Source organism: Niallia sp. 03133, assembly GCF_052663225.1.
The window spans coordinates 1-57,671 of the sequence record NZ_JBQTCY010000018.1; the positions used below are offsets into that span (position 1 = coordinate 1).

Here is a 57,671-nt window from a genome sequence, read left to right on the forward strand (position 1 = left end):
TACAATCATTCCAACTACTTTTCCAGCATCATTCCATTGGTAGTAGCGATATTTTTGTATTTGACCATTGTCTTTTGTCACTTCTAATGCAAGATTATCTTCTTCCCCATCATAATAATACTCGTATGTTTTAGCTCCGATTATTTTTTTTGTTCTTAGGCCATCTTCATCATATTCATATTTGGCCACTTCATTATTGGCTAAAGTAGTTACTCTTGTTTGAGCACCTAGATCATTGTATTCATATTGAAACTTATCATCCTTTTTTAAGTTTCCATCTAAATCATAGGAAAAGGATGGAACACCATTTTTGGTTACAACCTGATTTCCATCATTATACGTATAGTTCGTTTCTGTTCCATTTTGTATCCGTTTTGTTCGATTGCCTACTTTATCATATTGATACACATTCGTTGAACCATTTGGCAATTTTTCACTGGTTAATTGATCATTCGCATCATAATTATATTCGGCTATTCCATTTCGGGTGGTTTCTGTTTTAATATTCCCAGACTTATCGTATGTGTAAACAAAAGACAAGGCTGGAGTAGTTGCTGTTCCCATTGTATATTCAATCGATGTTAAGTTATTGATGCTGTCATAGGTAAAGGCATTTTTAAACAGTCCATCTTGGAAACTAACCGCTGCTTTATTTTGTTTGAGATCATACGCATAATCCATTGAAACAAGAGGACCTGAACCAATATTCGCAACAACTGTATCGATTTTCCCTTCAGCGGTATAGGTCCGTGCTTGATTAATTTTTATTGCTTGAACTGCATCACTATAATTAATCGTTTGATTTTTAACAGTTCCATTTCATCATATACATAATTAGTGGAATAGTAATTCCCCTGTGTATATTTATCGACTAAGTTATTGGTTGTATACGTAAATGTCGTTGCTAAAGATGTATTTGATACCAGATCCTTAAAGGTTTTAGCTGTTAGTTGTCCTGCATTATCATACGTATTCGTCCCACTGCAACGAATCTTGACCACTACTTTTCTTCACCGTTACAGTTTTCAGCTGATCCACGTTATCATACGTATAATTTTCTGTAATGCCAGAAGCTTGTTTAACCGTCTTCAGGTTTACATTTTCATCATACGTACTGGTTACTTTTATCGTTTGTGTGTCAGTAACAGGGAAAACAGATTCCAACAATTGATCATTTCCATCATACTTATACGTTTTTGTTTTCCCATTGGCATTCGTTAAGGCAGTCATATTCCCATTATCGTCATATTGATAACTTGTTGTATAACCTTTTCCATCTGTTACAGAGGTTTTTATTTCTGGATTCAATAAATCAAGCGTATAGCTTGTTGTGCGATTTTCTCCATCTGTTTCACTGATTACCTGACCATAATCATTATAAGAAGTACTTGTTGTATAGCCTTTCGCATCAGTGATCGTAGTTTTTTTATTCCCATCATCATACGTAGTAATCGTGAACGTATTATTGGGATTGATGACTTTAGTTTCCCTTCCAAAGGCATCGTACTCATGTGTTGTTAGTTCTTCCCCAACTTTACTGGTTGCTAAATAATACCAATATACGTATTAACCGTTTTGATTCCATCTGGATCTGTTTGTTCCAATACCTGATTCTTATTGTCGTAAACATAAGAAGTAATTTTTCCTTCTTTATCTATTGATTTTACTACATTGCCATTGGAATCGTACTGATTGGTTTCTGTTTTTCCATTTTCATCCGTTTCCGTTAACTCATTATAATTAGCATCATACGTTGTTTTACTTGTTGTATTATCTGCATTCTGAACTTCGGCTACCGCAAACGTATTGTTCGTTGTGTCTCGCTTATAAGTAGTCTCTTTGCCTGCCGTATCACTTACTACAAAAAGATTTGCTTTTTTATCATATTTATAGGTGGTTGTACAGATTCACCTTCCGCTTCTTGAGGTGTTAAAATCTGTATTTCGTTAACTTGGTAACTAAATGTATTTCGATTTTTCTTCCCATCTGTATAGGCATCAAGATAACCTGTTTTTTCATTATATTCATAGGAATTACTGATTTTTTTTGTCGTTCCAGTCGCATTAACAATCGTATTTTCTAATTGATTTTCTTCGTTATAGTGATAGTCAATCCAACGGTCTTTAAAGCTCGTTTTCACCAATTTACCGTTCGTGTCTGTCGTATCATAAAAAAGTTTGATACTGTTTCGAATCGTATTATTCGAAGCATCCACTTCCGCAATTTCGGTTAGCTGGGAGCCAGTATACCGGAATAAAATTTTGTTGGTGTTGGCATCTTGATAGGCGTATAAACGATATTTATTGGAATCATTTGGATCCAATTCAAAATATTTCGTAAAGCCATCTTTATCTTTTAAGGAAAAACCTGCTTTTCCGTTCACCGTTTCATTTTTTAAGGTTAAATATTTCCCTTTCGGAGAAGTGTAGCTGCTTGTTCCGGAATTATAAACAAATTCATGTCTCGTTCCATCTTCATCCCAATAATAAAGATTAGAAGAAGATGTTTTTTTGACTAGTGATTCATTTCCTTCAAATGTCCATCCTTTTCCTAAAACAGAGGATTGAGTCGATTTCGAATTATAATAACGGGTAAAATCGAACCCTAACTCCCCTCTTGTAAACAAGGAATGATCGGTTAGGCTAAAATTTAGATTTCCTGTTGTGACGTTAACAGAAGCTGCTGCATTCCCTAACTGATGGGTGCCATTCGTAAAATAATCTTCCAATCCAATTAAGTCATCTTCAGGAGAAATGCTTCCATAGATGCTTGTGGAAGGAGCACTCGTACCTCTCCGACCATTTATTTTACTTGTTTCACTTGGTGGTTCTATTTGGTCATTAATCGTGTAAGCCCTCACTCTTATGTCGTATGCTTTTTTGTCAAGCAGAGACTGAGGGGCATTATTTTCTTGGTAATCTTTTGTTGGATCTAAAGGCAAGTCCTTAGAATCTCCAAATAAAGTAATCCCAGAAGTATTCCAAGACGTTACATTCCCAACATCGTAACTACTATATTTTCCTCCATCATTAATTTCGACAAGTTAGCCACCTGCGTCTGCAATTTTATCCCATCTAATGTTGAGTGCTCCTCGATTATTTACATTATCGACCATTTCGCTAGATGATACAGAAATATTTTTTACCGTTGGCAACGGAATGTATCCATATTGAGAATCGGACTGATCGGTCACTCCTAAATCACAAATTGCTTTGATACGGATAGAATAGCGTTTAAACGTTAGATAATCGCCCGAATTTTGATAAACTGGATTTGGATTAATCGCAAGTTCTGCGCCTAACTTATCTTTATGAAGAGCATATCTACCCGATGCTATTTCAGCATCCGTCGGCCAGATTTTTTGTCCTTTTGTGGACCAGCTTGTCACATTTCCAACCGTAAACTCTTCGTATTCTTTCCCGTTTAATAGTAAGACTTTATATCCTGTTGCTCCTGGGACGGCATCCCATGAAAGATCCAACCAGCCTCTTCCTTTATTAATGGAATCACTTTCGGAGTATGCATAAGGCTTTACAGTTGGCATATTCGGTATATCTACTAAAAAAGCAGGAATCGCTTTTTTCACTTCCGCGGATAACGGACTTTCTCCATTTGTATATTTGGCTTTCACTTTAAAGCCGTATTCTTTTCTAGTTGTCGTAGTGCCGCTCTTAGCGGAATAAAAGCTACTTGGATCAACCGCAAGTTCTACCCCCGTTCCATCTAACTTGTAGGAACTGCTTGTCGAATATGGCGCCTTTGGAAAGATATTTTTCCCTTTGGAAGACCAGCTTGTCCCGGTTCCTGTATATACGGTCTCAAAACTTTTTCCATTGTACATTTGCAATTCATAGGAAGTTGCCCCGTAAACAGATGGCCAAGTAACATTCACATATCCAGTCGTTTGCCCATCCCCATACTGTGCTGCAGTAATAGAAGGGTTTTGCATCGTTGGATAATGATAACTAATTATCAGTTTAGCCACATTGGCTGTTTCCGCAGAGCTTAACTTTTTCCAATAGGTTTGGCCATTCCCATTTGTATGGAATTTAAATCCATCATTTCCATAATCCCCATCAATCCATCCTTGTACGGTACCTTTCACATTAAAGGTTGCCCATTGATCACGTGCTACGGAGGTACTTGTAATATTGGTGGATCCTGGTTTGTTATTCCAAGTTAATTCATTGGCATACCATGGACCTGTCACTCTATCTACCCATAACCCTGTTTGTTGTGTAGCATAATAGGAATGGGTAACATAGGCTTTTAGATCAGCAGAATCAACTACTGCTCCTTTTAAATTGGTTAAAGAAAATTTGATAAAGGCATAGTTGGTTCCGGTGGTACCGGGTACCTTTGTACCAATATCTAGAAGCACCTTTTGCTATTCTATATGATTTAACTGCCTTAAATGCAGTACCACCAACTAAGCCTATTCCAACAGCAACTGCCGCTTTTTTCCATCCACCTTTTTTATATGCTTTATATCCATCATATGCTGCAAATCCAACATTTACTGCCATCAAAAAGAAATCACCATCAGGATCAACCTGTAACACCGGGTTATTCCCTGCATACATATATCCATTTTGAGAAATTGGATCATCGTCATCACCAGGATGAGGGGCTAACGCTAGGAAATTACCATTTAGAGGATCGTAATATCTTGCTTTTAAATAATTCTAATGTCACTGTACCAACATGAAGATGAGATTCGGGATTTATGGATTCGATAAAAGCATTCTCCAATTCGTTGATGAATTTTAGTTCTTCACTACCAGGGAGTCCATCATCATTCGGATGCTTTAAATTCAATTTTATACTGAAAGCATAAGGATAATTATCCTGATTGATTTCTTCCCAAACAACTAAATCAATTAAAAATATGCAATTTTATCCTCCACTAGATCAAAATATATTTTCCAGTGCTCTGACATAATAAGATCCTCCCAAACTTTTATCCTCTAATTTTATACAAGTATTCACGTGGAAGTTTTTCCATAAATCAATTCCATGCATTTTCGTTTGAAAAGGTCTCGTAATCAAAGCTTGTTTCATAAGAGAACTCTTTTTTTGTTTTTTTTTTGAATATGCTTAGCTACTTACATACAGCAGCCCTTCAAAATTTTCATTATTAGGGTACCGTCAGGAAAATGCGGATTTACAACGCTAAGCCCATTTTCAAGACGATTCCCCCATTTTTAACAACATTAAGAATGTTTTAGTGGTCTTAAAGAATCTAACTATATGACATACCCGAAAACCTAATTTCACATTTTCCTACTGTGACTTTTCTTTGTTATCATGAACTGTGACAAGGTGTTTTTTTTGGAAGGAATTTGTAACTTTTTAATAGAATAATTATGAAGATGATCAGATAATAAATTTTTACACATAAGGAGATAAAACTATGGAAAAAAACAAATTACTAAGAATGGACAATGTCGGCATCATTGTAGAATCCCTTGATGACGCAATCTCTTTCTTCGAGGAGATTGGCTTGAAGCTCGAAGGGCGAGCCACTGTCGAAGGTGAATGGGCTGGTCGCGTAACCGGATTGGGTTCTCAGTGCGTAGAGATTGCTATGATGGTTACCCCAGATGGCCACAGCCGACTTGAACTTTCGCGATTTCTCACCCCACCTACTATATCAGATCACCGAACTGCTCCTGTAAATGCCCTCGGTTATCTACGCGTTATGTTCACCGTTGAAGACATTGACGAAATGGTATCCAGACTCACTAAGTATGGTGCTCAGCTCGTTGGCGAAGTGGTTCAGTACGAGGACTCGTATCGGCTCTGCTACATTCGTGGAACCGAAGGACTTCTAATCGGTTTGGCGGAACAACTCGGTAACAAATAAGTAAGTGACGTTTTATAAAAAGCCTTTACTGAAATATACATTACTGAAGTAAAAATTGAAACAGAAAAGCAGTGTGAAAGTAACTCGATGAAGTCGGGTACGTCATATAACACAGCATTCACGCTGCGGGACCTTGGTCGCTAGGAGAAGAAGCAGGGAAGCAGATTCAGGCTCGCAGGGTTCGTGAATGCGAAAAATGTTATATGCCAATCCGTCTCGATTTGAAGAAAATTCTTATTCATTAAAAGGGCGCTTTAACGGAGCAACGAAAAAAGCCGAATTTCTCAAATATAAATGTTGAGAAATTCGGTTTTTTAATATGGTAATTTCCTTATCGTTGTAAATCCGAATTTTCTTGACGCTACCCCTTATTTAACATTTTCTCAGGATTTTGAAGTATTTCTACATAATTATCTTGTCCTCTCGCAATTACAGCACATCTGGTATACAAAAAATCATCTACCGAAAATTCATTCGGAGTTTCATCCTTAAACGAATATTCTCTCATATTTTCTGCATGTTTTTTTGTATCTAATAAATATAATTTGTGTGCGATAGTTTCTTCAAATTGTTTTATTTCTTTTACTTTCATTTTTGATAGTTTTAGTATTAATGGTTTTATACCCTCTTTCTCATTTTCCTCTGAAAAATTAATGAATGAGGAGGGTCCAAAAATCCTCAACTTCCATTATAAAAATATTCATACGTTTTTGTAACAAGATCATTGCATTCATAAATAAAACTTATCGTGCTTTTTTATGTTTTACTCTAAACCATAGGAGAAAGCAACCCCATATTTTAAAAAACACCAAACTAAAAAAAAGAAAGAAGCACAACCATGCAACTGTTGTACTTTAATCTATGATTTTGGACAAATTTCGGGAGGTCACTGTGGTTGCCCCCCTTATAATGGACATATAAGATAGTATAGAGATACGACATAACTACATTTTAAGGGGAAAAAGTATGACAAAGAAACGTTCATTCTCACATAATAGTGTCGAAGTTAAACTAGAAGCTGTCCTTCAGGTATTGGAAAGTAAGAAATCGGTAATAGAGGTTGCGAACAGTCTGAATTTACACCGTGATACTGTTAACCGTTGGGTTAATGCATATAAGGAGCAGGGACCAAGCGGTTTAGAAAATCCGTATTCCCACATATCCTCTCAACCTAAAAATAATAGTAAAAAAGTTAAAGAATTAGAGAAACAATCATCAAACATAGTCCACTTTTTAAGTTGCTGAACATTAAAAGTTAATGATGCTTCCCCTCTAAGATGTATTCGTCTCGATTTGCTTTCTCAATATTGCATCTAACATAACAATAGTATATTGTTGTATTCGGTAATATGGTTCATCAACTTAAACCATTAAACTGATTATTGGAGGTATTTTACTGAATGAATAAACAGGACCAACTAAATATGATCAAAGAAGATTTTATTAATTGTCAAAAAGTACTATTGGCAATTGGTGATGAAACACGTCAATCGATCTTGTTAGTTCTAATGGGGACGGATTGTCAAACAGGATTACGTGTGGGTGAAATCACTGAACAAACACATCTTTCTCGACCTGCAGTGTCCCATCATCTTAAGGTTTTACGAGATGCCGGTGTTATTTTAATGCGTAAAGAAGGGACAAAAAACTTTTATTATATTAATGTACGTACAGAATTAGGTTTATTAAGAACGCTTGTGTTGAATATTGATAAGTTCATGCAGAACTTTTATTGAAATGATGAAATTTAAACACACATTATTTGGAGGTATAGGCTATGAGAGCAATGGTTATTGATAGGTATGGGAAAGTTCCAATGCGTTTGGCAGAAATGCCCACACCTGAAATTGATGAATATGAGGTACTCGCAGAAATTCATGCAGCTAGTATTAATCCTGTTGATTTTAAGATACGCGATGGGAAAGTGAAATTGTTAGTTAAATATAAAATGCCTCTTATCTTAGGGAATGACTTTTCTGGTGTCGTTGCAAAGGTTGGCGCAAAAGTGACTCGTTTTAAAGTTGGTGATGAAATATATGCACGTCCACGTAAGAGTAAAATCGGTACTTTTGCTGAATATATCGCTATTCATGAAGATGACATCTCCTTAAAACCTAAAAGTTTAAGCTTTGAAGAAGCAGCATCGATCCCGTTGGTTGGGTTAACCTCCTATCAAGCTCTAACTGACATTTTGCAATTACAAAAGGGACAAAAGATTTTAATTCAAGCTGGGGCTGGTGGTGTCGGTACCTTTGCTATTCAACTGGCCAAATTAATGGGTGCCACTGTTGCAACGACTGCCAGTGAAGCTGGTGCGAATTTAGTAAAATCTCTTGGTGCAGATGAAATTATAAATTACAAGACAGAAAAATTTGAAGAGATACTGAAAAACTATGATGCCGTTTTTGATACACTTGGGGGCGAGATACTCGAAAAATCATTCGAAGTGATAAAAAGCGGAGGAAAAATTGTTTCCGTTTCGGGATTACCGAATGCTCGTTTTGGTAAAGAATTTGGTTCCGGATTTTTTAAAACGTTGTTGTTTTCAGTAGCAAGTAATAAACTTACTGCGCTTGAAAAAAAGCATAATATTCAATATACGTTTTTGTTTATGAAGCCAAGTGGAGAGCAATTACGTATAATCGCAAACTTTATCGAGACTGGTAAAATCAAACCTATAATTGCTAGAGTTTATCCTTTTGAAGATGCTCAAAAAGCGATGGAATATGCGGAGTCAGGAAGGGCAAAAGGGAAAATAATATTAAAAATCAGATAGTTGTCAAACGAAGCAAAAATATATCCTAACTTTCCATTTTTTCTTATTAATGATTCTATTAAAAGTCACTCCCTTTTAATCAATCTTTTTTCAAAATGGAGTCTTTTGTATTAATGTTAAATATAGGGTAAAGGTTAACTTTTCGATCAATCTTTATTCTAAAGCTACAAATGATCTTCAACGAACGGGCTCTCATCAGTGGGGGAATGAGGAAAACCCCCACTGATGGAAGTTTACTTTATAACAAATTAACTATTACTTTTCTTTAAAGCTTGGTCCAAGTCGTATATTAAGTCATCAATCGCTTCCGTACCAATTGACAAGCGAATCATATCAGGCGTTACACCGGTAGATTTCTGCTGCTCTTCAGTCAACTGTTGGTGGGTTGTGCTTGCAGGATGAATGACAAGTGATTTTGAATCTCCTACGTTGGCCAAATGTGAGAACAACTCCAGTGAATCGATAAATTTGCGTCCAGCTGCTTCTCCACCTTTGATTCCAAACGTCAATAGAGCTCCCTGTCCTTTAGGAAGGTATTTCTTGGACAATTGATAATATGAACTTGATTCTAATCCAGGATAATTAACCCAGTTAACCAGGTTATGATTCTCAAGAAATTGGGCGACCGCTAATGCATTTTGCGAATGCCGCTCCATCCGTAAATGAAGAGTCTCCAATCCTAATAAAAATTGAAAAGAGTTAAAAGGTGAAACTGCTGCACCAATATCACGTAACAACTGTACTCGTGCCTTCACAATATAAGCAAGCTTACCTAAAGCCTCAGTATAAGAGATTCCATGATAGCTTGAATCAGGTTCAACTAGTCCAGGGAACTTACCATTCGTCCAGTCAAACGTGCCTCCGTCGACAATAATACCCCCTATGGATGTACCATGACCACCGATAAACTTGGTTGCTGAGTGAACTACAATATCAGCTCCATGGTCAATGGGACGGTTAAGGTATGGGGATGGGAACGTATTATCAACAATAAGTGGAATACCCGCATCATGTGCGACTTTTGCGACCGCTTCAATGTCAAGTACATCAATTCTTGGATTTCCAATCGTTTCGGCATAAACTGCTTTGGTTTTATCAGTAATGGCCTCTCGGAAGTTTTCCGGGTCTCTTGGATCTACAAATTTCACATTAATGCCGAGTTTTTTCAAAGTGACAGCAAACAGGTTATATGTGCCTCCATATAAGTTGGTAGAAGATACAATCTCATCCCCTGATCCAGCTATGTTTAGAATGGATAATGTGATGGCGGCTTGTCCTGAAGATGTGGCAAGCGCACCGACACCACCTTCCAACAACGCAATTCTTTGTTCAAATACATCTTGTGTTGGGTTCATAATCCGAGTATAGATATTCCCCGATTCCGCTAATGAAAATAAGTTTGATGCATGTTCCGTATCCTTAAAAACATAAGAACTAGTTTGATAGATTGGCACAGCCCTTGATCCGGTCGTCGGATCTGGTTCTTGCCCACCGTGAATCGACAATGTTTCCAAACCCCATTTTCTTTCTGACATAACTTAGCCCTCCTTTAAATATTTCTTGTTTTCTTGATACTTGCATAATAGATTTATAAAGGTAAATCTTGATCCATTTGATATCCAGTTTACTTTCAGCATCAATAATAAGGTTAAGTACTGGAGATCTACATTCTACTTCATTTTTAAGTTCCCCAATCCTCTCTTCGCTTTCTTCCATATGTATATTCGCTACAAACGAATCTTCTGGAAATACGTAGAGACACCCTCCTCTATCACTATAGATCATTATCCCTTTACAACCATTCTTCATCAATCCCACTTACCAGCAGCGGGCACTTTAATCAATGAAGAAGTTAGAGCCGTAATATTACCTCCCTTATAATCCACAGTATTTTTATAAGAATAATAGTATATTAAAAAATTTCAAGTGTAAAGATAAATATTGTAAATTTTTACATTATTATTTTAGGGGAAATATTCTTAATAATTCTTCGAAACCAATGTTCTTTCGAAAATATGCCATTTTCACTTAATATACTTCCAAATGCCTCATATTGTAAGAACCTACTGTCACATCGCCTAGTTTGTTTGTGCAAAAATAATAGGGTCTTCGTGAAGGAATTGAGCTGGCCAAGAAAGAAGGAAAATTTAAAGGTCGATTAAAGAAATATCATAAAATCATGCAGGGATGAATTATGCAGTAAAGCTATATAAAGAAGGAGGTATGACTGTAAATCAAATTTGTAAAATTACAATTGTGTCAAGGGCTTCATTATATAGAAAGCTATCGGAAGGGAACAAATAATCATTTCTTATTCCATTAAAGGGCCATTTAATGGAATAAGCATTTATATTTTAATGTAGTTATATATTACAAGTGTTTATCCAGCAAATTAATAAAATAGAGGAACTTCCTTGATTTATGTTTCATGAAATGAACCAAAGGAAGCCCCGTATGAAGAATTATAGTAATATTTGAAATGATAAAAAGTGGTACATCTCACTTCTCATTCTTTAGCCATTAAACTAGAAAGTAAGTCTGGAAAGTATTTTCCGGCAAAACGCAAAAATTTTGAAACACCCGGAACTACTCGTTTCTTGTGCTTTTCCATGCCGTTGATTCCATGTTTAACGAGTGTATCTAAACTCATATTTGGAATGCTGCTACCGTCCTTCATGCTCGGTTCAAGATTTGTTTCTGCAACGAGTGGTGGGACGAGCTCCATGATGTGAATATTCCCTTCTGACTTATTTAATTGGATACGAAGTGCATCGGTAAACATATGAACGCCGGCTTTTGTTGCCGAATCGAAAAAAGGGAGATTGCTCCCCCTCTCTTACATTTACCCATGCACTTTCATGCTGTAATAATTAGCTTTTGCATTGACGATTACATGATCTAACACTTCAATTCCTAATACTTTTCCGCATTCTACTAATCTTATAGTTACAGTGATATCTTCTATAGAAGGATTTACATCTCCGCTTGGATGCTGGTGGGCTCACACTTTTTACCGTGCATGTGGCGCTAGTGGGAAATTAGCAAAGAGTTAAGCCAAAAGCCAGGGCAATCAATGATGAATTTTTCGGTGATTGGATTTCCATGTACAGAATTTGGCGAGCTTTCCACATGATTAGTACCTTTCTAAAAGCTATTTCGGTGATACGATTCTTGCTGGATTGCCTACTGCTGTATGATGAGCTGGAACGTCCTTCAAAACAAGAGCCAAAGCCCCGATTTTTGCGCCTTCTTCTATTGTGATTGCTCCTAGAACTGCGGCCCCTGCTCCTATAAAGACACGATTTCCTATCTTCGGATGACGTCTTCCTGGCTTATTACTTACCCCTCCAAGTGTGACACCATGATAAAGGACAACATCGTCACCAATCTCTGCTGTTTCTCCGATGACTATCCCTGTTCCATGGTCAATCAGCAGTCTTTTACCGATTGTAGCTGCAGGATGAATTTCTACCCCTGTTAGCACATGGGCAAGCTGAGAAATCAACCGCGCCGCTAAATGAAGATTCCTCGTCCACAAAAAATGTGATAACCGGTAAAACCAAACCGCATGTAATCCAGTATAAGTGAGAATCACTTGGGTGTTCGAGGTAACAGAGGGATCATGTTCCCGAACCATTTGGATCTCCTCCATAAAAGCTGATTTTCTCCTGAATCGAAATGGTTTGTTGCTCATTTTCAGTAGTTTCATAACGTGTTTTCCACATCCGTAATGGATTGATCAAGAATGGAAAGTCCTTCATCCAGCTCTTCGTAACTCACAGTAAGAGGTGGCGCTATTCGGAAAACCCCACCCATACCAGGCAGACAGACAATGTTCATATGGAGACCTAACGCAAGGCATCGTGCCGTAATTCGATCACCAATCTCTTCTGAGCGTTCTTTGCTAATCTTATCCCTTACAATCTCAATTCCCTGCAGCAGACCTCGCCCTCTAGCATCGCCGACGACTTCGTGTTTTTGCACCAAATTTTTAAGTGCTGCAGCTAAATATTCCCCTTTTTCTCGGACCTGTACAAGGAGATTCTCCTGTTCAATCACATTCATGACCGTGCACCCAACAGCTGCTACGAGTGGATCATTGACATGCGAAGTGTAAAATACAAAACCATTATCATGGGCTTTTTGCTCAATTTCTTCTGTTGTCACGAGAGCAGCAAGAGGTAGTCCTGCGCCAAGTGTTTTTGATAATGTCAAAATGTCTGGGGTTACACCGTCGTGCTGGAAGCCGTACCAATGTCCTGTTCTACCAAAGCTTGTTTGCGCCTCATCAAAGATTAATAGCATTCCTCGCTCCTGACATTTTTTCTTAAGTGCAGCTAAATATCCGGGCGGAGGAACAAGAATGCCACCACCAGATACAATTGGTTCTACGATGCAAGCTGCCAAGCTGCCTACAGACTGAGCATCGACCATTGCAAAACCGTAATCTAGCTGTTTCTGCCAATCAAGATTCTCATTTTCATCCACGAAATCTGGGCGATATTCATAAGGAGTGGGAATAGCCAACTGTCCAGGTGAGCCAGGTAATCCACTTTTTCGAGCAGAAGCATACGTTGCTCCTGCACTGGCTTCTGTTAACCCATGCCAAGATCGATTAAAGGAGACAATCTCGAATTTCCCTGTGACCAACTTTGCCATTCTTAATGCAGCTTCATTCGCTTCCGAACCAGTCGATAGAGGGATGACTTTGGATAGAGGAGCCGTTACTGTCTGGGCAATGTGTGTGCATAGATTAATGCTAGGTCTTGAAAGCATCCCACTGAACAGATGATCGAGTCGACCAGCGGCTTCATGTATAGTTGCCACCACATCAGGATGAGAATGGCCGATTGTCGAGGACATCTGACCCGATGTGAAATCTAAGATTTTTCTTCCTTCTTCCGTGTATACATAGCTTCCCTCGGCACGGTCGATAATTTCTGGGATGAAGAATGGTGCACCATACCTTCCAACGTGTCGTTCCACATCCCCCCAAGGATCTGTTCTTTTTTCATATGGATTCATCAATTTTTTTCCTCGCTCTCCTTCATAAATTTGCTCTTAATCTACTTAATGTTTATTATTAATTAATATAAAACGAAAAACAATCAAGTTTTCCTTAACAATATGTTTAGTTATTCTGAAAGGAGGAATCAAATGCTCAACACTTGGCGATTACAATTACTTGTACAATTCGAAACCTTAGGAACCATGCATCGTGTTGCCGAAGTCATGTACATTAGCACAGCAACTGTATCGCAACAGCTTAACCTTTTGGAGAAAGAAACCAATATAATTTTGTTTGAAAAAGTGGGACGAAGAGTTCAATTAACACATGAGGGTCGCGCTCTGGTGAAACAAGTTAGACCAGTGCTTAATCAGCTTGAATTGATTGAGAACTCTCTAAATGACACCTCTGACGTCATTCAGGGGACTGTTCGGATTGCCTCCTTCTCAAGTGCTTTGCGTGCAATTGTTATTCCAGCCGTATCGAATTTGTCGAAAAGATTCCCTCAGCTTCAGATTAGGTTATCAGAAATGGAACCGGATGGGAGTCTTCCTGCGCTTGACTCCCATCAATTTGATCTAGCTGTTGTCGCTTATTTTGAAAAACCTCATTCTCTCAAGCAAAACGATCGACGTCTCATCAAACTTGGAACAGACCGTCTGATGGTTCTAGTCGGTGATGAAAATCCACTGATAAAACACCCTCTTGTCAGCATAGATGAGCTTGTGGAAGAGAATTGGGTAATAGAACCTGATGGGACCTACCTTTCTGAATACACAAAGAACCTGTGTCGTACTGCTGGATTCCAACCAAATGTTATGAATATCTTTCAGAGCTATTCGACCATACAGACAGTGGTTGCTCAGAATCTTGCTATTGGCATTCTGCCGAAACTAGCAGTAACAGAACAGGTAGAAGGCGTTCATCTTCTAAACTTACAACCAGAATCGACACGCCATATTTACCTTGTTGCTCGCAGGTCTCAAGCGACACTTCGTTCCATACAGATTGTTACTGAAGCGATCACCGAACAATCGCGACGTGTGTTCACTGACTATTAGTGGTGAATCGATGAGAAGAATAAAAATAGACAGCTAACTGTGGTATGTGAAAAACAAACACAGTTAATTGTCTATTTTTATTACTAGAACGCTTCACTTATGATACGGCTCACCGTAAAATAACAAAATGAGATAAGCATTACATAACCCTCTTTCAGCTTAGATTGTAATGTCTATTTCCATCTCTCCATTTTAGGAAGTTTTTTTACAAACATTCCTGCCAATAACTTCGGAAAACCCATTTCGATGCATTTATCTTTTACAAATTGTTTCATTTCATCTACAGAAATGTCCTTTTGCGTAAATTCTCCTTCTTGATAACAATGCTTACAGTACATAGAACTTTTATCTAAATTCTTCTCCGTACCACGATCTTCCATTTTTTTTAATGGCATAGCACAGCTTTGGCATTTTTTATATTCTTTCATATTATCACCTCAAATTGTATTTCAATTAAGCTTCTAATGTTTATAAAGTAAACTTCCATCAGTGGGGGTTTCCTCATCCCCCACTGATGGAAAGGTTCACTTTATCAAATTTAATTCTTGTACATACAATAACACATTTACTCAGACACCATTATGTCTTATATGTTAATATTTATCGAAAATTTTCTTTGCTCTTTCTTTTATTATTTCCCTAATATGTTGTGGTTCAAGTACTTCAACCTGATCCCCCACACTTAATATCATACGATAAACCCATTTATCTCTGGTAATGTTTCAGTTAAATAAATCCACCCGTCATCACTATATTCGATAAAATAGTTAGTTTCGATTTGAAAGCACGTTAGACCCCAAATTAATAGTAATAATTTTTTATGAATTAGAAAAAAATAGTATTTAGGAAAGGAGGGATTGTGAATGTCCGTAAAAAAGTGGGTAACAGAATTGGTCGTGTTGCTAGCAATGATTATAGTTGTGGCAACTCTAGGCCCGCTCGGCGTATTTGCCGAATCCGGTGTTGTAACTCATCCTATAGAGACGATGAAAGCGATTGAGGTCGAGTTGAACGATGATTACTTTAATCCGAAAGTCATCACTCTTCTGAATGGAAGAACCACAACGTTGATACTCAAAAACAAAGGTAAGAAAGAGCACACCTTTACAGTGGAAAAGCTCGGAATTGACGCCGAAGTTCAGCCGGGAAAAGAAAAAAGCATTACCGTGAAACCGAAACAGCCCACTACATATGAACTGATATGTAAATATCATTTCAAGGAAGGAATGGTGGGAAAAGTAATAGTCAAATAACAAGCAGGACCAATCGGACCTTGCTTGTTGTTTGATGGACAATCGCATAGATGTTTAGAATATTAATATTAGTTCCACCTCTAATAAATAGTAATATAATGTATGGAAATATATAAACCATTTATAATGAGGTGGAAAGGTGTACTTTTTTAAACCTATTTCTGATGAGGTTCGTTTATCTCAAATAATATTCAATAAACATAAAAAAACGATAAAGCTCATTTTAGGGTCTATTTTTGGCTGTCTTGCTGCTATTTTACAGGCCGCTGGTGGCTTTTTACCAGGTATAGGATATTTTTTAAGTCCGCTTGCCACTGCACCTATTCTGTTATTTTCCATGCTTTCCATTCCATTTGGAGTAATATCCTATTTTCAAACAATTATGTTGTTAATCATCCTACAGCCAACTGAACTAATTGTATTTCCTTTTACAACAGGATTGTTAGGAATTGGCTTAGGGGCATCTTTTTACTTCTTTAGGAACAGATTAAGTATTATTGCTACTGGAGCTATTCTTTTAATGTTAGGAATTATGAATCTACTATTTATTTTTCACTTTCCAGTTTTAGGTCCAGCCGTCTCTGATTCCTTTTCATATCTTACAACTGGATGTATCTTTTTATTTTCTTTCCTTTATAGCTGGTTATGGGTAGAAATTGCTTTACTCATTTTCAAAAGATTAAAAATGATTATAATTTAGTAATCCTTCAGATGACCCCAGTCTCACTCTACCCATTTTTTTCAGACGGTTTAAATATCCGACATAAAGTTCAACTAGCCATCAGTGTGGGTTTAGTTCATCCCCCACTGATGGCTTGCTTGAGGTACACAGGATGTGGATCACACAAACGCTGCCACAGGAACTGGCGCCCTTAGTTTGGAAACCTGATTGCTCCTTTGTTTTTAATATCGATTCAATTAAATCAATGAAAGAGATTTATCAAGAATAAGTAGAATTTTATAGTTGTAATTCATGGAACTATTTCAAAAACAGTACCTTGGTTAAAATCAGTCACTTTCATAGAGCCATAAACCCCTAAATATAATCTGGTTTGATTCAGATTCGTTCCCAAATTAACATAATGTGCTGATTGAGATCCAAAATCATAATCGGTATGAATCACACTAAAATCGTTTTGTTTACCATCTGGTCTTACGCTGGTATATGCTAAAGCCCCTCTAACCTGAGGTTGAGATTCTTTCCGGGCTATATCGGTAAACACAACTTTTCCTGTTAAAGCAGGGATTCCGTTCCCCATATATGGCTGGATTCCTGTAATTGCAGTTCCTCCAAACTTATTAGGTCTGGTATCTTTATGAAAATAACTAGATAAAGGCTGAAGACGACTCCCAGAAAGTGTTACTGCTTCATTGTAATAAGCTATTGTTTTCTCATCAAAAGTCGGATTATTAATGCAGCTACTTATAATCGAAGTAGGAAAAGTACCTTCCCACCCTCGCCAGCCAAAGTTCATAAATCCTTCTTGGTCGGGTTCAGAATTCATGAATGAAGCTTTAATAAGCTGAGTAACCGGTATTGGTTTATAATGAACGAATGCAAAAATCGACTCGACCAAATCCTGTCCGACATTTCCTGCATATTTAATATACTGATTATTAAACCTTTGAAATGAAATGCCCGGTATATTTCGAACCCCTTTGGCCATTACCGTGATCGTTTCCTGAATAGTTGTGGGAAGTTCATTAAAACGTGTGACAATGGGTGGATTATTGATGTTTGTATTTTTTCTTACATCAATTTCAATTATTTTACCAAATATTTCCATATCATCCTGACTTAAATTAAATGGATCATAGCCTGATCCACCATCCCCGGTTGTTAAAACAAGTTTTCCGGTTTCAGGTGAAAAGTTCAAGCTATTGACACCATTATGATTTGAAAATGGTCTTCTTAAGTTAAGTAATGTCCGTAGTTTTTGTGGATGACCACTCGATTGTAAGATCCATTCTTCAACCGTATCAATATGATCATATTGAGAATCTCTATTTATCCACCTTTGGTTTAAAGTTTTAGGATCACACGGGTCAGGTTTAAAACTTTCAGGTTGAGCACCTGGACCTTGTGTTCCAGCTACTGAATAATGAAGATAAAACAGACCGTTATAAAAAAAGTCGGGATGAAACGCTAGCCCCAGCAATCCCCGTTCATCATATCCACCACTAGAAACACCTAGTTTTAAGATTCGCGGGCGAATATCTAAAAAAGTCCTAAAACTTGAGTTTCCTATGTAAAAGATCTCTCCTACCTGGGTTGCAATAAATAATCTTTCCATTGAGTCACCTGGAAGTATAGTTGTTTTCAAAACAGTGGGTAAATTTATCTTACTTACAATGGGTCGTAAACTAACTTTAACTTTTTTCAACTACCTAGACCTCCTTATTATTCTTTTCTTTTATAAGAATATGATTAGAGTGGTTCTATAAGTACCAAATTAGCACCGGGGAATCTGACCAGGCAATAGCCCATTGTTGTCCGCAAAAAGTGCACTCAAACTAAAGAAGGGGGGTTTTTATCCCACTCTTAACGGGCAGTATGACCCCCACCTCAAGTTGCTAAGGAATCGAAGAAGCTCTAAGAAGTCGGAGAGAATAAAGGAATATCACGGGTTGTAGTGAAAAAAATTCCGAGGATGTTTTCAGGAATTGAATAATGATCAATAAAAAAAAGGAAAGACACTAATTCTCCCCTTTTTTTCAGATTATTTTAAATAAAAAGAGGATTTTGATAACCACGTAAATCATCTTTTTGCAATCCTAGCAACTTGCTGAATAGCAGGTTATTGCTCATTTTTCCTGTCTTATAACTGATTAAAACATCCTTTTGCTTCAGCAAAAATCACTAAAAATGTCTTCACGACTTTATCCAATTTTATCCAGCATTTTACAATTATTCCATATACTCTACCTCCCATTCGTCAGAATCTAACTCCATCGTTTCTAAATTCCATTCAAATGTTAAAATAGCGGATTGTCTCGATTTATGGGTAAGAAGCCGCTTTCCATTTTTGATTACAAGACTTTCGGCTTCCCAAAATGCTACTGTTTCATCCTCTCCTGTCCGGTTACATACGAACATGGGAAGTCCTGTTTCTTTTGACCTTTGTTCCCACTCACCGTTTGGTCCGTGTAAGCCTGGTCCCCAAGAGGATGGAGCAACTAGTATCTCTGCGCCGTTCGCTGCAAGTGCAGCCGCAATATTTTTCGTATAGGCGTCTGCACAAATGACAATGCCTGCTTTTACATTCCCCATATCGATTGGTTCCAACACCTCACCAGCAGTACTCCATTCATCTACAATAGTCAGCTTTCTTTGTTTTCCAATAAGACGACCCTTTTGATTAATAACAAATACAGAATTATAAAACTCCTTTTGATTAGGGGACTTTTCCGGACATCCAAGAAATACATTTGCATTGCTGGACTTAACCAACTCGATAAAGTTTGTCATCCATTCATCAGGCTGCTTGCTAATCCAATCAGTCCCAATCTTTCTGGAAAACTGCAGGCCGCTTACAGCTAATTCTGGTGTGACAATCCAATCAGCCTTTTTCTTTGCAGCCAGTTTCACCGCCCTTTCAATAAGGAGTTGATTATGTTCTATATTTCCAGTAATCGGCAATACGTGCAATAAAGCTATTTTAATTTTCTTCATTAAATTTCCACCTTGACTTTTATCTTCTCCTAGAAATTCTATCAACTGATTAAATCTCCATCGTAATACATTCAATAAACTTATTCTTTAGTCAGAAAGCCATTTATTGGCGCTAGATCGAATTTCATTCATTGGATTATTCCAAAACAAACTCTATAACGTCATTCTGCAGCATTTAAGGATAATAGTTTTAAACATACAGCCTGCTCATCATCACAAGTAATAGAATTTATATCTTCTAATCTTATATAGGCTTCACCGTCATATTCTCCATCGTCATCTAAAATGGATACTACCAGCATCTCATTTTCAATCTTTTTAACCAAACCTTGAACCATACCTTCTTGAAAGAGTTTAACGAAAATAACCAATTTATTTTTCACTGCGAACTTGAGAAGCGATAGCATTAAATGCTCATTTTTCCCATCAAAATCAAGATGACTTTGCTGCTTAATCGTATATAGTTTTTTAATATTGTTAATATATTTTGTATTTTTATTAATTTGATAAATATCATCTGTAGTCAATAGATGAAAGCCATCATACATGCCAATTGGAGAAACACTTGCAAGCAATACAAAATCCTCTGAAAACTTCAGAACTTTCCCTACTTCGAACTTAGCAGCATGATCAACATCCGTATATATTTCAATAAATTCTTTACTGACAATTGCTTTTAATAATTCTTTTTTCATTTACTTCTCCTTTAATATCATATGAATTTTGAAGGGATTTTTTTTCTAAAGGTTACAAATGTAACAATTCATTGCTTTCATTATCCCGTACATTAGAAAAACTGTTCCTATTTTTTCTCTATCTCTCGTATCATTAATTCCAGCTTTGCAACTGTTTTCCAATTTCGTACAGTTGTAGGTATTCCGATTTTCTGAAGTTGGATGGCAAGCTTGGATTTATGAAAACTTCGCCGTAAAAATAAATAAATTTCTTTTCCATGTAATTCACATGCCTCTAATTCATTTACATAAGCATGCAAATGCTGGATCGCTTCGTTTGACGGCTCCTTCTCTAATAGGGCAAGATGGACACTTTCCCCTTCAGCAAGCGAGTGAACAGGATAAGGACAATGCTGGATAATTTGTTCCCATTCTGATAAGGTTCTTACAACAACAGTCACCGAAAAACCATAAAAAGTTTTAATTTCGTCTTCAATAAGCTGCTGTATATATCCTGCATTTTCTTCTGACTGAAAAAGGATATTTCCGCTTTGTATATAGGTTGTCACCTCTAATAAACCTTTATTGATTAATAGAGTCTTTAAATCTTTCATCTTAATAATATGATGTCCACCCACATTAATCCCTCTTATTAGTGCTATATAAACAGTCATTATATCTCCTTTCTTTTTTCAGGAAATAATCTATCAAATCTTCTTCATGTTCTTTAATTCTTGAAGCCGGGCAAAAAATCCTCCATACATCCAAGATCTGGTACTTAGAAAAATAAAGTGAACCTTCCATCAGTAGGGTTTTACTGCCCGTTATGTGTGGCATAAAAAAAACAAAACCTTTCCTTTTACTAAAGTCTAGGTTTTGCCTTTCTTTTTATTCACCTTTTTTCAAAAGAAGGTGTTTCATGTTTCTCCTTCTTATCAAAAAATTGGAATGCCCATTTCATCAAAGGCGGCACACAAAATAAGATAAATAACAGTCGAAATAATTGATAGGTTGTAATAATGGTTAATTCCCCATTTACTGCTTGCCCAAGTACTGCCATTTCTGCCATTCCACCAGGCGCTAAACCAATAAATGCCGTAATGATGCTTACGTTGTGTTCCATATTTATGAGGATGATCCCAAGTAATAAGGAGAAAGCAACTAACAGAATGGAAGAAGCAATTGCTACCGTGGAAAATACCGCTTTATTTTCTATTTCTCCAAGCTTTATTCTTAAACCTAAATCGATTCCAATTAAAATTTGCGATGCGCTTATGATGCCTACCGGCAATGCTGGTACATGCAATCCCGTTAAGACGAGTGCTGCAATAGCCAGCATGGATCCAATCATATACGGAGTTGGAAATTTGCATTTTTTCACAACCAATGAACCAATTAATGCCAGAAGTAGAAACAGAAGGATAGACCAATGAAAGGAATGGCTAGCTTGAACAATAACAGTGCCATTTTGCACCTTGCCATGCAGCAATGGACTATAAACAAGAAACGGAACAAGCATCACTACAGAAATAATCCGGCTGACTTGGATAATCGTTACAACCGCAAGATCAATGCCTTTTAGTTCTGTACACAATGCCATCATTTGAGTCAATCCACCTGGAATGCTTCCAGCAATGGTAGACTTATAATTTGAATGGGTAATTTTCGTCGTAAAATAGGCCAGTATCAAACTAAAAGCAATCATTGCAAGCGTCATGGCAAGCATGGATGGCAGGTGACGGAACATTTCCATAAACGTATCTTTTGAAAAAGTAATGCCTATGGAGTATCCAATGGAAACGAGCCCTGCATCTCGAAAAGAAAATGGCAGTTTCGGAGATTGTTTTGTTATTTTGCAGAAAATAATGGTGCCGATCATTGGACCAAGCAGCCAGGCTAACGGTAAATGACAAACATAAAAGATCAATCCACCCAAACCGGCGGAAACACTAAGTTTTAACAATGACATATTTAATCCCTTCTAGCCTAAATGCTCGTTAAGTATTTCCATTATACTATTTATTGAGTTGGGATGAAGGAATATTTCGGAAAAAACCGCTTCATTCTTTTAAAAACATAATAAATTCCATACAAAAGGCAATAGTATCATAAGATAGCAGCTTACTGAATCAGTTCTTTTGCATTTTTAAGGAAATCGAAAAAAAATGGATTTATTCATTAAAGCTTCTTGCTGATCTCTTTCATTTTAATTTTTTCGAGCTTCCATTTATTATTGCTTCTAGTCCATATGGTTTCCATATACGCTATTGTATCTGAATCCGCAACACCACATATTTTTTGTTTTCCTTTGAATGCCGGCTTATGATGATAAATCATTGTAGTCAAAGAACTATATGGCTGTACCATCATTTCAGTCGGTTCATTTAATTGGCCTTTACGGTATATTCCTAATTTTTCATAACGCTCTTTTCGCTCCACCAGATTAAAAGAATAGGTTTTCAGTCCTTCGATGGTTAACTCTGCTTTGTAATCTGCTTTAAACTCACTTGTAATGCCTGGCAATTCAGGTAATGCTAATTCTTTTAATTCTTTATGTGCAAAAGTATACAGATAATTAGCAGCGTTGCTTCCTTTTTCATCGGTTAAAACTTTAAGCAACATGGCTTGATTTTTACTTTTATCTATATCCACCATTTGCAAGGTTGGATGGTATCCTCCCTCTATTTGAGCGCTCTTTTTTGTACCAGTGCTATCATACACTTCCAATGCTAATTCTTTAAACGATTTCTTGTCTTCCTTTGCTGCAATTCCCTTCAATTGAATGGTTTCAAGCGTTCCATCATGAAAATAATCTAGTTTATTGTTATATATCACCGTTTCTACTTCCTCTTTTTCTAATGCATAGGCCCCGGTAATGGCACTTAATGACATAAAAAAGAAAGCAGTAAAAGCAAAGAGCAATTCTTTTTTCATATAATCCCTCCTACATCTTTAACATAATATTATCTTGTCCAATAATGGTAAAATCATGTAAGGAAGGAAAAAGAAAAAGTGCATTTTTTTTGTCTCAGCAGGGTGTTTATAAGAAAAGGAGAGGCTTAGCACAAAGATTTAACTTATGACCTAACTAAAAATCTTTCATCACATGATGGGAAAATGACACAAAAATAAGAAAAGCGCAAGCGCCCTTGCTCATCGACAGAATAAGCTGGACTGAATCGAGTGAGATAAAGGAAACACGAAGAACGTAGTGATTCGATGTTGACTTATCATAGACGAGGTGAGGGAAGCGTTGAAGTCGATAGGGCGCTGGAGCTAGACACTAGTCTAACTTTAAAAATTTTATATTTTCTTATCTTTTAAAAAAGAGCACTTACATAGTAAGCACTCTTTCCTCTATGACTAGTACTCTATTCTTGACTGCTTTCCCTCCACATATCGATTACTTTCCCTGCTTCTGTTTCGTCAATTACGAATGAGCCGTTCGAGTATCGATCGTTATAGCGGATGGATTCTGCCTGTATCTCTTCAATCATTCCTTTTTCTGTCTCTAAATAGACACTATCTCGTTTTGTCACAATCTCCATGCCTATTACGCGGTGCGGATTGGATTTTAGCTCGCGGAGCATGATGAATCCTCGTTTTGCGCGTCCCGAAGATTCAAATTCCGAAAGCTTCATTTTTTTGATAGAACCTCTCTGCGTTAAAATGACAACACTTTCTTCCTTTTCATTGGCTATTAATTTTCCAGAAGTGACAAAATCATCTGGCTTTAAGTTAATTCCTTTTACACCAGCTGCTCTTGCTCCGACAATATTCACTTCTTCTTCATGGAAACGAAGTGAATAGCCAAAGTGGGTAGCAAGCAGCACTTCCTGTTTGCCATCCGTCAAATGCACATCGACTACTTCATCGTCACCCTTTAGATTGATCGCTACCAATGGCTTCGAATATCTTTGCGCTTTGTAATTTAGTAATTCTGTTTTCTTCGCCATTCCATTTTTCGTAAAGAAAAGAAGGAATTTTGTTGACTTAAATTCTTTAATTGGCATTGCTTGAATAATATGCTCATCTCGATCGATCGGAATAATATTAGAAACATGCTGTCCTAAGTCTTTCCAGCGAATGTCTGGCAGCAAATGAACTGGGCAGTACAAATAGCTTCCTTTATTGGTGAATAACAAAACAACATCCGTTGTATTGACATCAATTTTCTTTAAAATTCGGTCGCTGTCTTTCATGCCGAAATCCTGCCCATTGCTTGCAGCAAATGAACGTTGGCTTGTTCGTTTTACGTAGCCTTCTTTTGTAACGGTAACTATGACATCTTCACTTGCAACCAATACTTCAAGATTAATTTTTATTTCTTCAATCTCTGCCTGAATAACCGTGCGTCTTGCCGTTGCAAACCGTTTTTTCACATCTTTTAATTCTTTTTTTATAACGGAAAGCAATTTCTTTTCGCTTGCTAAAATAGCTGTCCATTCTTCAATTTTTTTTGCCAGTTCTTCAGCTTCTGCTTGAAGTGCTGTAATATCTGTATTGGTCAAACGATAAAGCTGCAAGGATACAATGGCTTCCGCCTGCGGCTCCGTAAATTGATAGGCATCCATTAAATTGTTCTTCGCATCGCGTTTATCTTTTGATGCACGGATGGTTGCTATCACTTCATCTAAAATAGATAAAGCTTTTATTAATCCATCGACAATATGCTGGCGGTCTTTTGCTTTTTGCAGATCAAATTGCGTACGTTTTGTTACTACTTCTTTTTGATGGGCAATATAGGCATCTAATAAATCTAAAATACCCATTAATTTAGGTCGTTTATTATGGATTGCCACCATATTAAAACTATACGTAATCTGCAGATCGGTGTTTTTAAATAAATAATGCAAAATTCCATTTGCGTCTGCATCTTTTTTCAGTTCCACCACAATGCGCAAGCCTGTACGGTCGGTTTCATCACGAACCTCTGCTATTCCCTCGACTTTACGGTCCAGACGAAGTTCATCTATTTTTTTCACTAAATTGCTTTTGTTTATTTCATAGGGTATTTCTGTTAATACGATTTGCTGCTTTCCACCGCGAATTTCCTCAATCTCTGTTTTGCCACGGACAATAATCTTTCCTTTACCCGTTTCATAGGCTTTTTTGATTCCCTCCACCCCTTGGATGATGCCTCCGGTTGGAAAGTCAGGACCTTTAATATGCTGCATAATATCATCCACCGTATTATTCGGATGATCCATTCTTTCGATAACACCGTCAATTACTTCATCTAGATGATGAGGAGGAATATCGGTTGCGTATCCAGCAGAAATCCCGGTGGAACCATTTACTAAAAGGTTAGGAAATTTTGCCGGCAGCACAGTCGGTTCACTGGATGTATCATCAAAGTTCGGAATAAATTCCACCGTTCTTTTTTCGATATCCTTCAGCAGTTCAGCTGAGATAGCGGAAAGGCGGGCTTCTGTATAACGCATGGCAGCAGGGGGATCGCCGTCTATGCTTCCGTTATTCCCATGCATTTGAATAAGCAGATTTCTTACTTTCCATTCCTGGCTCATTCGCACCATCGCATCATATACAGAGGAGTCTCCATGTGGATGATAGTTGCCGATTACATTTCCCACAGTTTTTGCCGATTTACGGAAATTTTTATCATGTACATTGCCATCTTCATGCATGGCATAAAGAATGCGGCGCTGAACGGGTTTTAATCCATCTCTAGCATCTGGCAGCGCCCGTTCTTGAATAATATATTTACTGTAGCGTCCAAACCGGTCGCCGAGAACGTCCTCTAATGGCAAATCACGAAATTGTTCGACCGAACTCATGATGGACTTCCCTCCTCTGCAACCACTATATTTTCATTTTCTAAAATATTGCCTTCTTCTTCTAATCCAAAAGCAACGTTTGTTTCAATCCATTTTCTTCTTGGTTCTACTTTATCACCCATTAAGGTCGTAACACGGCGTTCAGCTCGTGCAATATCATCTATTTTTACGCGGATTAATGTTCTTGTTTCCGGATTCATCGTTGTTTCCCAAAGCTGGTCCGCATTCATTTCACCGAGTCCTTTGTACCTTTGCAGAATATATCCTTTGCCGACTTTTTTTATGGCATCCTGGAGATCATCATCACTCCATGAGTATTCAATTACCTCTTTTTTGCCAGAGCCTTTGCTTACTTTATATAAAGGCGGCAGGGCAATATAAACTTTTCCTGCCTCTATAAGAGGTTTCATATAACGGTAGAAAAAGGTTAACAGAAGCACTTGAATATGTGCACCGTCTGTATCCGCATCCGTCATAATAATAATTTTTTCATAATTGGAATCATCCACACTAAATTCAGCTCCGACCCCTCCGCCGATTGCGTGAATAATTGTATTTATTTCTTCGTTTTTAAAAATATCAGCAAGTTTCGCTTTTTCGGTATTTATGACTTTCCCCCGCAAAGGCAATACAGCTTGAAAGCGGCGGTCTCTTCCTTGTTTAGCAGATCCTCCAGCCGAGTCCCCTTCGACTAAATATAATTCATTTTTCAGCGGGTTTCTGGATTGAGCCGGCGTTAACTTTCCAGATAAAACGGCTTCTGACCGTTTTCTTTTTTTGCCGCTTCTTGCTTCTTCCCTTGCTTTTCTTGCTGCTTCTCTTGCTTGATAAGCCTTTATCGCCTTTTTAATAAGCAGGGAGCTGGTTTCTGGATTTTCCTCTAAAAAGTAGGCAAGATGTTCTGATACAACAGCATCTACTGCAGACCTTGCCTCGCTTGTGCCTAACTTTCCTTTTGTTTGTCCTTCAAATTGAAGCAAATCTTCGGGAACCCGAACCGAAATAATGGCAGCAAGTCCTTCGCGAATATCCGATCCATCCAGGTTTTTATCTTTTTCTTTTAAAAGATTTACTTTTCTTCCATATTCATTTAACATTCTCGTCATCGCTGTTTTCGAACCAGCCTCATGTGTACCGCCGTCTTTTGTGCGTACATTGTTGACGAATGATAGAACATTTTCAGAATAGCCATCATTAAATTGAAAAGCAAATTCTACTTCAATTCCATTGTTTTCCCCTTCAAAACTTACAACTTGATGAAGCGCATCTTTTTCTTCGTTTAAATATTCCACAAAAGCTTCAATGCCATTTTCATAATGAAATACTTGATGCTCATCATTTCGATCGTCGATTAATTCTATTCGCAGCCCTTTTAATAAAAAAGCAGATTCCCTTAAACGTTCACAAAGGGTTTCGTAATTATACGTAAGGGTCGAAAAAATTGTTTTATCTGGTTTAAAATGAATGGTCGTGCCGGTTTGGTTTGTTTTCCCTGTTTTCTCCAGTGTCGTAACAGGTTTTCCTCCATGTTCAAAACGCTGTTCATACACAAATCCATCCCTTTTAATTTTGACAACAACCCATTCAGACAATGCATTCACAACCGATGCCCCAACACCATGCAGGCCTCCACTTGTTTTGTATCCACCTTGTCCAAATTTCCCTCCAGCATGAAGCACCGTAAAGATGACTTCTGGAGTAGGCTTGCCGATTTTATGCATACCTGTTGGCATTCCTCTGCCTTTATCTTGTACACTTATGCTATTATCACGATGAATTTTCACCATAATGGTATCGCCGAATCCGGCAAGTGCTTCATCCACCGCGTTATCTACAATCTCATATACTAAATGATGCAATCCTCTGGAATCCGTACTTCCTATATACATGCCAGGGCGTTTTCTAACAGCCTCCAGCCCTTCCAAGACTTGTATGGCATCATCATTATAATCAAAAGTTTGTTGACTTTTTGCCACAGACATACCCCTTTCACCTTTCCAAAACGACATGTTATCTATCTATGTATCATGTCGAACAATTGTTTATGTATTCGTCTAATAACTTCATTATCCTTTAAATTTCTAAATATTTTCGAAAAGCGCAATTTTATCGAAACGAGAAGAAAAGAAGGTCTTGTACAACCTCCTCCCATTTTTCAAATAAAGTGAACCTTCCATCAGTGGGGGTTTTTTACATCCCCCACTGATGGCTAGTTGAACTTATCAGATCTTTACGGGCAGTTATCCCCCACCTAGCTTCCTCGATTTCTCCAGTATCTTGAGGTGGAGGTTTTACTGCCCGTTAAGTGTGGGATAAACTTTTAGCTTTCACTATCGCTAGCTGCTCGCCGACATGAAGAGTGAATCAATAAACGAAAAAGAACAAATGTTCTATCGTGTATTGTACCATTTTTTATTGTTTACGACGAGTCCTAATAAGTTTTCCTTAAAAAGGAGGAAAAAGGAACAGGTAAAATAAATAATAAACGAAGAAAATAAAAAGAAAAAGGAATTTTTTATGAAATCTTTATAAAACATCTATATTATGTTAACACAGAATATGTACAAATAAAAAGTGACCCTCTTTTTGCACTCTAAAATAACCTACAATAAGTGCAAGGATTTTGAACAAAACACATTCCTTTCCATTAAACAGAACACAAAAAGGGATGGAATGCTGTAATAATAAAACATACTTGCATCCTATCCCTCTGTAAGCCAAATTAGCTCCTATTGGCATGCTCAATTTTAATACAGCGATCCATAATGACCGTATATCCTTTATCTTTTAAACGTTTAAATGTTTCTTCATGTGCAATACCTAGTTGTGCCCAAAATACATCTGCATCGATTTGTTCAAATTCATCTGCAACAGAAGGAAGATGTTCTGGTCTTCTAAATACATTCACAATATCCACATGCTCTTTTATATCGGATAGCTTGTCAACAGCCTTTATTCCAAACACTTCATCCACGGTTGGATTAACAGGAATAATTTCATATCCGGCATTTTTCATCACATTTGCAACCATATAAGATGTTTTTCCAGGATTATTACTTAATCCTACCACAGCAATTCTTTTTGCTTTTTTTAAAATATTGCTAATTTCTTCACGACTTGGGTTTTCAATTGACATACACTTCAACACTCCTTTTATTTATCCCACTCTTAACGGGCAGTAAGACCCCCACCTCGGGGATGCCGAGAAATCGAGGAAGCTAGGTGTTGAAACTCGCCCGTAAAGGTCCGATAAGTTCAACTAACCATCAGTGGGGGATGAAGAAAACCCCCACTGATGGAAAGGTTCACTTTATCAAAAATACCTACAATAATTATTCCCTAATGAGGAAAATAAAAAACAAAACATAAAGAAAGCGGTTTCTTATTGTAGGCGTAAAAGAGTTTCTTCCTCTTCACCTAGAAGCTTTATCCAATAAACTTGATGTCAGTATCATATCAAACAATTCATTCAATTGAAAAGAAAAAAGAAAAAGTTCATAAAGTGATCCTTCCATCAGTGGGGGTTTTACTGCCCGTTAAGTGTGGGATAAAAAGATCCCATTTAAAAAAGGCAGAGCTATTGTAAATCGACGTACAATCGTTTTATACCCTAAACACTTTTCACCAAAATGCTCCCTATGAAAAGATAAAGAATTGTGACAAAAATGTAAACTCTAACAAAATGCTCATTTTTTTGTCAAAAAAGAATTGATACTTTTCTACGATTCTAATAGTGTAATATTATTAAAAACATCATCCTTTTTCTGAAATGGGAAAAAGGATGATGTTTTTTCCTTTCATTTCTATCACTATTATTGGTAAATAAAAAAGCACACAGCAGCAAAAAGGAGTATAATTATGGAAGCTTTACTTATGGATTCACCCAATCAAAAAAAGAACGATTCGCTGTACGGCCTTGTATGGAGATGGCATTTCTATGCAGGCATCGTATTTGCACCGTTTCTTATCCTTTTATCTATAACCGGTTCAATGTATTTGTTTAAGCCGCAAATGGAACAAATTCTTTATAAAGAATGGATGGGAATCGCAGCAAAGGGAGATAAAATTCCTCCATCCAATCAAATAAATTTGGTGAAAAATCAATTTCCTGACGCTATTGTTACTAAATATCGACCAGGTGAATCTGCTACTCGGTCAAGTGAAGTTACGATTGTCTCGAACAATGAAATATATACTATTTTTATCAATCCTTATTCAGGAGAAATTATAGGAAAATTAAATAATAAGGACAGAATAATGGACAAAATAGAAGAAATCCATGGTGAGCTGATGGCTGGTAAACTTGGTGATAGAATCGTAGAGTTAGCTGCCTGCTGGACGCTCGTTCTCATTATAACTGGTCTTTATTTATGGTTTCCAAAAAAAAGCTTAAAGATGGCCGGCACCCTTTTTCCCCGTATGAATAAAGGAAAAAAGATATTCCGAAGAGATCTGCATGCCGTCCCAGCTTATTGGCTAACGTTGGGAATGGTATTTTTAATCCTAACAGGTTTGCCGTGGTCTGGATTTTGGGGTGCAAATTTTCAAATAGCAACGACTAATTCAGGTGCAGGATATCCTCCTTCGATTTGGACAGGAAGTGCCCCTGCCTCCTTAACTAAAACAAAAGATGTTGCAGAAGTTCCATGGGCAGCAGAAAACTTACAAGTTCCTGCATCTACCATTCAAGGATTTGTCCCACTAACCATGGATGATGTTGTATCGATTGCCAACCGTGAAGGCATCCATCCAACTTATACGGTATTTATTCCTAAAACGAAAGATGGTGTATATACGCTGTCTGTGTTTCCTCCCAAGGCTCAGGATGAAGCGACCATGCATATTGATCAATATACAGGAGCAGTTCTTGCTGATTATCGCTATAACAACTATGGAATAATAGGTAAAATAATTGCATGGGGCATTACGCTTCATAAAGGCACCCAATTTGGTTTTATCAATCAATTAATAAGTCTCATTGTTTGTTTAGGAATTATCTTTGTTGCTTGCAGCGGATTCTATCTATGGTTAAAACGAAAACCGAAGAAAACGATGGGTGCACCGAAATCCCCTAGTGTTTGGAAGAAGAAACAATTTCTTCTTTTAGTGGCTGTGCTTGGATTTTTATTTCCCTTAGTTGGATTATCCATCTTTGCAGTCTTTCTGGCGGACAGGTTACTCATTCAGCAACTTCCTAGATTAAGGAAGTTTTTCTATGAATAATTTACACGGAAAAGGAGTTTTTCTTCAATTGGTAAAAAATAGAGGGCATTTGTATATGGTTGTCTGCATGCTTTGCTTATTATTAAATGCTTGTTCCCTTAGGGAAGATAGTAAAAAAAGCTATAAAAAGGAGACACCGCTTCGTCCAGAAATAATCCTGCCAGACCCTTATTCTGTACAGAAGCAAGAAACGATAAAAATCATTCTTAGTCTATCAGGGGGACAACAAGAATATCCTGATTCCATCCAAGTGGATATTTGGAAACAAGATGGTTCCTATCAAAATAAAGCAGAGGCGGTTCAGGAAAAAGGAAATGGCATTTATCTGTTGAAAAAAAGCTTTGACCTGGAAGGATTATATTTTTTGAAGCTAACAGCTGGCAGTAAGGATTCGATTATCATGCCTACTAAACAATTCATTGTAGGCAGACTTACCGAAAGCGATCAGGAATTTTTGCGGGAAAATGCGCCAAAAGAAAAGACCATAGAGCATCATCATCATTAACCATAAGAGCGTAAAAACATTTTTTCTATTTTCTATATAAAAAAATCCGAGTTTAGTAGAAATAAACTCGGATTTTTTTATTATTCTTTGTTCTTGCCATCTTTTAATGCCAAGGATGGCCATGCGGTATCATTGGCAAAATAGCGAGACCAGCTTGCCACACCAGCCAGACCGTATTTATCTACGAGGTTTGCCCTCTTGGATAACGACATTTCATCTTCCAGCCAAATTTTATATGTCGATTTCGATTTTCTGTCAAAATATTCTCCGTAGTTTTGACCACTCGCTTCATCATACGTTGGCATTACTTTATTTCTTTTCAGCCATTCCTCCACTTTCTCCATCGACAGCGCTTTGGAAGAGATGTTTCCATTTTCTTTTTCTTCCCAAAGTCTTGTATAAAGTGGCACAGCCAAGATTAATTTATTACTGGATACCTCGTCCAATAAATTTTTTAAATTCGATTCCACCCATGGAAAACTGGCCACACTGCCTGCCGTTGGGGAGCTTGCCCAATGTTCATCGTAAGCCATGACTACCATATAATCGACAATATCGGAAAGATGTTCTCTCTCGTAGAATTCTGAATAGTTTCCTCCAGCAATAAATGTAACATCCATCGATACCGTTAAACCTGCTTTATGCAAATAAGGGGTAGCTTCCCTTATAAACTGAGTAACATATTTGCCGTCTTTTTTGTTTACATTCTCAATATCAATATTAATGCCATCCAAATGATACATTTCACTGTAAACCAACAGCTGCCTGATCACTTTTTGTCTTGTTTTATAATCTTTAAATACTTCATGTGTTTTTTCTGGGTCAAAATCATTAGAAAATAAGCCCCATACTTGATAGTTTTGCTTATGCGCCCATTTTACATACTCTGTCGAGCCTAAATTGCTTACATTTCCTTTATTTCCAGATAGTTTAAACCATGTAGGGGAAACAACATTGACCCCTTCCATTTTTTTAATAGTCGATGTATCAGGATTTTTTGTATAAACCGCTTCCCATGTTAATTGAATGGGGCCTTTTACTGGAGAAAGCTTTGGTTTCTCCATATTTACGTCCACTTTTACGGTTTCCGTTTTTCCAGAATCAATCATATCCTTTTTCACAAAACCTGCTGCCCCGTTCTTTTTTCGGACAAAATAATAATCGCCTTCCTCTTTTTCGATGGTGACGCTCTCTTTACTCGTCAGTTCTTCTGTATAAGGGGAAAACATACTTGCTTCCGTTCGAAGCCTCATATAATCTTTGTCCACCTTTTTTTCTGTCACAGATCCCCACTTTTTTTCTTCTCCATCTTTTTCTAAAAGCACGGCATGATAATCCTTCAGGACGGAATATTGAACACCATAAAAATCAACTAATGGTTCAACAGCGACATAAATTTCTCCATTTTCATCTTTAATAGGATGGAATTGAAGTTCAACTGCTTTATCATTAACAAAATAGGAAACAGATTTAGAAGGGAATTGTACTACTTTATCTTTTGTTGTGACAATGACCGAATTACTATTTGTATCGTATGTAATACTTGCATCTATATTTTGTTTCCATGCTGATAAAGGTAGATACACAGTTTTATTAACAACCAATGCATTACCGATTTGTTTTCCATTTAAAAGGATGGGATTTTCCCCTTTAAAATAGTTTGTTTTTTCGTTGCTTGCAAAATTATACAATAATAATAGAATACTAGAAAGAATCATCAGGATTCCGATGAAGAACCCAAATAAGATCCATTTCTTCTTCTTTTTTTTGTGTGGTTGAAACAATATTTCTGCCATATATTCCTCCTTGACGTCATTCTGCAGCTGTTTTTCTTCGTAATAGAAGACGAGTATTACATTGGAATAGTTTCATGATAACATCCTTTTTTACAGGAAAAAAGAAACAAGCATTCTTTAGGATGTCGACGTTCCTCTCCTTACTCCATCTTAAATGCTTCACTCCTCGAAATACCATTTTCGAACAGCCGGGCTTAATAAGCAAAAGGAACTTTGTCTACACGCTATTCTTGTCTCTTTTCTCTTTTTTAAATTATTCTCTATAAAAATTTTTCCCCATTTTAATGTGTTCTGCTTGAATTTCAAGCGGGACAAGGCTGCCCCCTGTTCCCCAAAAGATATGGGTGGATTGCTTCATCTGGTTGGAAAGTCCGTTATTTTCAATATAGGATTCTTTTATATTACGATAAAATGAAATGGGGCCATACAGTGCGGCCAATGCCGATGGTTCTAAGTATTGCTGCTCCGTTTCCATTAATTCATACAATAAAAGAAACAGCTCTGGATCGGAAACGGTATAACAGCCAGTTATCATGCTGCCGACTTGTTTCACTACAAAATTAGAAGCTTTTCCAACAGCAAGCCCATCTGCTTCTGTCTGATTATCGATGCCTAAATCCTGTACGGAAATAGTTTCGTTTTCCGTATACAACCGGGCAAGCATTGATGGTGAATGGGTAGGCTCAGCAAAAAAACAATGCACATCATTTCCAAATATCGACTTTAACCCATATGTAATGCCACCTGGCGCCCCACCAACCCCACATGGCAAATAAACAAATAAAGGATGACTTTCATCTACTATAATCCGTTGTTCTTCTAGTTGTTGTTTTAATCGATAAGCACCAACAGCATATCCTTCAAATAAATACTCGGAATTTTCATCATCAATAAAGTAGCTGTTTGCATCACGTTCGGCTTCTTTTCTTCCTTCTTCCACCGCAACACTATAATCTTCTTCATGTTCAATTACTTTTGCACCGATTTCCCTTAATTTTTCTTTTTTCCATTGTTTTGCATCTTTTGACATATGTACAACCACTTGAAAACCTAGTTTTCTGCCTATCATGCCGATGCTTAATCCTAAATTTCCAGTAGAACCAACAATAATCGTATATGTTTCGAAAAAAGATTTAAATTGTTGTGATAAAAGGATTAGATAGCTTTGGTCTTTCTGTAATTCACCTTCATTGATCGCAATTTTTTCGGCAAATTTGAGGACCTCATAAATGCCTCCTCTCGCTTTAACGGAGCCAGAAATAGGCAATCTATGATCACATTTAAGATACCATTTTCCATCAAATAAACGATTCTCTCTTTTTTCAATCAATTGTTTCATTTTTGGTATTTCCACAAGAGGGGATTCTATTAAGCCATTATTTTTTTCCGTTTCAGGAAAAAACACACTAATTACGGGAGCAAACCGCTCTAATCTTGCCATTGCTTCATTTATTTGAATATTATTAGGTATTGTTTTTTGTTTGTTGGCATCTATATTTATCCAAAATACTTCCTCATATGCCTTTAGCTTATTTAAAAGCGGCGCTGAGCACTGAATGAAGCTGTTTTTATTATTAAACTTCATGCTATTCCTCCTCGCAATATGTCAGTATCAGAATCGAGTTTTTAAGAAAAGGAAGGCGGAGTTACTACCCATACGCTGATGCATTCTACCTCCCCTGTATTCTTGTAATAATGAGGGATATTCGCATCATAATAAATGCTGTCTCCTTCTTCCAAATCATATGTTTCATTGCCAATTTCATAAAATAGACTTCCTTTTATAATAAAACCAAATTCTTCTCCTTTATGAGAATGTGCTTCTGTGCCAGAAGCTGCACCTGGCTTTAATGTTACGAGCACAGCACCCATTTCTTTGCTTCCAGATGGAGACAAAAGTTCATAAAAAGTAGATTGGTCATTTGCTTTCATGATGGTGACTCGCTCATTTTTGCGAACTACTCTTGAATTTTCCTGTTGATCTTGAAACAGTTCTACAAGCGAAATTGACAAAGCTTGGACTATTTTCCTTAAACTTTCAATTGTTGGGCTGTTTAAATTTCTTTCAACATTGCTAATATATCCATTTGATAAACCTGTTTTTAATGCCACATCCGCAATAGTTAATCGTTTTTCTTTACGTATTTCTTTTATTTTTTCTCCTAAATTCATTCCACTAATCCCTTTCTTTCTCTTTTCAGATTATATGTATTTTAAATAATCCTATGTACTTTGTTTCTTCCTTCTAAATTGCAATAGAACTATTTTTTTATTATACTAAATATTCCATTTATTTTATAGAAACTCCTCTTTTACATAATTTTGGAAACAATAATTGGCTGCAACTAACCAAGCTTTGAAAAAATTGCCGGTTGTTTCTCCTTCCAAAATGTATAACAATTAAAGTAGCAAGAAAACAGTCATACAACTAGGAGGAAAATCATGAAAAATAAGACATTGCTACTTTCAATAATGGCATGCATTGCTATTATTTTTTCTACATTTACTATCCAGCCTTCTATTTCCAAAGCACAGACAAATGACCATGATCCAGTTATTTACATTCATGGTGCAGGTGGTAACAGTACAAACTTTTATGGCATTAAAAACTATCTAAAAAAACAAGGATGGTCCGATAACGAACTGTATGCCATTGAAATGATAGATAAAACTGGTAATAGTATAAATAATGCTAGGCAGCTTGCTTCTTATGTTGATGAAGTGTTAAAGAAAACAGGAAAGAGCAAAGTTGACATTATTGGACACAGCGCGGGAGGCATAAATTCCCTGACTTATATTCTCAATAGCGGTGGAAGCAAGGTGAACGATGTGGTAACGTTAGGTTCACCAAACAAATTTGTAACATCGAAAGCTCCAGTGGGTACAGATCCTAACCATAAAATTCTGTATACTTCGATTTATAGCACAAGCGACTATGTGGTGCCCTATCGACTTTCAATTCTACAGGGAGCAAAAAACGTACAAATCAGCGGTGTAGGCCATATGGGAATAGTGTTAAATAGTAAAGTCAACGAGCTGATTGAAGAAGGATTAAATGGCGGAGGAGAAAATACAAATTAACAATATAGACTTGATAAGTGTTGCTTCCTCGATTTTATCGAGGAAGCGTTTGCTATTTGTTATAGTGAAACCTGTTTTTGTTATTTAAATAGGTATTATTTAGTCTTCTTCCATTTATTTCAAAGAAATTGCTATTGTATTCACTCTAAATTAGTAAGTATTGGTATATCATAGCTGATTTCGATTCTTCTTTTTTATTATTTTGTCAAAATCTCAACAAAAAAGGGAGATTTCTCCGCTACTCTTAACAATTCCCCATTGCCTTTTATGCTGCAAAAATCTGCGATCGCATTTACAATCTTATACTTGTTCTAATACTACTTTCCTAATCCATTCCCGCATTCTACTAATCGGACTAGTTACTGTAACATCTTGCAAAAGAAGAACTCACATCGCCCTTCAATGGCCACAATGACATCATGCAAATAGTATTACAAAAACCTTTCAATCCTTTTACAGATTTGAAAATTCAGTAAAAATGCTTTCTTTTTAAGTTAATTTCCTTTAGAATGCGCACTAGATGGTTTTCTAACAGTAGGGAATTATACTTCTTGGTTTCGAAGGGAGAAAAATCATGAAAAAATGGATGCATTTATTATTTATAGGGCTTCTTGCATTTGTGTTAACAGCATGTTCATCGAATGCAGAAGGTAAAAAAGCAAAAGAAAATACAGAAACAAACTCTTCCCAAACAGAGCAGCAGAATCAAGCAAAACAAATGGAAGAGATGCAAAAGAAGCTGGAAAAGCAAAAAATGGATGAAAACAAAACCGTTGCTATTGTAAATGACAAAAAACTTTTGGGCAGCGACTATAATGCTTTATTAGCATCAACACAAACGCAAATTCAACAAATGGGACAAGATCCAACCTCTAAAGAAGCGGCAAAGCAGATTAAAGAACAGACAATTAACAGCTTAGTAGGGCAAACACTTCTTCTACAGGATGCTGATAAAAAAGGATATACAGCATCAGAAGACGAAATTAACAAACAATTAGACGCAAGCAAGAAGCAATTTAAAAGTGATAAGGAATTTAATGAAGCTTTAAAAAATGCAGGTCTAGATATGAATCAACTTAAAGTACAAATTGCTGATAATGTTAAGTTTACAGCGTACGTTGATAAAGAAGTGAAAGTAGATGCTGTGACAGACAAAGAAATTGAAGCATACTATGATCAAGTTTCCCAGCAAGGAAGCAGTTCTGGTCAAAAACCTCCGAAACTAGAGGACATAAAACCAAAAATCAAAGAATCTTTGGAGCAGCAAAAGAAACAAGAACAGCTTGTAACAAAGGTTGAAGAACTTAAAAAACAGGCAAACGTAGATATTAAAATATAAAGTAAAAGGCGCCCTAAAGGATTAGGGCGCTCTCTTCGTTGTCTAGGAAATTATAAACGAAATAGAGTTGTGGATAACTTAGCAGTTTGGTCCGCGTCCAGCTCCGAAGTACAGGATATACAAGTGCCGATGAAGACATAAGGTCGTGGAGTAGTTAATCGGCCAGTTTGTACGGCGATGATCAAGGCGCCCCGCGCTTTTGTTCTTTAACACCCTTTGTCTATAAGTTATTGGTATATACACCATTGTACGAAGAATGAATTAAGTTTAAAGCAAAGTTATTTAAATAACATAAAATTATTCCTGTTAAAGAAAGGTGATTTCCTCTTTTTTTTATTCTGTTGAATGTTTTTATCGTACATCCAAGATAATAGTCATTTACTAATTTATTACATATGTTAAAATTCTTACTATAAAAATCTATGGGGGCGATATAATGTTATTTGCAAAAACACCAAATCCACCTTATTACGCGGTTATTTTTACTTCTCAAAGAACAGAAAAAGATGATGAAGGGTATGGTAAAGTTGCTAATTTAATGGATGAACTTGCTTCGAAGCAACCAGGATTTTTAGGTGTTGAGAGTTCTAGAGATCAAGATGGCATAGGTATAACCGTTTCCTATTGGAATAGCTTAGAATCGATAAAATTATGGAAAGACAATATGCCTCATCAAAAAGCGCAGGAAAAAGGTAAAAGTGATTGGTATTCCAAATACATAACTCGTATTTGTAAAGTGGAAAGAGATTATACTTTTAGTAAATAGAATTTTTTTCGGGGCTACGTTTTATCGAAGCCTCTTTTATTGCACATTTTTTGACTGTCAATTAACTTCTAACATCATTTGATTATCAAAATTCCTCTTGATACAATTATTCTAAAAATGAGGTGATCATTTTGTGTGGCAGATTTACTTTATTTGCAGAGTTTGAGGATATTATCAAACGTTTTGATATTGTTATAGCTATAGAAGAAGCGTTATTTAAGACTAATTACAATGTAGCTCCTTCCCAATCAGTTTTATCTGTTATAAGTGATGGAAAACAGAATCGATTAGGTTATCTTCGCTGGGGGTTAATACCACCTTGGGCCCAAGATATGAAAATCGGATATAATATGATAAATGCACGAGCTGAAACATTAAAAGAAAAACCAAGCTTTCGAAATGCTTATAAGAAGCATCGTTGTTTAATTATTGCCGATTCTTTCTATGAATGGAAACGCCTCGATGATAAAAAGAAAATACCGATGCGCATAAAGTTAAAATCGAATGAACTATTTGCAATGGCTGGCTTATGGGAACGTTGGGAATCACCCACTGGCGAAACTATTTATTCCTGTTCTGTCATTACAACCGAGCCTAATGTTTTAATGAAAGACATCCATGATCGTATGCCTGTTATTTTAAAGCCTGAAGATGAGCAATACTGGTTAGACCCTTCTATTAACAATACCAATGATCTAGATAAACTCCTTAAGCCATTTGACTATGAACAAATGGAAGCTTTTGAAGTTTCATCAGATGTTAATTCACCAAAAAATAACTCACCAAATCTTGTAGAAAAAATCGGTTAGTGAGTTGCATCTCTACTTAACTTGCACTTTTAAATCAAAATTTTTATGCATAAATTAATAATTATATCTCATAATATAAACAGGATCTGTAGCTCAAAGAATAGAGCGGCCAACAGTTTTACTCGTAAGCTGTTGAGTAGTTTGTGGGTTAGATTCCCACCAGATCCTTTAATATTGAATGAATTTTTTCTTCTCACCACGGATACTTCTTTTTATTCATGATTATATTTTTTATTGCTAATCCAATAAATTGATATATAGAGTGTCAGCAAAACCAACAAAAACGTTAGGAATAAATTCACCCATGCATCTAATCTTACTTCCCCAGTAATTAACGTCACCATTGCATGTTTACTCATACTAGCTGGATTGACAACATCAAATATTGTAAATAATCCAACAAAAATTCTGCAGCCTAAAAGAAAGATAATAGAAATTATTGCGATAATAGCTTGACTGTTAATAATCGCACTGCACATTGTTGTAAAGGATACGATAAATAGTGCCCAAACAAGGTAAAATAATAACGCGATAATCATAGGTTTAAATGATATATCAGTAAAAAGATAATTTATGTATAAGTAAGAAGTGAAATATCCTATCACAATGCTAAAAACTGTTAACAAATAACTTGAAATAATTTTACTGCCTATATAAGAAAAAACTGTAACAGGTCTAGATAAAATAAAGGATAACATGCCATTTGCTTTATCTACCTGAATAACACTCATTATCGAAATGGCAAGAAGGATTATCCCAAGCTGATCAAATTGAGATCCTAATGTAGAGGCTAGTACGGTTTCTCCTTTTTGATTGGTTATGCTTGGATCAATTGTAATACCCTGCCCATTGCTTAGTGAATTCAAAATGGATGGCAAATAATACGTTACGATTGGCTGAGTTATCCCTAAAAAAATAAAGATGATCGGCAGCCAAATAACTTTAAAATCACGAACCATTTGTACGAATTCTTTTTTTATCAGTACGTGTAAGCTGTTCATTTTTCTACCACCAATTTCAAAAAGATTTCTTCTAGTGTATCGTTATTAATTTCAAATTTTCTGAGGTCCATTTCATTCTCGAGAACATTTTTTAGAATAAATTTTTTGTTTTGTTCTATGTTATCTACTTTTAGCTTTACTTTATTTCCAATAATTTCTACATCCTTCACGTATGGTAATTCATTCAAAACATCAATCCATCTTTGATCCATCTCTGTAACTTCAACAATTAACTTATTTTTACTATTGCGGTTTAACAATTCGGTGATCGTTGTATCTTCTATTTTTTCCCCGTTTTTAATAATGATAAATCGTTCACATATTTCTTCTGCATCGCCCAATATATGAGTTGATAATAATATCGTCGTTTCTTTTTTTATTTCTTCTATCAGATTTATCACTTCTCTTCTACCGATTGGATCTAAAGCAGAGACGGGTTCATCCATAATAATAAAAGAAGGCCGATGAAGCAGTGCTTGAGCAATACCCAGCCGCTGTTTCATTCCACCGGAAAAGGTCCCAACTTTTGAATTTTCTTCCAATTCAAGTCCAACCTTCACTAAAATTGCAGGTATTAAGTTTGTTAACTCTTCTTTTGGCAATCCAGAAAGCTGCCCCATAAACATTAGTGTTTCTTTCGCTGTCATCCAAGAGTAAAAATTAGGGTACTGAGGCAGGTAGCCAATTTCTCGTTTCATTTTTTCTATAGGTTTTCCATTAAGTAAAACTACTCCCTCATTAGGATCAATAATAGATGAAATCACTTTTATTAAAGTAGATTTGCCTGCTCCATTCGGTCCGATTAAACCAACACATTCTCCTGATCGCAGTTCAAATGAAAAATTATTAACAGCGGTTTTTTCTTTAAATCTTTTCGTCACATTCATGATTTTCAAATTCACACTCTTTCACTCTCCTTTCTCCCTAAAACAAAGTACAAAATTGGTCCAATGGTTTGAATAAAAATAATAATACATGCCCACATAAAAATATTCATTCTCATTTTTCTATTTTTATATAAATCTATTAATGCCGTTACAGTTAATATAGTTCCGACAATAATAAATGGCGCTAGCATTGGAATAAAAGTCATAAAATCAAAATTTTTTAAATCATCCAGTCCATAGTGAAGCTTCATTAATACTACCTCCTTTCATTATCATTATCGATAATGATAACACATAAAAATGTTATTTGCTAATGTTATTCTCATTATTTATAATGGGAATAACATAAACACAAAAAAGGTGATAGTATGAGTAATAAAGTGAAAATTTTAATGCATCCAGTAAGGATGAAAATTTGCCAAGCACTCATGAGCAATAAAGAAAGTGGACTTACGCCATTAGGGATGGTCAAAATCATTAAAGATGTTCCTCAAGCGACTTTATACAGACATATACAAATAATGTTGGATTCTAATATTATTTATGTGAAGAAAGAAAAAAAGGTTAAATCGGTTTCTGAAAAATATTACGCTTTAAATGAAAAAGAGGCAATACTTAATGGAGAAGAATGGAAAAAGGCTTCTAATGACGAAAAGTTAGATTTTTTTTCCTATTATCAATTGTCCCTAATGACCCAATATCAAAGTTATCTTAAAAAATTAGAGGAAGAAAACTCCAAGGAAGACAGTGCTACTTTTTCTATCGTAGATTTAAAACTAGATGAGGACAACTTCGTACAATTTCAAAACGAATTAAATGAGTTAATGAAAAAATACTACCATAAATCAGACAATAAATCGGATTCTCCATGTCGAACAATCGCTGTTACTATTATTCCAAGTACTTAACAAACATAAAAGGGTTGTTGGAATGTTTAACAACCCTTTTATTATTTATTTGATTGATGCTTCATAAATTCTTTCCATTGAACGATAATAAATGTTTGAGGAATTAAAATCGATTGGTTGTATGGGGTTGAAATAATAACCTCCATTCCCTCACCTTGTAATATATCTGTTATTCGATATGCATCTGATTTCCCTTTTTCAGTTAATCCTCTTGTTCTTTCATTTTCTTCCGCTTTTGGTGATTCTTCAAATGCAAATGAAAGTTTTCATACTAAATCTCAATGATCTTTAGAATATTATTATTCCAAATAAATCCTTCTTTTAAATCTAATATTAATCAATTTTTTGCTAGCTTTTATCATTCTGTTCTTGACTAAATTTCCAATCGAGGTAGCGTCAGGAAATTGCGGATTTACAACGTTAAAGAACATTCAATATTAAAAAGCATAAATTTCTCAATTTAATGCTGAGAAATTAGGCTTTTTTCATTACTCTATTAAAGCTACCCTATAGTTTAAGTGTATTTATTCACAACCTTTTTTATTTTATTTAAGCATTAACCTACCCTTTTTATTCTCTCTATTCCTTTTTGAGAACTTATTAGATACTCCCTACATTATATTTGGACGCTAGTATGAATTTGAATGCACTTGAGTAAAAACGTTCTATAAATGTTCCTTTTGTTGCATTACCAATATTTTTTTCTAGAATCAGCGGGGTAATCTGGATATTATAATTAATAAAAATCGTTACTATTACAAATAGCAAAATTCCATAGCCAATCATCAAGCGATAGGCGCTTCTATCGTTTGAACCGTTTAAAATCGTTATTTTTTGTTCCACTTTTCTCTTTCCCATTTGCTTCATGTCGTCCAGAACAAAGAAAAAAAGTGCTAAAAAAATGGGGAATGCTAGAGCATAAACAAAAAATGAAGTATGCCAGCTGATTTTCAACAACTGCCCCACCAAAAGCGTCAGACAAATGCCGCCTAATCCTTCAAATGAACTTTCCATTCCGATTACTTTTGCTAGTTTACGCAGCTGACAACAAAGAATATAATTTTACATCCTCTTTACGCATGACAAAGTATTCAACCCCTTTAGTTAGTTATTAATGCTTATTCATGAATATTTACCATTTTAGCTCTTCTTTTGAGTTCCGTCTCTTTTTCAAGCAATTTCCCATCATAGTCCTCTATTTTTCCACCTAATCTTTTCATTATTTCATCAATCTCAATCCGTTTATCTATTAGTCGCTCTCTTTCGTCAACTAGGATATTTCTGCGAGCTTGCAAAGTAGTAATTCCTTCTATAAATAAAGTCGTATACTCAAATAACGCCTCAATTGTTAATCCAGCATTTCGCATACATATTATAAATTCAATCCATTTAATATCATCCTCATTGTAATCACGTAAGCCACTTTCTCTTCGGTTAACCGGAGGAATCAAGCCCACGCGTTCGTATTACCTGAGCGTTGCTGCAATTAAATTAAACTGTTTTGCCACTTGTGCGATATTCATTTTCTTCACCTCACTATCTTTTTATATACCGAATCTATCATTTAAAGTTAACTTTAAGTCAAGGAAAATCATTCATAAGTTGTAGAACTTTTTCAACATGTTCTCACTTGCCTTGAAGAATACTTTAAGGTCTATACTTACACCATGCAACGATTAAAGTATGAATAAAGGAGTGACTAAAAATGGCAGAAAAACAAACAGCGGGACGAGACTTGTTAGGAGAATTCGCGCCAAAATTTGCTGAGCTTAATGATGATGTCTTATTCGGTGAAGTTTGGTCAAGAGAGAAAGAACTATCTCCACGTGATCGCAGCATGATTACCGTTTCTGCGTTAATCGCTGGTGGAAACTTTGAACAATTGACTCCTCATCTTCAAAAAGCGAAGGCAAATGGATTAACGAAAGAGGAAATTGCGGAAATCATTACGCATCTTTCGTTTTATGCAGGATGGCCTAAAGCTTGGTCAGCCTTTAATATCGCAAAAGAAATCTATAAAGATTAAAAGAAAGCAGGGATTTAATATGGCAAACAAAGAATTAAGCAATAGCACAATCTTTCCATTGGGAGAAAAAGTGAAAGCGAACTTTATCGGGAATGCATACTTACAAATGGTGTTTACCGATGCGACGCCGCTTAATGCACCAATCGGGAATGTAACCTTTGCTCCAGGAGCTCGCAATAATTGGCACTCTCATAAAATTGGGCAAGTTTTATTAGTGACTAGTGGTGAGGGTTGGTATCAAGAAGAAGGAAAACCAGCACAATTACTCAAAACAGGGGATGTGGTGAATATTCCGCCATATGTAAAACATTGGCATGGTGCGACAAAGGACAGTTGGTTTGTGCACATAGCAATGACGCCGGGAGAAACAGATTGGTTAGAACCAGTCGATGATGAATGGTTCAATAAATTATAAAACGAACGCATCGAATCAATTGATTCGATGCGTTATTCCTTGTTATATAAAAGTGGGAGTATCGAGTTTTAATACTTCAGTGTTTACTTATGACTTCTAAATTAATCTCAATTAACTTTTTACTATTTATTGCCCATTCTTCTATCAAATGTTTTCCATACTTCCGTCACTTGTATGAATATTTTCCCCGTTTTTTTCTCAATGCTTAGCATTGCCAACAAGTATTCTTTTCAAATCATTTCTGGGTTGGCGTTCTTCCACATCTTATGTCCGAATTAGAAGCGATGAAAAATGAATATGGCCTGGAGTTGGAACTTCGACTAAAGTCTCAGTAATATGAACAAATAATATCGGTATTCGCTCTCCGTAAGTCAGGTGTGAAAACGGCTAGTGACATCTTTGCATCCACATTTTTAATCAAGCTTTATTCCAAACTAACCGTTTTGAAAATAGTTAAACTGTTTATAAAAAAAGATGAAAAGAAATATCTTATTTTCAAAAAAAAAAGATTTTGGTTTTTCTACTTTCACTATCTGTTTACCTATTAGTTTATTAGAAAAGAGCAAATTTCCTGTTATCAATAAATAGGGGGTGCCCTCAAAGAATTAAAGATTGTTAATTCATAGATTTTATTATTTCACTTGTTGTTCGTATTTTACCTATTCTAGGAAAGATAAAGTTTTTTACATGATCGTGCTCCGCTTGTGAAAATCCTGTCATAGCATCAATGCTAAATATTAGATTATAACCATGCATAAATGCTTCTCGAGCTGTAGTATCTACACCAAGCCCTGTTGCTATCCCACATAGTACAATAGTATCTATTCCACGGCGACGCAATTGCAAATCTAAGTCAGTTCCGTAAAAAGCTCCCCATTGTTTTTTTGTTATAATGTGATCTGTTTCAGAAACGTTTAGTTTAGGAACAAACTCATCCCAATTGCTGGGCATATTTAATGAAGGTGGAACAGTATCAAGTTTAGGTTGAGGAATATCTTTCATGTCCTTACTTGAAACATGAACTAAAGAGACAAAAGCATCTGCCTTGCGAAAAGTTTCTGCTAGAGCAGCAGAATTATCTATAACTTGTTCAGCAGAATAAGGGGCATACTGATTTCCAATCCATTTTTGTAAGTCAATTACAACCAAAGCAGTTTTTTTAGGATTAATAAGGTTTTCCACATTTACACACTCCCATATATCTAGTAATAATTTTGTATTTTTGTTAGCAAACAACCGGTTACTTGACTCATTGTTTATTATTTTGTACTATAAGTCATAAAGTGTCAAGGGAAGTGTTTTCAAGAATGAATATTACCAAAAAAAATATTGTAAAATCAGCTACAAAACTATTTAAGGAGCAAGGCTACCTTTCTATATCCGTACAAGATATTGCAAATGATTGCGGTATAGCAAAAGGATCTATCTATAAGTACTTTTCATCAAAAGAGAGTTTATTTAGTGAGGTCTTTGATCAATGTCAAAACATGTACTTTGTTGGAATAAAAGAAATAAATTTGCAAAAGGGGTTATCATTAAGAGAAAAGTTTTTACAACAAATTGTATTTCGGTTTCAATATTTTACTGAATACAAGTACATTTTAGTTGAATTTACCGAACTTCCTATACAGCAGAACGAAAAATTTAAACCGTTGCGCCAAAGAGTAAGAGCTAGATTAATCTCTTGGCATAAGGAATGCTTGGAAAGTTTATATGGGGATAAAATTAAACCCTATTTATATGACTTAATATTTATATACCGAGCAATATTAAAAGAATATTTGTTCTGGATTATATATGAAGACAACTTGTTATCTATGGAGGAAACAGCAGCGTTTATTTTAGCCAAGATGGATATATTAGTTGAAAATACAATTCGAGGGCATTCTAATTCTATTATAAATCGATCAGCCTATGAACATTATATTAATGGAGAAAATACTGTAAATAAAGAGCAACTAATAGATAAAATTATTGGCGAAGCTGAGAAGATTATAAGTAAACAACTGTATGGAAAATCTTATCAAGAAGAGCTATATGAACTTATAACCATTTTAAAAACAGAAATCGAAAAAGAAAAGCATAGCGAAGCGCTTATCTGTGCGGTTTTGTCTTATTTAGAAAAAGAAGTAGAACTAAAAAGTATTATCATTCAACTTAAAAACATACTTTTGATTAACGAACGGGGCCTGAGTTAAAGAAGAATCTTAAAATGACCAAACTTTTTTATAAAGAAGTTAATTCCTCACATTAAATAAGAGAATGTTTTGATCAATCTTTTTTCAAAACATTCTCTTTCTATTTGCAATTATATTGAGATTTTTTGCTTTAATTTGATCAGACTTTATTCCAAATCTACAGTAGCCATAGCATGAAAAAACATACGTAAACCCTTTACCTCTGTAACCAGGTCGAATGACGTAAATAATCGACTCCTTTTTTCCCTAAATATCCTCGCGGACTGCTATCACTTTGTTACCCTTTCCCCCAGTCTCTCATAAGCATGATAGTTGGTTCTAATGTAAGGCCGAACTCAGTTAACAAATATTCTACCTTTTGCGGAACTTGTCTATTGATTTCCCTCTGAACTACTCCATCCTAAAAAATTATTCTTTTCTATTTCCCTGATAACTTATAGGGTTGCTTCCACAACATCGGGAGGGTTTCGTACAAGCTGAATATTAATCAAACGCCTCTCCCCTATCAATGCTGAGAATTTGCGGAAAGCTCATTCATTACTAGAGACTAGCAAATCTATTGGAAAAATAGTCGTAAAAAATTTTTAATGTAATCAAGCTAACACTTTTTTTAAAATAAATGGCTTCCATTTTTTAGAGGCCACTCAAGCGTAATAACCGAGTGAAAAGAAAAAACTTCGTGAATACAAACTGCCCTGTTCATCCTTACATAATCAAAGTTGGCTATTTTAGTATCTAAATATCCTTATTAATATTAATGAATAGACCAGTTATTTGAAGAACTCACTTTTGAGAATACTCATCCGTTAAAGATAAACATACTTTCCATCTCTAAAACGATCTAGTCTTAAAATACCTTCCTCGGCATAACCCATTTTTTTATAGGATTTAATGGCCTTTTCCTTATCGACTTCTACTCAAAGCCAAATCTTGTTAAGTTTTACTACTTAAACCACCAGACAAGCATTTTGTTCATTGCAGATAATCCATATCCTTTCCCCCAGTATTTTTTTCACCTATTGCTATTCCTAATTCAGCCTGATTAATTGATGTATCAATGTTCTTTAAATCAATCCACCCTATATGTTCATAAATAAACCTAAAGAAATCCTGTAAATCCCACTAAGAGTATGAAAGGGCAAATCTAATCCTAACTCTTTCCTTAGCATTTCTGCAGCTTGAGGAGAAGCATCATTTCCTGCCATCATTTGATAAACAGCATCCCAAGGCAAAAAATAATTAATGGAAAAGACAAGAAATAAAGAACTGAAAATCAAATAAACATTGACGCCACACGATACTGATTTATCTCATGTCAAATTTTCACCTTTCTTCTTTATGTGGTGGCAAGATTGAATCGTGCTCCATAAGTTGATTCACGACATCTCCTGGTAAATTTTCATGTAGCGACATCATTCCTAAAAATGTGCTAGTGGATCCTATATAAGAAATCATACGGAAAAGAAAATGTTTCATACCCATTCACCGCCTTATTATTCATTTACTGTTTTAATGGTATTTTACTGAATCGATTAATCGGAACCGGTAAACCTAAGTTACCTCTTAATGTGCATGATGATATTCTTCGGGATAAATTCCTCTCTAATTAAAAAAAAATGGTTAACCACACTAGATGATGTGCCAAACAAGATCCCGTCTCATTTTGCTACTGCTCCTGCTGATTCATAAGCTTCGTTTATCTCCACTTCTAATACTTCACCAAATACATCTAGGTGAACATTTTCTGGCACTCTTTCTTCCGCCACATCAGAAAATCTGTGTATAGCAGTTATTTCTAAGATATCCTTGTTATCCATCATCTTTTGGATAACAAAGAAATAATGCCTAAACATTCATTCGAAAGGCGTCCTAGGAATAACTTTGTCCGCATTTCTTCTGTCTGTTTCAGTTGCTGCTCACCTTATTATTAATGAGGATAGGCATCTATTCTATCTTTCTTCCGTACTTGGTAAGGTAGTTGGCAGGACAATTAACATTTTTGGAGCAAGTAAAACTCCATATTCCCATTTAAAAATCTCTCAGAAAATGCAGACGTTCTACTTTAGTTAGAGAATGCCTTTAAACTTTTGAATCTGTAAAAGGCGGTGTTCCTAATATATCTGCATCAAATCGGTCTGGAATTAGCACTTTATACATAAGTACTCCAAGATCCCCATCATTTTCATGTTGAAAATATTCTTTGTAGCCCTTTCGTTTATACATTTCGAGAAGCCAAGGATGTTTTTCTTCCAGAAGTTCCAAGTGTATAAGCATTTACTCCTATAAATCTTCCAATCTATATTTTATTTTTTCGTAACTCCTTCTTTAAGGTTTCGTATTAATATGTAAGCTATAGTCCCACCAACACCATGAATAATCAACCCAAATTTCACTTGTTTCGTTTGAACAATTTCATCCCCTTCCTATAGTATTCATATAAGTTTAATCGGTTTTTACTTAATAAGATTTCCCATTTCTTGATTTATAGCATATATTATGATCTTATGCGAAGGCCTTCTTTAAAAAATCTATACCAATTTGTACAACTGCTTCATATTGATTGTCCTGTCTTTCAATTTCAACCACTGGGACATATCGAATTCTATATTTAGCTTCCAATACATCTCTGAAACTATCATTTTCCGTTACATCAATCGTTTTAAATGGTATTTCATTTTTATTTCTTTTATTCCGATAGGATTAGTATAGATCATCATGCTTAAATTGTATAATTTGTATTTTTAAAGTTACGCTTTAATAATCCTAAAGGTTCTTATTTATATTAATCCTGTATAGACTTCTCAAATCCACTTTTTCGATTTTCAGTTGCCGAAATGATATCTCATGAAAGAAAAATACAAACAGGATCTAAACACATTTTTTATATTATTTTAGATAAAAAGGTTGATAAGCTTACTTCCAAAAATTCTACCCTTTGATAGAGTATTCAATTTCAACTACTTCAAAACTAACTTTATTTTCATTTCCTTTCAATAAGCAGAGAATGGATCCTAAAGACTTTGAAGGACATAGCTTACGAAATAGACTTTCCAAAACTTAGGTATTTTTTATTTATTTACTTTACTAGCAGAATTTACTTATCTTACATGATATAATCCTTATGAGCAATCGTTTACATTCAATAAGGAGAAGATTCAGAAAAATAATTCTTTTGAGGAGCCGATGAAAGATGATTATTGATAATACATCTTTAATAACCAAAGAACAAACGGTTTTTAACCATTCGGGGAATAAAATTAAATTAATAGACAGAGAGATTGATATTGTCACCCGTTTAGAAGAGCCTCTCGTTCTACTTTTAGGGAATGTCCTAAGTAACGAGGAATGTGACGAACTCATACAACTATCCAAAGATAAAATGCAACGATCGAAAATTGGCGCTGCACGTGAAGTAAACAACATTAGAACGAGCAGTGGCATGTTTTTTGAAGAAAGCGTAAACGAACTTGTACATCAAATTGAAAAGAGAATTTCTGATATAATGGGTCCATCCATTGAGCACGCTGAAGGCCTTCATATTTTAAAATACTTACCTGGACAAGAATATAAAGCACATCACGATTATTTCGCTTCTAGCAGCAAAGCATCTAAAAATAATCGCATTAGTACATTAATTATGTACTTAAATGATGTCGAAGAAGGTGGAGAAACTTATTTTCCTAATTTGCATTTTTCCGTATCTCCAATAAAAGGAATGGCCGTATACTTTGAATATTTTTATATGAATACTGAACTTAATGAGCTTACCCTTCACGGTGGATCCCCTGTTGTTAAAGGAGAGAAATGGGTCGCTACTCAGTGGATGCGTAAACAAAAAGTTCGATAAAAAAGGTCAGCACAAAGACTGAACCTACTAGTTACAAGGTAAGCGTAAAAAAGCAGTAATGGCTCCAAAGGACTTTGCGGGACATAGCTTGCAAAGTGGACTTTCCAAAAGTGCGGCCTTGATGGAGATGACAGATAATTGACGGGATACAAAACAAGAGAAATTGAGGTCCATTATTCATTTATCTTATATTTTGTATTTGGTTCTGTATTGCTCTATTTCATTGCAACTTCTATTGTTTTTCATCAATACAGGTATAAACAACACCGTTTGAAATTTTATCATTTAGGGTTATTTTTAGGGATTTTAGCCACCTTTTTTATTATTAATTTGATAATAATGGTCCCAAACATTGTCATAATGGGGGGATTAACCCTGTTTTTTATCATCTATGCTAAATTAACAACCACTTAAATAAATACCGGAAGTTTTAAATGATGTAAATCCCTAAGATTCTCAATGTTTAATATGTTTACTATTGCCTAAACTAAAAATTAAAACAATACCTTCACTAGACTTACTATGCTATACTTAAAGCAACCTTTTTTAAGTTTAAACTATTTCACTTTACTTGTATTATCGCCCTACTCATATGTTGAGTAGGGTTTTTACCTTTAAACCTCACATTGGAGTTAATTTGTACTCTTCTGTTTTTACTTTCTTCCATATTTATTTAGCAAAAAATGAAAGAAAATAAAAAAACCAGATTCTAATGAAAGAATCTGGTTTTAGATGTTTGGTTAATTTATTATTAAGCTTTTTGAACGTTAGCAGCTTGTGCGCCACGAGCACCTTGCTCAAGCTCAAAAGTTACTTTTTGACCTTCGTCTAATGATTTAAAGCCTTCACTTTGGATTGCAGAGAAGTGTACGAATACGTCGTCTCCATTTTCACGCTCGATAAATCCGAAACCTTTTTCTGCATTAAACCATTTAACTGAACCTTTTTCCATTTTGGTTGCCTCCTAGTGCATTACGCACACAATGTATTCCTATCCTTGCCCAAAGTGATCATCAAGACGAAAAATCAAACTTTATCCTATCCTTTACACCGAACAAAAATATTTCCTTCTTTACCTTAACAGAAACTGGAAAGAGATGCAACCTATTAATTTCTTTCTCACCTTACAGTTGAAAAACGGAGATACTAGCCGTCTTATCTGATCGATCTTTTATGAACTTACATCTTCTTTAAGCCTTTGAAACATAGTATCTGAACAATATTTAAGATGGATCTAGTCGAAGCCGTATGAAAGTCTAATATTCAAAAAGTTATCGTTTGCTTTTTTTAACAAAAATTACTTAAAGTCAACTTACCCATAAACGGCGTTATGGAATTCAGCTATCCTTTAAATAACTACAGGGAATCTTTATGGAAACGTCTGCCTATCAACACTCTTGATTATTTTTCTTTATGCTCTAAAACATGTCTATCGTTCAATTTTTGGATATCCCGATTATTTGAATCATAATATTGGTTAAATTCTTCAATTTGTATTTTAGAAACTTCAATAGGGGTAGACATGACATACCACTCTACATTTTCATTTAACGGAGGTGTTGTTAATGATCCTAAATAATGATAGTAGCTATTGTTTTCAGGTAACATGGATTTCAAATTAATAGGGCTTACAGAAGTATTCTTTTTGCCTTTTTGAATATTACTTAGAATATCGCCAAATATTTTATTCTCTGTACCTTCTTTAAAAAATACTCCAATGACCGCAATACGCCCATCTTGTGAACTATTCACAAAGTGTGCTTCGATTGGATAATGTACACCATTTATCGTATGTTCACTTTGTGCGTGAAAATGAACTTGGATAAACTCGAAGTGCCTTCCGTCAATCATAGCTGGGCCGCTTCCTCCTACTTGAATACTGTGACCATTATCTTCAATATAAGAAATCTTAGAACCATATTTCAAATCAAGGTTTCCATCATCAATCATTTTTTCTGTTCTAGACAGGTCAATATCGATTGGAGATTGCATATCCCCTGATTCAAAATCCCAATCTTTTTGATCTGAGTAATCTAAATGTTCTTCATTTTTTACTTCTGTTGCTGATACGGTATTTATTTTACTTCCAGTATCAATACTAGCTTTTTCTTTCACACAAGCGGATGTTCCTAGAAACGTCATAAGAACTAGCATTCCTAATAATACTCTCTTTTGCATTCTGGTAATCTCCCTTTTTTATTCGGGTATAAACTTCTAAACATTTCAAATATATAATTATTAAACACTTAATTACAGTAATTTGGAATTATATTTCATAATATCCATAATATTGTTGCTTATTAATATTAGGAAATTATACTTGTAAAATTTTTAAAATTCTACATAAGATTTTAAAAAAATATGCGATCCTGTTTTCTTCTATAATTACAAACTTATTTACTTTTTATCAGCTTCATTGAATCAATTTTTTTTAAGCTGGAAGTGAACTTAATAGTATTTTTATATATTAGTAACTATTTTCATTTAGAGTCAGATTAATTTTAAGTGTTATAAAAATCACTTCTATCAATGTTAGGAGTCTATTTAAGATCTACTTTAATAAGTAGCAACTTACTATTAAACATAATATTCGTATAAAATGTTCTTATAATAAATTCATGAATTCTTAGTGAATTTATTATAAGAACATTTTAGCGTATAAGAATTTTAGCAAATGTGAGCAAACCCTAATACATCTATACAATCCCCATCATTATTTTTTTATCTAATAGCAAATTTGATAGTAAATAACTTTTTCCACTAAGATAGTTTACTGAATGGGCAATCTATAGAGCAGCTTTGTTGGGGATAACTCTGATATTTTCATCATAAAACAGACAAGATATAAACAAAGAAATGGTCTATTCGTATTCCTTTACACATGGATTAGTTCTGATAAACTAGGTTTTCCTATTTTCATTAAAGATATGGCGGCAATCATTCTCGTATCTTCATTTTCATTCTTTAAAAGCAAAGCTAAGTCAGGAGCTACGTCCATAGTATTTTCTCCAATTACTCCTAATATCACTGAAGCAATATTACGTAAAGGTTCGTCTTCTTCCTTTATAGGTTTAACTAGAATAGGAATGCCAGACTTAGCTGTTTTTTAAATTCCAGACTGCATGAAAAACCGTTAACTTAACATTGATTTTTAATTTGTTCATTGCTTGTGACACAAAGTAAAAAGGGGCCGCTATTTTATTAACGTCCCCTTTTTACAGGGTAAGCATATACAATAAACCGATCCGGAGCATCTCCTATATATCGAAATGGATAGCAAGTGGACAAAACTAAGGTTTCATTCGGCACAGTGAAGCCAATAATGGTTGTATCATCCGCATGTACGATTTTTGTATATTTTATTTCATATTCGTATTTTCCATATGGCAATTCTATCATCACATGATCACCAAGTTTTATTTCTCCAAAACGCCGGAACACCGTATCCCGATGTCCAGATAAAAGAATTTGATCATTTTCTCCCGGGAAAGCGCTAGTAGAATAATGCCCTACTCCTTTTTCCAAATCCTCTGAATCCGTACCTTCTATTATTGGAAGCTCAACGGAAATGTTGGGAATTACCAACTTTCCAAAGACTTCACTTTTCTGTGGTTTAAATTCCATCTTTTTTATTGGAGTCTGTTCCATCATTTGATTTGCTTTCTCTGCTGATTGACTTTGTTCTCTTTTTTGATTCCATATTCCCATGCCACTAATAACTACCAAAGAAACCCCAATCAACAGAATAAAGAAACCTATAAATTTTCTCATTATCGCCCTCTTATTATAGTGATTTTAATAACTCTTAGATTTCTTTCTTTTCTTAAAAAATAGCATACTAATACCAATCATCATGATACCAGCAACCAGGTAGTTATACATATTTGTTGATGTATTGGGCAGCTTTTCTCCCTTACTCGACCTATCATGATGGCTGTCTTCATCAATTCCACCATCATTGCTGCTTCCGCTATTACCATGTTGATTAGTGCCGGTCTGTCCATTCTCCATTGTTTTTTCGTTATCTTCTTTACTGTTTTTGCCGTTGTCATCATGTTTATCTTGTTTATTATCCTGAGAACTAACTTTCACAGGGGGAACTAGTTTTTGACGGCCTTCTACTGTTGCTTCAACTTTTTTCCCTTCAGCAGACAGCTTTTCAATATAGTTTGCAAACATATCTGAATCTGTTCCATCATTTCTAAGGAGCTTATTTTTTGCAAAAGCGCTAAAGCCGTCGCCGCCTGCTGTCAGAAATTCATTCATAGCTACTTTATAGGTTTTGTTCATATCTATTTTTGTTTTTCCATCTTCTAAAAAAACATCCTGCACACAATATTTATTTGGACAATCCTTCTCTTTGCTTCCATCCACATATGTGTAGGTAAAACCGGAGATCTGCAGGAACATAATATGCTCTGGATTTTGCCATTGCTGATTTAATCCATCTTTAATCTGCTGGCCCGTCAACTCTACAAGCTGAATATAGTTGTTAAACGGCTGTACATTGTAAGCAGATCCCCAAGTAAGAATATGCTCTCCCTTATCATTTGTGATGGGAATCAACGCTTGCCGAATCCCACCAGAATTTGTGATCGCAAAATCTGCGCCTTGTGTCATAAATCGCTGTGCATCGGTTACTAAATTGCCTAGGGCATTTTCACCTTCTTCTGGTTTCGCTTTGCCGATTGGTTCACCGCTGACCGCTTGCCCAATTGGCTCCTCTTCCGCTTTAACCGTCACTTTTTTCGCTTCATCGACAACTGCTTGTATTTCTGGATCAGGTTTTACATCACGCGTATTAGGAACCACTTCTGCTTTAATCGAATTTTTAACAAAATCTTTTGTCCCTGTATCAAGCTCTGTTCGAACATCTCCGAACGCTTTTGCATAATTATAATCCTGAATGATGACTTTTCCATCTACTATGCCATCAGCAAATTGATGGCTGTGCGCCGCAAAGATAATATCTACTTCATCGTCTATCTTCTTCGCTAAGTCTGCCATAATACCTGTCGTTTCTCCATTGCTTGTGGCAGCACCCTCATGGGCCATTACTACAATTGCTTTTACTCCTTGTTCCTCTAACTCTTTAGTATACTTATTAATCGTTTCTGCTTCGTCAAGGAAATGAAACGGTTTTGTACTTGTTGGAATAACGGATGTCTTTGTTTCGGTTGTAACGATCCCGATAAAACCAACCTTCACACCACCAATATCCTTTACAGTAAATGGATCAAAAATAGGCTTCCCTGAGTCTTTATCCACAACATTCGCAGCTATGTACTTAAAATCATGATCAATCCCGTTATATGTATAATCCATTCCTTCCGTAAATTTTGCTACCTTTGGATGAACAGATGAACCGCTGATAAGACGTTTAAATTCTGGTATCCCTTCATCAAATTCATGATTTCCAAGAGTTCCTAGTTTAAAACCCATTTTATTTATTGCTTTCATCGTTGGTTCGTCTTGAAGCAAAGAGGATATAGATGGGCTTGCACCCACTGCATCTCCTACATGTAAACGGAGGGTATAAGATTTTTTCCCCACATTTTGTGCCTGTGCTTCCATTTCTTTTTGATGTTCATTTAAATGTGTGGCTAAATAAGCAGCGCCTCCCACCTCTTTTCCATCTAATGTACTTGAGGTATCAAGGTTTCCATGAAAATCATTGATTGACAGCATCTGAAAATCAATCGTTTCTGCTTGTTGTTTAGGTGAAGATTCCTCTGCATGAACAGAAGTAAAAGTAAGCGGAAAAGCTATGAAACTAGTAAGAATTGTTTTTTTCCACAAAATAGTTCCCCTCCAATAATGTTTTTTTCTGTATATTGCCTTTCAAGCATTTGTATGGTTATCCTCCTTTCTTAAAGGTTACTACCTAATTAGTAACCTTATTACAGATTACTTTGATTTGGTTTAATTTGTCAACAAAAAATTAGAAAATTCTAATAACAAAGAATAAATATACGACCGGATGAAGTGATGGTATTCTCTCTGAATAAGAACCGCTCTCTTAAATTGAAATTGGCTTGGCTTTCCTTTTGATTAAAAATATGGGAAGATAGGGTAGATAAACGCAGCAGGCAGGTGAAAAGAAATGTTGGAAAAATTCGGGTTTTCCCAATATGAAAACAAAGTTTATGAAGTTCTTGTTTCAATCGAAGAACCAATGGATGCTACGAAACTCGTTAAATATTCCGGTGTTCCGAAAGCAAAAATATATGAAGTGATATCACGTATGATTGAAAAGGGCATGATATTGAGCTCCGTTTCGGAAAAGAAAAAGCTATATACTGCTTTACAGCTGCCGCTTGCAATCGAAAAATTAACAGCTGAGTTTCAAGCAAATATTAAACAATTAAAAAATAATACATTAAAAAAATCATTTTCTGATGATCGCGTTTGGAGTTTAAAAGTAGATTCATCGATTCGTGCACAAAGCAAACAACTAATCCAAAATGCCAAAACCTCTATTCGAATTTCTGCCTGGAAGGATGATGTTCGAGAATATTTGCCCTTGCTAAAGGAAAAAGAAGAAAATGGGCTAGATGTTGAAATCCTGGTAGTAGGAGATATGGAGACTAGCTTATCAAAGGTACATACGCTTATACCAGCACAAGAACATGTTGTATTAGAGAGATTTCGATTAATCATTATAGACGATCAAGAAGCTATGTTTGCCGGAATGGAAAATGATTCATGGCAAGCATTGAAAACCATGTCCAAACCATTTGTAAAATTTTTCACAGAATTCT

At 35.7% G+C, this 57,671-nt stretch carries 58 protein-coding genes, 1 tRNA gene and 9 pseudogenes (1 of these 68 running past the window's edge); 23 read left to right on the forward strand and 45 right to left on the reverse strand.

What is annotated here, in order from left to right:
• From ACTYBU_RS20370 to ACTYBU_RS20405, 8 genes and pseudogenes are all read right to left on the reverse strand, one after another.
• Positions 1-681, reverse strand: a pseudogene (locus ACTYBU_RS20370) (hypothetical protein); the annotation flags it as partial.
• An 83-nt stretch (positions 682-764) separates the two neighbouring features.
• Complete coding sequence (locus ACTYBU_RS20375; RefSeq protein WP_445492601.1) at positions 765-1,001, reverse strand: hypothetical protein; 237 nt, start codon at positions 999-1,001, stop codon at positions 765-767.
• Positions 964-1,308: a hypothetical protein gene (locus ACTYBU_RS20380; RefSeq protein WP_445492603.1), complete on the reverse strand. Its 345-nt coding sequence runs from the start codon at positions 1,306-1,308 to the stop codon at positions 964-966. The genes ACTYBU_RS20375 and ACTYBU_RS20380 overlap by 38 nt, the downstream gene beginning before the upstream one ends.
• 550 nt (positions 1,309-1,858) lie before the next feature.
• Complete coding sequence (locus ACTYBU_RS20385; protein WP_445492604.1) at positions 1,859-2,941, reverse strand: DUF6531 domain-containing protein; 1,083 nt, start codon at positions 2,939-2,941, stop codon at positions 1,859-1,861.
• Positions 2,942-3,043: 102 nt separating this feature from the next.
• Entirely contained in the window at positions 3,044-4,381 is a 1,338-nt protein-coding gene (locus ACTYBU_RS20390) for a DNRLRE domain-containing protein (RefSeq protein WP_445492606.1), read from the reverse strand.
• Entirely contained in the window at positions 4,284-4,562 is a 279-nt protein-coding gene (locus ACTYBU_RS20395) for a hypothetical protein (RefSeq protein WP_445492608.1), read from the reverse strand. The genes ACTYBU_RS20390 and ACTYBU_RS20395 overlap by 98 nt, the downstream gene beginning before the upstream one ends.
• A pseudogene (locus ACTYBU_RS20400) lies at positions 4,539-4,682 on the reverse strand (RHS repeat-associated core domain-containing protein); the annotation flags it as partial. The pseudogene ACTYBU_RS20400 and the gene ACTYBU_RS20395, both read right to left, overlap by 24 nt.
• Positions 4,645-4,890, reverse strand: coding sequence for a DUF695 domain-containing protein (locus ACTYBU_RS20405; protein WP_445492735.1), 246 nt, complete (start codon positions 4,888-4,890; stop codon positions 4,645-4,647). The gene ACTYBU_RS20405 and the pseudogene ACTYBU_RS20400, both read right to left, overlap by 38 nt.
• Before the next feature lie 523 nt (positions 4,891-5,413).
• Between ACTYBU_RS20405 and ACTYBU_RS20410 the strand changes: the two genes are divergently transcribed.
• A complete protein-coding gene (locus ACTYBU_RS20410) occupies positions 5,414-5,866 on the forward strand; it encodes a VOC family protein (protein ID WP_445492610.1) in 453 nt (150 codons plus the stop codon).
• A 361-nt stretch (positions 5,867-6,227) separates the two neighbouring features.
• Here the strand turns inward: ACTYBU_RS20410 and ACTYBU_RS20415 are convergent, their stop codons facing one another.
• On the reverse strand, positions 6,228-6,548 hold the full coding sequence (locus tag ACTYBU_RS20415; protein WP_445492611.1) for a DUF4240 domain-containing protein: 321 nt from the start codon (positions 6,546-6,548) through the stop codon (positions 6,228-6,230).
• A 284-nt stretch (positions 6,549-6,832) separates the two neighbouring features.
• Here ACTYBU_RS20415 and ACTYBU_RS20420 point away from each other — a divergent pair, with 284 nt between their 5' ends.
• From ACTYBU_RS20420 to ACTYBU_RS20430, 3 genes are all read left to right on the forward strand, one after another.
• Positions 6,833-7,111, forward strand: coding sequence for a transposase (locus tag ACTYBU_RS20420; RefSeq protein WP_445492613.1), 279 nt, complete (start codon positions 6,833-6,835; stop codon positions 7,109-7,111).
• A 155-nt stretch (positions 7,112-7,266) separates the two neighbouring features.
• Positions 7,267-7,602 carry an ArsR/SmtB family transcription factor gene (locus ACTYBU_RS20425; protein ID WP_445492615.1) on the forward strand — a complete coding sequence of 112 codons (336 nt, stop codon included), beginning with the start codon at positions 7,267-7,269 and terminating at the stop codon, positions 7,600-7,602.
• Between the two features lie 41 nt (positions 7,603-7,643).
• Positions 7,644-8,642, forward strand: coding sequence for an NADP-dependent oxidoreductase (locus tag ACTYBU_RS20430; protein ID WP_445492617.1), 999 nt, complete (start codon positions 7,644-7,646; stop codon positions 8,640-8,642).
• Between the two features lie 248 nt (positions 8,643-8,890).
• Here the strand turns inward: ACTYBU_RS20430 and ACTYBU_RS20435 are convergent, their stop codons facing one another.
• On the reverse strand, positions 8,891-10,177 hold the full coding sequence (locus ACTYBU_RS20435; RefSeq protein ID WP_445492618.1) for a homocysteine synthase: 1,287 nt from the start codon (positions 10,175-10,177) through the stop codon (positions 8,891-8,893).
• Between the two features lie 575 nt (positions 10,178-10,752).
• On the opposite strand from ACTYBU_RS20435, the pseudogene ACTYBU_RS20440 reads away from it, so the two are divergent.
• Positions 10,753-10,946, forward strand: a pseudogene (locus ACTYBU_RS20440) (helix-turn-helix domain-containing protein); the annotation flags it as partial.
• Between the two features lie 202 nt (positions 10,947-11,148).
• Here the strand turns inward: ACTYBU_RS20440 and ACTYBU_RS20445 are convergent.
• The 4 genes and pseudogenes from ACTYBU_RS20445 to ACTYBU_RS20460 all read right to left on the reverse strand — a co-directional run bounded on the left by ACTYBU_RS20445 (position 11,149) and on the right by ACTYBU_RS20460 (position 13,667).
• A complete protein-coding gene (locus tag ACTYBU_RS20445) occupies positions 11,149-11,424 on the reverse strand; it encodes a hypothetical protein (RefSeq protein WP_445492620.1) in 276 nt (91 codons plus the stop codon).
• 60 nt (positions 11,425-11,484) lie between these two features.
• Positions 11,485-11,631: pseudogene (locus ACTYBU_RS20450) on the reverse strand (JAB domain-containing protein); the annotation flags it as partial.
• A 162-nt stretch (positions 11,632-11,793) separates the two neighbouring features.
• On the reverse strand, positions 11,794-12,279 hold the full coding sequence (gene cysE, locus ACTYBU_RS20455; RefSeq protein ID WP_445492622.1) for a serine O-acetyltransferase: 486 nt from the start codon (positions 12,277-12,279) through the stop codon (positions 11,794-11,796).
• Between the two features lie 68 nt (positions 12,280-12,347).
• On the reverse strand, positions 12,348-13,667 hold the full coding sequence (locus ACTYBU_RS20460) for an aspartate aminotransferase family protein (RefSeq protein WP_445492623.1): 1,320 nt from the start codon (positions 13,665-13,667) through the stop codon (positions 12,348-12,350).
• 132 nt (positions 13,668-13,799) lie between these two features.
• Between ACTYBU_RS20460 and ACTYBU_RS20465 the strand changes: the two genes are divergently transcribed.
• Positions 13,800-14,711 carry a LysR family transcriptional regulator gene (locus tag ACTYBU_RS20465; protein WP_445492625.1) on the forward strand — a complete coding sequence of 304 codons (912 nt, stop codon included), beginning with the start codon at positions 13,800-13,802 and terminating at the stop codon, positions 14,709-14,711.
• Between the two features lie 173 nt (positions 14,712-14,884).
• Here the strand turns inward: ACTYBU_RS20465 and ACTYBU_RS20470 are convergent, their stop codons facing one another.
• Both ACTYBU_RS20470 and ACTYBU_RS20475 read right to left on the reverse strand, forming a co-directional pair.
• Positions 14,885-15,139: a zinc ribbon domain-containing protein gene (locus ACTYBU_RS20470; protein WP_445492626.1), complete on the reverse strand. Its 255-nt coding sequence runs from the start codon at positions 15,137-15,139 to the stop codon at positions 14,885-14,887.
• 165 nt (positions 15,140-15,304) lie between these two features.
• A complete protein-coding gene (locus ACTYBU_RS20475; RefSeq protein WP_445492736.1) occupies positions 15,305-15,430 on the reverse strand; it encodes a hypothetical protein in 126 nt (41 codons plus the stop codon).
• Positions 15,431-15,574: 144 nt separating this feature from the next.
• On the opposite strand from ACTYBU_RS20475, the gene ACTYBU_RS20480 reads away from it, so the two are divergent.
• Positions 15,575-15,964: a cupredoxin domain-containing protein gene (locus ACTYBU_RS20480; protein WP_445492628.1), complete on the forward strand. Its 390-nt coding sequence runs from the start codon at positions 15,575-15,577 to the stop codon at positions 15,962-15,964.
• 139 nt (positions 15,965-16,103) lie between these two features.
• The gene (locus ACTYBU_RS20485; protein ID WP_445492629.1) at positions 16,104-16,664 is read left to right on the forward strand and encodes a hypothetical protein; all 561 of its coding nucleotides are present in this window, start codon (positions 16,104-16,106) and stop codon (positions 16,662-16,664) included.
• Positions 16,665-16,935: 271 nt separating this feature from the next.
• Here the strand turns inward: ACTYBU_RS20485 and ACTYBU_RS20490 are convergent, their stop codons facing one another.
• The 9 genes from ACTYBU_RS20490 to ACTYBU_RS20530 form a co-directional block, all read right to left on the reverse strand.
• Positions 16,936-18,348 carry a PQQ-dependent sugar dehydrogenase gene (locus tag ACTYBU_RS20490; protein WP_445492631.1) on the reverse strand — a complete coding sequence of 471 codons (1,413 nt, stop codon included), beginning with the start codon at positions 18,346-18,348 and terminating at the stop codon, positions 16,936-16,938.
• Between the two features lie 524 nt (positions 18,349-18,872).
• Positions 18,873-19,637, reverse strand: coding sequence for a carbon-nitrogen hydrolase family protein (locus ACTYBU_RS20495; protein WP_445492633.1), 765 nt, complete (start codon positions 19,635-19,637; stop codon positions 18,873-18,875).
• Between the two features lie 161 nt (positions 19,638-19,798).
• Positions 19,799-20,332, reverse strand: coding sequence for a hypothetical protein (locus tag ACTYBU_RS20500; protein WP_445492634.1), 534 nt, complete (start codon positions 20,330-20,332; stop codon positions 19,799-19,801).
• A 107-nt stretch (positions 20,333-20,439) separates the two neighbouring features.
• Entirely contained in the window at positions 20,440-20,985 is a 546-nt protein-coding gene (locus tag ACTYBU_RS20505; protein WP_445492635.1) for a DUF1697 domain-containing protein, read from the reverse strand.
• Positions 20,986-21,203: 218 nt separating this feature from the next.
• Positions 21,204-22,280: an AbrB family transcriptional regulator gene (locus ACTYBU_RS20510; RefSeq protein ID WP_445492637.1), complete on the reverse strand. Its 1,077-nt coding sequence runs from the start codon at positions 22,278-22,280 to the stop codon at positions 21,204-21,206.
• Between the two features lie 209 nt (positions 22,281-22,489).
• Positions 22,490-23,245 carry a hypothetical protein gene (locus tag ACTYBU_RS20515; protein ID WP_445492638.1) on the reverse strand — a complete coding sequence of 252 codons (756 nt, stop codon included), beginning with the start codon at positions 23,243-23,245 and terminating at the stop codon, positions 22,490-22,492.
• 437 nt (positions 23,246-23,682) lie between these two features.
• Complete coding sequence (gene parC / locus ACTYBU_RS20520) at positions 23,683-26,109, reverse strand: DNA topoisomerase IV subunit A (RefSeq protein WP_445492640.1); 2,427 nt, start codon at positions 26,107-26,109, stop codon at positions 23,683-23,685.
• The gene (gene parE, locus ACTYBU_RS20525) at positions 26,106-28,091 is read right to left on the reverse strand and encodes a DNA topoisomerase IV subunit B (protein ID WP_445492642.1); all 1,986 of its coding nucleotides are present in this window, start codon (positions 28,089-28,091) and stop codon (positions 26,106-26,108) included. Before parE ends, parC begins: the two co-directional genes overlap by 4 nt.
• Positions 28,092-28,831: 740 nt before the next feature.
• Positions 28,832-29,245 carry a CoA-binding protein gene (locus ACTYBU_RS20530; RefSeq protein ID WP_445492644.1) on the reverse strand — a complete coding sequence of 138 codons (414 nt, stop codon included), beginning with the start codon at positions 29,243-29,245 and terminating at the stop codon, positions 28,832-28,834.
• 722 nt (positions 29,246-29,967) lie between these two features.
• Between ACTYBU_RS20530 and ACTYBU_RS20535 the strand changes: the two genes are divergently transcribed.
• Both ACTYBU_RS20535 and ACTYBU_RS20540 read left to right on the forward strand, forming a co-directional pair.
• Positions 29,968-31,332, forward strand: coding sequence for a PepSY-associated TM helix domain-containing protein (locus tag ACTYBU_RS20535; protein WP_445492646.1), 1,365 nt, complete (start codon positions 29,968-29,970; stop codon positions 31,330-31,332).
• Positions 31,325-31,837 (forward strand): FixH family protein, encoded by a 513-nt coding sequence (locus tag ACTYBU_RS20540; protein ID WP_445492647.1) that lies wholly within the window; start codon positions 31,325-31,327, stop codon positions 31,835-31,837. Before ACTYBU_RS20535 ends, ACTYBU_RS20540 begins: the two co-directional genes overlap by 8 nt.
• An 80-nt stretch (positions 31,838-31,917) precedes the next feature.
• Here ACTYBU_RS20540 and ACTYBU_RS20545 read toward each other — a convergent pair whose 3' ends face one another.
• From ACTYBU_RS20545 to ACTYBU_RS20555, 3 genes are all read right to left on the reverse strand, one after another.
• Positions 31,918-33,633 (reverse strand): glycosyl hydrolase family 18 protein, encoded by a 1,716-nt coding sequence (locus ACTYBU_RS20545; RefSeq protein ID WP_445492649.1) that lies wholly within the window; start codon positions 33,631-33,633, stop codon positions 31,918-31,920.
• Positions 33,634-33,886: 253 nt separating this feature from the next.
• Positions 33,887-35,218: a D-serine ammonia-lyase gene (locus ACTYBU_RS20550; RefSeq protein WP_445492651.1), complete on the reverse strand. Its 1,332-nt coding sequence runs from the start codon at positions 35,216-35,218 to the stop codon at positions 33,887-33,889.
• Between the two features lie 41 nt (positions 35,219-35,259).
• Positions 35,260-35,805 (reverse strand): cupin domain-containing protein, encoded by a 546-nt coding sequence (locus ACTYBU_RS20555; protein WP_445492652.1) that lies wholly within the window; start codon positions 35,803-35,805, stop codon positions 35,260-35,262.
• 270 nt (positions 35,806-36,075) lie between these two features.
• Here ACTYBU_RS20555 and ACTYBU_RS20560 point away from each other — a divergent pair, with 270 nt between their 5' ends.
• The 5 genes from ACTYBU_RS20560 (at position 36,076) to ACTYBU_RS20580 (ending at position 39,796) form a co-directional block, all read left to right on the forward strand.
• Positions 36,076-36,714: an esterase/lipase family protein gene (locus ACTYBU_RS20560; protein ID WP_445492653.1), complete on the forward strand. Its 639-nt coding sequence runs from the start codon at positions 36,076-36,078 to the stop codon at positions 36,712-36,714.
• 574 nt (positions 36,715-37,288) lie between these two features.
• Complete coding sequence (locus ACTYBU_RS20565) at positions 37,289-38,053, forward strand: SurA N-terminal domain-containing protein (protein WP_445492655.1); 765 nt, start codon at positions 37,289-37,291, stop codon at positions 38,051-38,053.
• Positions 38,054-38,489: 436 nt separating this feature from the next.
• Positions 38,490-38,819 (forward strand): antibiotic biosynthesis monooxygenase family protein, encoded by a 330-nt coding sequence (locus ACTYBU_RS20570; protein WP_445492657.1) that lies wholly within the window; start codon positions 38,490-38,492, stop codon positions 38,817-38,819.
• A 131-nt stretch (positions 38,820-38,950) separates the two neighbouring features.
• Entirely contained in the window at positions 38,951-39,628 is a 678-nt protein-coding gene (locus ACTYBU_RS20575; RefSeq protein ID WP_445492658.1) for an SOS response-associated peptidase, read from the forward strand.
• An 82-nt stretch (positions 39,629-39,710) separates the two neighbouring features.
• A tRNA-OTHER gene (locus ACTYBU_RS20580) sits at positions 39,711-39,796 on the forward strand.
• A gap of 44 nt (positions 39,797-39,840) precedes the next feature.
• Here ACTYBU_RS20580 and ACTYBU_RS20585 read toward each other — a convergent pair.
• Genes ACTYBU_RS20585 through ACTYBU_RS20595 form a run of 3 tightly spaced genes read right to left on the reverse strand, consistent with a single transcriptional unit; the run spans position 39,841 to position 41,767 of the window.
• Positions 39,841-40,629, reverse strand: a complete 789-nt coding sequence (locus ACTYBU_RS20585) for a hypothetical protein (protein WP_445492660.1) — start codon at positions 40,627-40,629, stop codon at positions 39,841-39,843.
• Positions 40,626-41,531, reverse strand: a complete 906-nt coding sequence (locus ACTYBU_RS20590; RefSeq protein ID WP_445492661.1) for an ABC transporter ATP-binding protein — start codon at positions 41,529-41,531, stop codon at positions 40,626-40,628. Before ACTYBU_RS20590 ends, ACTYBU_RS20585 begins: the two co-directional genes overlap by 4 nt.
• On the reverse strand, positions 41,528-41,767 hold the full coding sequence (locus ACTYBU_RS20595; protein WP_445492662.1) for a PLD nuclease N-terminal domain-containing protein: 240 nt from the start codon (positions 41,765-41,767) through the stop codon (positions 41,528-41,530). The genes ACTYBU_RS20590 and ACTYBU_RS20595 overlap by 4 nt, the downstream gene beginning before the upstream one ends.
• Positions 41,768-41,884: 117 nt before the next feature.
• Between ACTYBU_RS20595 and ACTYBU_RS20600 the strand changes: the two genes are divergently transcribed.
• Complete coding sequence (locus tag ACTYBU_RS20600; protein ID WP_445492664.1) at positions 41,885-42,424, forward strand: helix-turn-helix domain-containing protein; 540 nt, start codon at positions 41,885-41,887, stop codon at positions 42,422-42,424.
• Positions 42,425-42,519: 95 nt separating this feature from the next.
• On the opposite strand, the pseudogene ACTYBU_RS20605 reads toward ACTYBU_RS20600, so the two are convergent.
• From ACTYBU_RS20605 to ACTYBU_RS20615, 3 genes and pseudogenes are all read right to left on the reverse strand, one after another.
• A pseudogene (locus ACTYBU_RS20605) lies at positions 42,520-42,669 on the reverse strand (histidine phosphatase family protein); the annotation flags it as partial.
• A 355-nt stretch (positions 42,670-43,024) separates the two neighbouring features.
• Positions 43,025-43,438 (reverse strand): hypothetical protein, encoded by a 414-nt coding sequence (locus ACTYBU_RS20610; RefSeq protein WP_445492665.1) that lies wholly within the window; start codon positions 43,436-43,438, stop codon positions 43,025-43,027.
• Between the two features lie 104 nt (positions 43,439-43,542).
• Positions 43,543-43,947, reverse strand: a pseudogene (locus tag ACTYBU_RS20615) (MerR family transcriptional regulator).
• A 182-nt stretch (positions 43,948-44,129) separates the two neighbouring features.
• Between ACTYBU_RS20615 and ACTYBU_RS20620 the strand changes: the two are divergent.
• On the forward strand, positions 44,130-44,450 hold the full coding sequence (locus ACTYBU_RS20620; protein WP_445492667.1) for a carboxymuconolactone decarboxylase family protein: 321 nt from the start codon (positions 44,130-44,132) through the stop codon (positions 44,448-44,450).
• 19 nt (positions 44,451-44,469) lie between these two features.
• Positions 44,470-44,865 (forward strand): cupin domain-containing protein, encoded by a 396-nt coding sequence (locus ACTYBU_RS20625; RefSeq protein ID WP_445492669.1) that lies wholly within the window; start codon positions 44,470-44,472, stop codon positions 44,863-44,865.
• 615 nt (positions 44,866-45,480) lie between these two features.
• Here the strand turns inward: ACTYBU_RS20625 and ACTYBU_RS20630 are convergent.
• On the reverse strand, positions 45,481-46,047 hold the full coding sequence (locus ACTYBU_RS20630) for an isochorismatase family protein (RefSeq protein WP_445492671.1): 567 nt from the start codon (positions 46,045-46,047) through the stop codon (positions 45,481-45,483).
• A gap of 125 nt (positions 46,048-46,172) precedes the next feature.
• Between ACTYBU_RS20630 and ACTYBU_RS20635 the strand changes: the two genes are divergently transcribed.
• Positions 46,173-47,063 carry a TetR/AcrR family transcriptional regulator gene (locus tag ACTYBU_RS20635; protein WP_445492673.1) on the forward strand — a complete coding sequence of 297 codons (891 nt, stop codon included), beginning with the start codon at positions 46,173-46,175 and terminating at the stop codon, positions 47,061-47,063.
• A 277-nt stretch (positions 47,064-47,340) separates the two neighbouring features.
• Here the strand turns inward: ACTYBU_RS20635 and ACTYBU_RS20640 are convergent.
• Positions 47,341-47,463 (reverse strand): annotated as a pseudogene (locus tag ACTYBU_RS20640) (winged helix-turn-helix transcriptional regulator); the annotation flags it as partial.
• Positions 47,464-47,558: 95 nt separating this feature from the next.
• On the opposite strand from ACTYBU_RS20640, the pseudogene ACTYBU_RS20645 reads away from it, so the two are divergent.
• Positions 47,559-47,651: pseudogene (locus tag ACTYBU_RS20645) on the forward strand (zinc-binding dehydrogenase); the annotation flags it as partial.
• A 491-nt stretch (positions 47,652-48,142) separates the two neighbouring features.
• Here ACTYBU_RS20645 and ACTYBU_RS20650 read toward each other — a convergent pair.
• The 4 genes from ACTYBU_RS20650 to ACTYBU_RS20665 form a co-directional block, all read right to left on the reverse strand.
• On the reverse strand, positions 48,143-48,340 hold the full coding sequence (locus tag ACTYBU_RS20650; protein ID WP_445492674.1) for a hypothetical protein: 198 nt from the start codon (positions 48,338-48,340) through the stop codon (positions 48,143-48,145).
• A gap of 381 nt (positions 48,341-48,721) precedes the next feature.
• Positions 48,722-48,916, reverse strand: coding sequence for a hypothetical protein (locus ACTYBU_RS20655; RefSeq protein WP_445492676.1), 195 nt, complete (start codon positions 48,914-48,916; stop codon positions 48,722-48,724).
• Positions 48,917-49,142: 226 nt separating this feature from the next.
• On the reverse strand, positions 49,143-49,286 hold the full coding sequence (locus tag ACTYBU_RS20660) for a hypothetical protein (protein ID WP_445492678.1): 144 nt from the start codon (positions 49,284-49,286) through the stop codon (positions 49,143-49,145).
• Between the two features lie 279 nt (positions 49,287-49,565).
• Positions 49,566-49,733, reverse strand: a complete 168-nt coding sequence (locus ACTYBU_RS20665) for a hypothetical protein (protein WP_445492738.1) — start codon at positions 49,731-49,733, stop codon at positions 49,566-49,568.
• A gap of 520 nt (positions 49,734-50,253) precedes the next feature.
• On the opposite strand from ACTYBU_RS20665, the gene ACTYBU_RS20670 reads away from it, so the two are divergent.
• Positions 50,254-50,910, forward strand: a complete 657-nt coding sequence (locus ACTYBU_RS20670; protein WP_445492679.1) for a 2OG-Fe(II) oxygenase — start codon at positions 50,254-50,256, stop codon at positions 50,908-50,910.
• Positions 50,911-51,075: 165 nt separating this feature from the next.
• Positions 51,076-51,324 (forward strand): annotated as a pseudogene (locus ACTYBU_RS20675) (low temperature requirement protein A); the annotation flags it as partial.
• Between the two features lie 337 nt (positions 51,325-51,661).
• Here ACTYBU_RS20675 and ACTYBU_RS20680 read toward each other — a convergent pair.
• The 5 genes from ACTYBU_RS20680 to ACTYBU_RS20700 form a co-directional block, all read right to left on the reverse strand.
• The gene (locus tag ACTYBU_RS20680) at positions 51,662-51,862 is read right to left on the reverse strand and encodes a cold-shock protein (RefSeq protein WP_445492681.1); all 201 of its coding nucleotides are present in this window, start codon (positions 51,860-51,862) and stop codon (positions 51,662-51,664) included.
• Between the two features lie 449 nt (positions 51,863-52,311).
• Positions 52,312-53,088: a carbonic anhydrase gene (locus tag ACTYBU_RS20685; RefSeq protein WP_445492682.1), complete on the reverse strand. Its 777-nt coding sequence runs from the start codon at positions 53,086-53,088 to the stop codon at positions 52,312-52,314.
• Positions 53,089-53,785: 697 nt separating this feature from the next.
• Positions 53,786-53,938 (reverse strand): hypothetical protein, encoded by a 153-nt coding sequence (locus ACTYBU_RS20690; RefSeq protein ID WP_445492683.1) that lies wholly within the window; start codon positions 53,936-53,938, stop codon positions 53,786-53,788.
• A gap of 173 nt (positions 53,939-54,111) precedes the next feature.
• Positions 54,112-54,681, reverse strand: a complete 570-nt coding sequence (locus ACTYBU_RS20695; protein ID WP_445492684.1) for a class D sortase — start codon at positions 54,679-54,681, stop codon at positions 54,112-54,114.
• A 24-nt stretch (positions 54,682-54,705) separates the two neighbouring features.
• Positions 54,706-56,709, reverse strand: a complete 2,004-nt coding sequence (locus tag ACTYBU_RS20700) for a bifunctional metallophosphatase/5'-nucleotidase (RefSeq protein ID WP_445492686.1) — start codon at positions 56,707-56,709, stop codon at positions 54,706-54,708.
• 304 nt (positions 56,710-57,013) lie between these two features.
• On the opposite strand from ACTYBU_RS20700, the gene ACTYBU_RS20705 reads away from it, so the two are divergent.
• On the forward strand, positions 57,014-57,671 hold the 5' portion of the coding sequence (locus ACTYBU_RS20705) for a TrmB family transcriptional regulator (RefSeq protein WP_445492688.1). 101 nt of this gene lie beyond the right edge of the window; the window shows 658 of its 759 coding nt (coding positions 1-658); the start codon lies at positions 57,014-57,016; the stop codon falls past the right edge of the window.

What these genes read in the sequence shown, in the direction of transcription:
- ACTYBU_RS20410 (WP_445492610.1), top strand. Translation starts at nt 5,414, where the DNA reads ATGGAAAAAAACAAATTACTAAGAATGGACAATGTCGGCATCATTGTA.
- ACTYBU_RS20420 (WP_445492613.1), top strand. Translation starts at nt 6,833, where the DNA reads ATGACAAAGAAACGTTCATTCTCACATAATAGTGTCGAAGTTAAACTA.
- ACTYBU_RS20425 (WP_445492615.1), top strand. Translation starts at nt 7,267, where the DNA reads ATGAATAAACAGGACCAACTAAATATGATCAAAGAAGATTTTATTAAT.
- ACTYBU_RS20430 (WP_445492617.1), top strand. Translation starts at nt 7,644, where the DNA reads ATGAGAGCAATGGTTATTGATAGGTATGGGAAAGTTCCAATGCGTTTG.
- ACTYBU_RS20435 (WP_445492618.1), bottom strand. Translation starts at nt 10,177, where the DNA reads ATGTCAGAAAGAAAATGGGGTTTGGAAACATTGTCGATTCACGGTGGG.
- ACTYBU_RS20445 (WP_445492620.1), bottom strand. Translation starts at nt 11,424, where the DNA reads ATGTTTACCGATGCACTTCGTATCCAATTAAATAAGTCAGAAGGGAAT.
- cysE (WP_445492622.1), bottom strand. Translation starts at nt 12,279, where the DNA reads ATGGTTCGGGAACATGATCCCTCTGTTACCTCGAACACCCAAGTGATT.
- ACTYBU_RS20460 (WP_445492623.1), bottom strand. Translation starts at nt 13,667, where the DNA reads ATGAATCCATATGAAAAAAGAACAGATCCTTGGGGGGATGTGGAACGA.
- ACTYBU_RS20465 (WP_445492625.1), top strand. Translation starts at nt 13,800, where the DNA reads ATGCTCAACACTTGGCGATTACAATTACTTGTACAATTCGAAACCTTA.
- ACTYBU_RS20470 (WP_445492626.1), bottom strand. Translation starts at nt 15,139, where the DNA reads ATGAAAGAATATAAAAAATGCCAAAGCTGTGCTATGCCATTAAAAAAA.
- ACTYBU_RS20480 (WP_445492628.1), top strand. Translation starts at nt 15,575, where the DNA reads ATGTCCGTAAAAAAGTGGGTAACAGAATTGGTCGTGTTGCTAGCAATG.
- ACTYBU_RS20495 (WP_445492633.1), bottom strand. Translation starts at nt 19,637, where the DNA reads ATGAAGAAAATTAAAATAGCTTTATTGCACGTATTGCCGATTACTGGA.
- ACTYBU_RS20500 (WP_445492634.1), bottom strand. Translation starts at nt 20,332, where the DNA reads ATGAAAAAAGAATTATTAAAAGCAATTGTCAGTAAAGAATTTATTGAA.
- ACTYBU_RS20505 (WP_445492635.1), bottom strand. Translation starts at nt 20,985, where the DNA reads ATGACTGTTTATATAGCACTAATAAGAGGGATTAATGTGGGTGGACAT.
- ACTYBU_RS20510 (WP_445492637.1), bottom strand. Translation starts at nt 22,280, where the DNA reads ATGTCATTGTTAAAACTTAGTGTTTCCGCCGGTTTGGGTGGATTGATC.
- ACTYBU_RS20515 (WP_445492638.1), bottom strand. Translation starts at nt 23,245, where the DNA reads ATGAAAAAAGAATTGCTCTTTGCTTTTACTGCTTTCTTTTTTATGTCA.
- parC (WP_445492640.1), bottom strand. Translation starts at nt 26,109, where the DNA reads ATGAGTTCGGTCGAACAATTTCGTGATTTGCCATTAGAGGACGTTCTC.
- parE (WP_445492642.1), bottom strand. Translation starts at nt 28,091, where the DNA reads ATGTCTGTGGCAAAAAGTCAACAAACTTTTGATTATAATGATGATGCC.
- ACTYBU_RS20530 (WP_445492644.1), bottom strand. Translation starts at nt 29,245, where the DNA reads ATGTCAATTGAAAACCCAAGTCGTGAAGAAATTAGCAATATTTTAAAA.
- ACTYBU_RS20535 (WP_445492646.1), top strand. Translation starts at nt 29,968, where the DNA reads ATGGAAGCTTTACTTATGGATTCACCCAATCAAAAAAAGAACGATTCG.
- ACTYBU_RS20540 (WP_445492647.1), top strand. Translation starts at nt 31,325, where the DNA reads ATGAATAATTTACACGGAAAAGGAGTTTTTCTTCAATTGGTAAAAAAT.
- ACTYBU_RS20545 (WP_445492649.1), bottom strand. Translation starts at nt 33,633, where the DNA reads ATGGCAGAAATATTGTTTCAACCACACAAAAAAAAGAAGAAGAAATGG.
- ACTYBU_RS20550 (WP_445492651.1), bottom strand. Translation starts at nt 35,218, where the DNA reads ATGAAGTTTAATAATAAAAACAGCTTCATTCAGTGCTCAGCGCCGCTT.
- ACTYBU_RS20555 (WP_445492652.1), bottom strand. Translation starts at nt 35,805, where the DNA reads ATGAATTTAGGAGAAAAAATAAAAGAAATACGTAAAGAAAAACGATTA.
- ACTYBU_RS20560 (WP_445492653.1), top strand. Translation starts at nt 36,076, where the DNA reads ATGAAAAATAAGACATTGCTACTTTCAATAATGGCATGCATTGCTATT.
- ACTYBU_RS20565 (WP_445492655.1), top strand. Translation starts at nt 37,289, where the DNA reads ATGAAAAAATGGATGCATTTATTATTTATAGGGCTTCTTGCATTTGTG.
- ACTYBU_RS20570 (WP_445492657.1), top strand. Translation starts at nt 38,490, where the DNA reads ATGTTATTTGCAAAAACACCAAATCCACCTTATTACGCGGTTATTTTT.
- ACTYBU_RS20585 (WP_445492660.1), bottom strand. Translation starts at nt 40,629, where the DNA reads ATGAACAGCTTACACGTACTGATAAAAAAAGAATTCGTACAAATGGTT.
- ACTYBU_RS20595 (WP_445492662.1), bottom strand. Translation starts at nt 41,767, where the DNA reads ATGAAGCTTCACTATGGACTGGATGATTTAAAAAATTTTGATTTTATG.
- ACTYBU_RS20600 (WP_445492664.1), top strand. Translation starts at nt 41,885, where the DNA reads ATGAGTAATAAAGTGAAAATTTTAATGCATCCAGTAAGGATGAAAATT.
- ACTYBU_RS20610 (WP_445492665.1), bottom strand. Translation starts at nt 43,438, where the DNA reads ATGGAAAGTTCATTTGAAGGATTAGGCGGCATTTGTCTGACGCTTTTG.
- ACTYBU_RS20620 (WP_445492667.1), top strand. Translation starts at nt 44,130, where the DNA reads ATGGCAGAAAAACAAACAGCGGGACGAGACTTGTTAGGAGAATTCGCG.
- ACTYBU_RS20625 (WP_445492669.1), top strand. Translation starts at nt 44,470, where the DNA reads ATGGCAAACAAAGAATTAAGCAATAGCACAATCTTTCCATTGGGAGAA.
- ACTYBU_RS20635 (WP_445492673.1), top strand. Translation starts at nt 46,173, where the DNA reads ATGAATATTACCAAAAAAAATATTGTAAAATCAGCTACAAAACTATTT.
- ACTYBU_RS20655 (WP_445492676.1), bottom strand. Translation starts at nt 48,916, where the DNA reads ATGTTTAGGCATTATTTCTTTGTTATCCAAAAGATGATGGATAACAAG.
- ACTYBU_RS20660 (WP_445492678.1), bottom strand. Translation starts at nt 49,286, where the DNA reads ATGTATAAACGAAAGGGCTACAAAGAATATTTTCAACATGAAAATGAT.
- ACTYBU_RS20670 (WP_445492679.1), top strand. Translation starts at nt 50,254, where the DNA reads ATGATTATTGATAATACATCTTTAATAACCAAAGAACAAACGGTTTTT.
- ACTYBU_RS20680 (WP_445492681.1), bottom strand. Translation starts at nt 51,862, where the DNA reads ATGGAAAAAGGTTCAGTTAAATGGTTTAATGCAGAAAAAGGTTTCGGA.
- ACTYBU_RS20685 (WP_445492682.1), bottom strand. Translation starts at nt 53,088, where the DNA reads ATGCAAAAGAGAGTATTATTAGGAATGCTAGTTCTTATGACGTTTCTA.
- ACTYBU_RS20695 (WP_445492684.1), bottom strand. Translation starts at nt 54,681, where the DNA reads ATGAGAAAATTTATAGGTTTCTTTATTCTGTTGATTGGGGTTTCTTTG.